25 protein-coding genes, 1 other RNA gene and 4 pseudogenes are annotated in these 45,337 nt (G+C 72.2%); 17 read left to right on the top strand and 13 right to left on the bottom strand.

Annotated elements, in window-relative coordinates; translation table 11 throughout:
* A partial coding sequence (locus NMK44_RS39480) for a beta-ketoacyl synthase N-terminal-like domain-containing protein (protein WP_254752590.1) occupies positions 1 to 1,471 on the bottom strand: 1,471 nt, incomplete at its 3' end.
* 194 nt (positions 1,472 to 1,665) lie between these two features.
* The gene (locus NMK44_RS39475) at positions 1,666 to 2,256 is read right to left on the bottom strand and encodes a pyridoxamine 5'-phosphate oxidase family protein (protein WP_254752588.1); all 591 of its coding nucleotides are present in this window, start codon (positions 2,254 to 2,256) and stop codon (positions 1,666 to 1,668) included.
* A gap of 335 nt (positions 2,257 to 2,591) precedes the next feature.
* Here NMK44_RS39475 and NMK44_RS42955 point away from each other — a divergent pair.
* The 4 genes and pseudogenes from NMK44_RS42955 to NMK44_RS39460 all read left to right on the top strand — a co-directional run.
* Positions 2,592 to 10,295 (top strand): annotated as a pseudogene (locus tag NMK44_RS42955) (SDR family NAD(P)-dependent oxidoreductase); the annotation flags it as partial.
* A 153-nt stretch (positions 10,296 to 10,448) separates the two neighbouring features.
* On the top strand, positions 10,449 to 14,357 hold the full coding sequence (locus tag NMK44_RS42950) for an SDR family NAD(P)-dependent oxidoreductase (protein ID WP_428849372.1): 3,909 nt from the start codon (positions 10,449 to 10,451) through the stop codon (positions 14,355 to 14,357).
* A gap of 153 nt (positions 14,358 to 14,510) precedes the next feature.
* Positions 14,511 to 18,479, top strand: a pseudogene (locus NMK44_RS39465) (type I polyketide synthase); the annotation flags it as partial.
* Between the two features lie 38 nt (positions 18,480 to 18,517).
* A complete protein-coding gene (locus NMK44_RS39460) occupies positions 18,518 to 19,348 on the top strand; it encodes an SAM-dependent methyltransferase (protein ID WP_254752582.1) in 831 nt (276 codons plus the stop codon).
* A 129-nt stretch (positions 19,349 to 19,477) separates the two neighbouring features.
* Here the strand turns inward: NMK44_RS39460 and rnpB are convergent.
* Positions 19,478 to 19,879, bottom strand: an RNA gene (gene rnpB / locus NMK44_RS39455) — RNase P RNA component class A.
* A gap of 96 nt (positions 19,880 to 19,975) precedes the next feature.
* Between rnpB and NMK44_RS39450 the strand changes: the two genes are divergently transcribed.
* Together NMK44_RS39450 and NMK44_RS39445 are read left to right on the top strand one after the other, a co-directional pair.
* On the top strand, positions 19,976 to 20,776 hold the full coding sequence (locus NMK44_RS39450) for a MerR family transcriptional regulator (RefSeq protein ID WP_254752581.1): 801 nt from the start codon (positions 19,976 to 19,978) through the stop codon (positions 20,774 to 20,776).
* Entirely contained in the window at positions 20,773 to 21,369 is a 597-nt protein-coding gene (locus NMK44_RS39445; RefSeq protein ID WP_254752580.1) for a hypothetical protein, read from the top strand. The genes NMK44_RS39450 and NMK44_RS39445 overlap by 4 nt, the downstream gene beginning before the upstream one ends.
* Here the strand turns inward: NMK44_RS39445 and NMK44_RS39440 are convergent.
* Entirely contained in the window at positions 21,284 to 22,510 is a 1,227-nt protein-coding gene (locus NMK44_RS39440; protein WP_308358790.1) for a LacI family DNA-binding transcriptional regulator, read from the bottom strand. The genes NMK44_RS39445 and NMK44_RS39440 overlap by 86 nt on opposite strands.
* Before the next feature lie 194 nt (positions 22,511 to 22,704).
* On the opposite strand from NMK44_RS39440, the gene NMK44_RS39435 reads away from it, so the two are divergent.
* The 5 genes and pseudogenes from NMK44_RS39435 to yaaA all read left to right on the top strand — a co-directional run bounded on the left by NMK44_RS39435 (position 22,705) and on the right by yaaA (position 28,545).
* Positions 22,705 to 24,036 carry an extracellular solute-binding protein gene (locus NMK44_RS39435; RefSeq protein ID WP_254752579.1) on the top strand — a complete coding sequence of 444 codons (1,332 nt, stop codon included), beginning with the start codon at positions 22,705 to 22,707 and terminating at the stop codon, positions 24,034 to 24,036.
* The gene (locus NMK44_RS42565) at positions 24,033 to 25,067 is read left to right on the top strand and encodes a carbohydrate ABC transporter permease (RefSeq protein WP_254752578.1); all 1,035 of its coding nucleotides are present in this window, start codon (positions 24,033 to 24,035) and stop codon (positions 25,065 to 25,067) included. Before NMK44_RS39435 ends, NMK44_RS42565 begins: the two co-directional genes overlap by 4 nt.
* Positions 25,067 to 25,912, top strand: a complete 846-nt coding sequence (locus tag NMK44_RS39425; RefSeq protein WP_254752577.1) for a carbohydrate ABC transporter permease — start codon at positions 25,067 to 25,069, stop codon at positions 25,910 to 25,912. The genes NMK44_RS42565 and NMK44_RS39425 overlap by 1 nt, the downstream gene beginning before the upstream one ends.
* A gap of 66 nt (positions 25,913 to 25,978) precedes the next feature.
* Positions 25,979 to 27,649, top strand: a pseudogene (locus NMK44_RS39420) (glycoside hydrolase family 13 protein); the annotation flags it as partial.
* 92 nt (positions 27,650 to 27,741) lie between these two features.
* Entirely contained in the window at positions 27,742 to 28,545 is an 804-nt protein-coding gene (yaaA, locus tag NMK44_RS39415) for a peroxide stress protein YaaA (RefSeq protein WP_374215409.1), read from the top strand.
* A 31-nt stretch (positions 28,546 to 28,576) separates the two neighbouring features.
* Here yaaA and NMK44_RS39410 read toward each other — a convergent pair whose 3' ends face one another.
* Positions 28,577 to 29,722 carry an erythromycin esterase family protein gene (locus tag NMK44_RS39410; protein WP_254752575.1) on the bottom strand — a complete coding sequence of 382 codons (1,146 nt, stop codon included), beginning with the start codon at positions 29,720 to 29,722 and terminating at the stop codon, positions 28,577 to 28,579.
* Between the two features lie 298 nt (positions 29,723 to 30,020).
* Here NMK44_RS39410 and NMK44_RS39405 point away from each other — a divergent pair, with 298 nt between their 5' ends.
* A complete protein-coding gene (locus NMK44_RS39405; RefSeq protein WP_254752574.1) occupies positions 30,021 to 31,529 on the top strand; it encodes an alkaline phosphatase family protein in 1,509 nt (502 codons plus the stop codon).
* An 81-nt stretch (positions 31,530 to 31,610) separates the two neighbouring features.
* Here the strand turns inward: NMK44_RS39405 and NMK44_RS39400 are convergent, their stop codons facing one another.
* Positions 31,611 to 31,778, bottom strand: coding sequence for a hypothetical protein (locus NMK44_RS39400; protein ID WP_254752573.1), 168 nt, complete (start codon positions 31,776 to 31,778; stop codon positions 31,611 to 31,613).
* A 139-nt stretch (positions 31,779 to 31,917) separates the two neighbouring features.
* Positions 31,918 to 34,476 carry a hypothetical protein gene (locus NMK44_RS42560; protein WP_308358789.1) on the bottom strand — a complete coding sequence of 853 codons (2,559 nt, stop codon included), beginning with the start codon at positions 34,474 to 34,476 and terminating at the stop codon, positions 31,918 to 31,920.
* Positions 34,477 to 34,751: 275 nt separating this feature from the next.
* Between NMK44_RS42560 and NMK44_RS39390 the strand changes: the two genes are divergently transcribed.
* Genes NMK44_RS39390 through NMK44_RS39380 form a run of 3 tightly spaced genes read left to right on the top strand, consistent with a single transcriptional unit; the run spans position 34,752 to position 37,578 of the window.
* Entirely contained in the window at positions 34,752 to 35,603 is an 852-nt protein-coding gene (locus NMK44_RS39390) for a Nif3-like dinuclear metal center hexameric protein (RefSeq protein WP_254752572.1), read from the top strand.
* A 45-nt stretch (positions 35,604 to 35,648) separates the two neighbouring features.
* Positions 35,649 to 36,392, top strand: coding sequence for a zinc ribbon domain-containing protein (locus NMK44_RS42555; protein ID WP_308358791.1), 744 nt, complete (start codon positions 35,649 to 35,651; stop codon positions 36,390 to 36,392).
* A gap of 4 nt (positions 36,393 to 36,396) precedes the next feature.
* Entirely contained in the window at positions 36,397 to 37,578 is a 1,182-nt protein-coding gene (locus NMK44_RS39380) for a bifunctional RNase H/acid phosphatase (RefSeq protein WP_254752570.1), read from the top strand.
* A gap of 22 nt (positions 37,579 to 37,600) precedes the next feature.
* Here the strand turns inward: NMK44_RS39380 and eda are convergent, their stop codons facing one another.
* From eda to NMK44_RS39360, 4 genes are all read right to left on the bottom strand, one after another.
* Positions 37,601 to 38,245 (bottom strand): bifunctional 4-hydroxy-2-oxoglutarate aldolase/2-dehydro-3-deoxy-phosphogluconate aldolase, encoded by a 645-nt coding sequence (gene eda / locus NMK44_RS39375; protein WP_254752569.1) that lies wholly within the window; start codon positions 38,243 to 38,245, stop codon positions 37,601 to 37,603.
* A gap of 77 nt (positions 38,246 to 38,322) precedes the next feature.
* Entirely contained in the window at positions 38,323 to 39,303 is a 981-nt protein-coding gene (locus NMK44_RS39370; protein ID WP_254752568.1) for a 3-oxoacyl-ACP reductase, read from the bottom strand.
* Complete coding sequence (locus NMK44_RS39365) at positions 39,288 to 40,373, bottom strand: alcohol dehydrogenase catalytic domain-containing protein (protein WP_254752567.1); 1,086 nt, start codon at positions 40,371 to 40,373, stop codon at positions 39,288 to 39,290. Before NMK44_RS39365 ends, NMK44_RS39370 begins: the two co-directional genes overlap by 16 nt.
* Before the next feature lie 25 nt (positions 40,374 to 40,398).
* Positions 40,399 to 41,271: an enoyl-CoA hydratase ChsH3 gene (locus tag NMK44_RS39360; RefSeq protein ID WP_254752566.1), complete on the bottom strand. Its 873-nt coding sequence runs from the start codon at positions 41,269 to 41,271 to the stop codon at positions 40,399 to 40,401.
* Positions 41,272 to 41,615: 344 nt separating this feature from the next.
* Between NMK44_RS39360 and NMK44_RS39355 the strand changes: the two genes are divergently transcribed.
* Positions 41,616 to 42,845 carry a sensor histidine kinase gene (locus tag NMK44_RS39355; RefSeq protein ID WP_254752565.1) on the top strand — a complete coding sequence of 410 codons (1,230 nt, stop codon included), beginning with the start codon at positions 41,616 to 41,618 and terminating at the stop codon, positions 42,843 to 42,845.
* Complete coding sequence (locus NMK44_RS39350) at positions 42,842 to 43,447, top strand: response regulator transcription factor (protein ID WP_254752563.1); 606 nt, start codon at positions 42,842 to 42,844, stop codon at positions 43,445 to 43,447. Before NMK44_RS39355 ends, NMK44_RS39350 begins: the two co-directional genes overlap by 4 nt.
* Positions 43,448 to 43,601: 154 nt before the next feature.
* On the opposite strand, the gene NMK44_RS39345 is transcribed toward NMK44_RS39350, so the two are convergent.
* Together NMK44_RS39345 and NMK44_RS39340 are read right to left on the bottom strand one after the other, a co-directional pair.
* Entirely contained in the window at positions 43,602 to 45,140 is a 1,539-nt protein-coding gene (locus NMK44_RS39345) for an MFS transporter (RefSeq protein ID WP_254752561.1), read from the bottom strand.
* Positions 45,141 to 45,229: 89 nt separating this feature from the next.
* Positions 45,230 to 45,337 (bottom strand): annotated as a pseudogene (locus NMK44_RS39340) (IS5/IS1182 family transposase); the annotation flags it as partial.

Raw genomic sequence — 45,337 nt, 5'->3', positions numbered from 1 at the left:
CAGCCATCAACGAATACGCAACATCCACCAACCCCACATCCGGCCGCTCCACCACAAACGACCGCAACCGAGCAGCCTGACCACACAACGCCCCCGACCCACGACCCGACAACACAAACGGCAACACTCCGGGTGACCGCCCGGAGTCCGCTTCCGCTTCACCGGTCTCAGGTTTCCTGCGCGAGGCGGTCGAGCCGGGCGGGACATCACTGATGACCAGGTGACAGTTGGTGCCGCCCATTCCGAACGAACTGACGCCGGCGATCAAGGGGCTATCGGGCGCTTCCCACGAACCGAGGTCCTGCTGCACCCGAAGATTGAGCTCGTCCAGCGCGATCTCCGGGTTCGCCCGCTCGAAATGGAGGCTGGCGGGGAGTTGGCGGTGGCGGATCGACATCGCCACTTTGATGAGGCCCGCGATCCCCGCGGCTGCCCCCAGATGCCCCAGATTCGTCTTGACCGATCCGACAGGCAGCGGTTGCGTTCGCGGCCGGGCGGAGCCGGCAACGGCACCGAGCGCCGCGGCCTCCACAGGGTCGCCGGCAGGTGTTCCCGTGCCGTGCAGCTCGACGTATTGGAGTTGTGCGGCACTGATGCGAGCGCGCTCGTGAGCGCGGCGCAGGACGTCTCGTTGTGCGAGCTCATCAGGCTGGGTCAGGGCATGACCGTTGCCGCCGTGATTCACCGCGCTCCCGAGGATCACGCAGTGCGGGGTGTCACCATCGGCCAGGGCGTCCTCGAGCCTCTTGAGTACGACCAGACCGCCGCCTTCACCTGGCACATAACCGTTCGCGCGAGCATCGAAGGTGTAGCAACGGCCGTCCGGTGACAGTGGCCCCCAACGGTCCGCGATGTCCACGGACTCCGGCAGCAGGTTGAGCTGCACGCCGCCCGCGACGGCGAGGTCCGACTCACCGGTGAGCAGACTCTGGCAGGCCAGGTGAACGGCGACCAGCGATGAGGACTGACCGCTGTCGATACCCACACTGGGCCCGTGCACATCCAGGAAGTGGGAGAGCCGGTTGGCGATCACCGAACGTTCCATGCCGGGGTAGGTGTGCTGAGTCGCCGTAGCGGAACCGTTGCGGTGCACGAGATGGGCGTAGTCGTCGGCGAAGGCACCCACGAAGACACCGAGTCGGCCGCCGCGCACGCTGTCCGGCACGATCGCCGCGTCCTCCAGCGCCTCCCACCCCAGCTCCAGCACGAGTCGCTGCTGCGGGTCGACGGACGCCGCCTCGCGGGCGGAAATACCGAAGAACTCGGCATCGAACTCGTCGACGGCGTCGAGGAACCCACCCCAGGGGGGCGCGACCGTCCTGTCCGAGCCACGACGTCCGGGCGGGCGCTCGGTGATCGCATGACGTCCCGCGGCCAGGAGGCGCCACAGTTGCCGAGGCCCATCAGCGCCGGGGAAACGGCAGGACGCACCAACCACCGCGATGTTGCCACCTTGGGCCTGGACATCCACCCGGATCGTCCCCTTCCACGTTCACATTGCGTCGTGCGAGGTCACGGCAGCGAGCGCCGGACACAGTGCGTTGCAGCGCGGCGTGATTTCCCGCAGGCTGCGCCACCACCGGTCCACGAAATGGAATGAAATCTTCTCGGCCGTGGCGCGTCGAATTCTCTCGGCCGGATTACTGCGCAGCAGATTTCAGTCGGTCAGGACTGCGGAAAGTCCCACCTGGTCGCGGACTCCCATCCGGCAATTCCCGCCCAGCCGTAGACCCGTTCGGGATTCAGTCGGAACACCGGAGCGCTCTGGCCGAAACGCGTGTGGACACGATCCTCGCTGACCGAGAGTTCCCAGTCGTACTTCGCCCCGACTCCTTCGGCGAGCACGTTGATGTCGTCGTCCCCGATCACTCGGGAGCAACTGCCCTCGATCATTACCACGTCCTCGCCGACCTGCAGGTTCACAGAGGCCCGCGGGTTGACCTTCAGAAATTCACCGCAGCGGTTCTGGCTCGAGAACCAGAAGGTGTTCCGCTGCCAGACACCCCACAAGGGCCTGCTGTGCGGGTGTCCGTCCGGGCTCGCGGTGACCAGCCAGTATGTGGACGCGGACTCGAGCAGATTCTCCGCCCAGCTCCACGGTTGTGTTGGCCCCGGTGCGGTCTGGTTGAAGATGAATGCCGGCGTCCCCTTCCGCTTCTCCTTGTTTTTCAACACCTCGGCAGTCATGTCGCTGTCCCTTCGCTCGTCCGCTGTGGGCGACCAGCGAAACGCACCGGTCTGGCTTTCGCGCTTCATGCTCGCAGCGCGACTGCGACACCGACACCCCGAAAGAACCGCGCGACTATCGGGGCAGCGACTAGGGGGGTTAGGGGGTGCCCCGCGCCGACGTCGCAAGAGCATGGTTGTTCACGCGACCGCCCAGACGCGGTTTTGATCGTGGTCCCACCCAAGCCATTTCTGCGCAAGCTCTCCGCCGGACTGCCGGCCTCAGCAGATGCCTGCCACGTGTCCAGGCACGACAAGTCCGGGGTACGCCGGACCACTCCGGGGTCCCCGGGCCACTGGAACAGACAGAGACAGATGGGGTTGTTCGTATGGAGAACGAGGACAAGCTTCGCCAGTATCTCAAGTTGGTCACGAGCGACCTCTACCAAGCTCGTAAGAAGATCACTGAGATGGAGGCCCAGGACACCGAGCCGATCGCCATCGTCTCGATGGCCTGTCGCCTGCCCGGCGACGTCTGGTCGCCGGAGGACCTCTGGGAGCTGGTCGCCAGTGGCACCGACGCGATCGGCGACTCGCCGACCGACCGGGGCTGGGACATGGACAGCATCTACGACCCGGAGCCCGGCAAGCCCGGCAAGACGTACACCCGCGAGGGCGGCTTCATGTCCGGCCTGGCCGACTTCGACGCGGATTTCTTCGGCATCTCCCCACGCGAAGCTCTTGCCATGGACCCGCAGCAGCGGATCGTCCTCGAGGCCGCCTGGGAGTCGTTCGAACGTGCCGGCATCGACCCGGAGACCCTCCGTGGCACCGAGACAGGTGTGTTCATCGGCTCGAACACCCATGACTACGTGCCGTTGACCGTCACGGCACCCCGCGAGGTCGACGGCTATCTGCTGCTGGGCAACGCGCCCAGCGTGCTCTCCGGCCGCGTCGCGTACACCTTCGGCTTCGAGGGCCCCGCTGTCACCGTCGACACCGCCTGTTCCTCCTCGTTGGTCGCGATGGACTACGCCATCCGGGCCTTGCGCCGCGGCGAGTCCACGATGGCTCTGGCCGGCGGCGTCGCGTCGATGTGCTCGCCACTGGTCATGGTCGACTTCAGCCGACAGCGCGGGATCGCGCCCAACGGCCGGTGCAAGGCATACGCGGACACCGCGGACGGCACCGGCTGGTCGGAGGGGGTCGGCCTGGTCCTGCTCGAGCGGCTCTCCGACGCGCAGGCCAACGGCCACCCGGTCCTTGCCGTCATCCGTGGTTCGGCGATCAACCAGGACGGTGCCTCCAACGGCCTGACCGCTCCCAACGGCCCCGCCCAGCAACGGGTCATCCAGGCGGCGCTGGCCGACGGCCAGGTGCCGATGGAGCAGGTCGACCTGGTCGAAGGGCACGGCACCGGCACCCGGCTGGGCGACCCGATCGAGGCACAGGGGCTGCTGGCCACCTACGGCCGCAAGAAGAAGGACGGCGAGCCACTGTGGCTGGGCTCGCTGAAGTCGAACGTGGGTCACACCCAGGCGGCCGCGGGCGTCGTCGGCGTGATCAAGACAGTGATGGCCATGCGCCACGGCGTCCTCCCCAAGACGCTGCACGTGGATGAGCCGACGCGCGAAGTGGACTGGTCGGCCGGCGGGGTCAAGGTGTTGACGGAGAACCGCCCGTGGCCGGAGAACGAGTGGCCGCGCCGGGCAGGTGTGTCGTCGTTCGGCATGAGCGGTACCAACGCGCATGTCATCCTCGAGCAGGCGCCCGCGCCGGAGGCGGTCGAGGCCGAGCCGGTGAGCGCACAGCCGACCGCCGTGCCCTTCCTGCTCTCCGCCCGTACTCCGCAGGCCCTGGCCGGTCAGGCGAGGCGGCTGCGTGACTGGCTCGCCGACGAGGATGTCGCCCTGCTCGACGTCGCGAAGTCGCTCGCGCTGCACCGTGTGACGTTCGAGCACCGCGCCGCCGTGGTCGCGGGCACCAAGGAGGACCTGCTCGCACAGCTCGACCTGCTGGCCGGCGGCGGCAGCGGTGCCACGGCGGTCGTCGGCACCGAGTGCCGCGGTCTCACCGCGGTGATGTTCCCCGGACAAGGCTCACAGCGCATCGGCATGGGCGCCCAGCTCGCGGCCGCGTTCCCCGCCTTCGACACGGCGTACTCGGAGGTGCTGGGGTGGCTCGACCCCGAGCTGCCGCAGATCATCGCCGAGGGCGGCCCGACGCTGGATCGGCCCGAGTACGCGCATCCCGCGCTGTTCGCGATCGAGGTGGCGCTCTACCGCCTGGTCGAGTCATGGGGTCTGCACCCCGACCACCTGCTCGGTCAGTCCTGTGGGGACATCGCGGCGGCGCACGTCGCGGGTGTGCTGTCGCTCAAGGACGCGGCCACCATGGTCACCGCCCGAGCACGGCTGATCCAGACCTCGGCCGCCGGCGTGATGGTCTCGGTCTCGGCCGGCGCAGACGTGGTGGAGCCGGTCATCGCCGGCATCGAGGGCGTCTCGCTCGCCGGTATCAACAGCCCGGGCTCAGTCACCCTCTCGGGGCTGGAGGGCCCGGTCGAGGCGGCTGTGGCGCGCCTGTCCGAGCTCGGCCACGCGTCCCGCACACTGCGGGTCGGCGTCGCGGGCCACTCGGTCACGATGGAGCCGATCCAGGACCGGTTCCGGGCCGTGGTGGAGACCTTGACCTATTCGGCCCCGACCATCCCGATGGTGGTGCCCGCCGAGGTGCTGTGCACCCCTGAGTTCTGGGTCCGGCAGATGCGCGACCCGGTGGACCTCGTCGGCGGCGTGGCTTCGCTGCGCGAGCGCGGCGTCACCCGGTTCATCGAACTGTCCCCCGCCGCGTCGATGAGCAGCGACGTACGCAAGTGCTACGGCGACGAGTCGGTCGTGGTCACGCCGTCCCTCCGCAGCCGGCGCGACGAGGTGGAATGCATCGCCGTGGCGATGGCCACCCTGCACGCCGCCGGCGTCGAGGTGGACTGGGCAGCCTTCTTCGCCGGCACCGGCGCGCAACGTGTCGACTTGCCCACCTACGCGTTCCAGCACGAACGCTTCTGGCTCGAGACCAGCCACGTCGGAGGGCAGGACCTCAGTTCGATCGGCCTGCGCTCGGTGGACGCCCCGCTCCTGGGTGCCGGCGTCTCGCTCGCCGACGACGGCGGCTTCCTGTGCACCGGCCGGCTGTCGCTCTCCACCCAGCCCTGGCTTGCCGACCACACCCTGTTCGGCCGCACGCTGCTGCCCGGCACCGCATTCGTCGAGTTCGCGCTGCGCGCGGCGGACCAGGTCGGCTGTGAGCTGGTCGAGGAACTGACCATCGAGGCCCCGCTGTTGCTGGAGCGAGGCGGCGTGGCGCTGCAGATCGTGGTCGGCGAGCCGGAGGAGTCCACCGGCCGACGGTCGATCACCATCTGGTCGCAACAGCAGGACCCGGACTCCCCCGACATCGACGCGGCCTGGACACGGCACGCCAGTGGCTTCGTCTCAGCGACCGCTGGTGTGAGCCGCGACGACTCCGAGATGGCCGAGTGGCCGCCCGCCGGTGTCGAGGAAGTCGAGCTCAGCGATCTTTACGAGACCTTCGCCGCGGCCGGATACGCCTACGGGCCGGTGTTCCGCGGGCTGAAGGCCGCCTGGTTGCGTGACGGGGAGATCTTCGCCGAGGTGGCTCTGCCCGAGCAGGTGGGCGACGCCGGCGCGTACGGCACGCACCCTGCCCTGCTGGACGCCGCGCTGCACGCGATCGCGGTCACCGGCACCACCCAGGGTGTCATCCCCTTCGTGTGGTCGGGCGTCCGGCTGTACGCCGTCGGTGCTTCCGCGCTGCGCGTACGGCTGACTCCGGTGGGGACCGACACGGTGGCACTGCTGGTCGCCGACGGGACCGGCCGCACGGTGCTGTCCGTCGACTCGCTGACCTTGCGGTCCGCCACCGCGGAACAGATCGCCGGGAGTGCTTCCCAGGCCCATGACTCCCTCTACGAGATCGAGTGGATCTCCGCGGGTGAGGCCGGGGCCTCGTCGCCCACCGGCTGGGCGAACCTGGGCGGCGGCGCGCCCGCGACAGGCACGGCGTACGAGGGCTTCCCCGCACTGCAGGCCGCCCTGGACGCCGGGGGCGAGGTGCCCACCGTGGTGCTGGCCGCTCCCGGTCACGACCACGGCCACGACGTGGCCGCAAGCGTGCACTCAGGTGTCAACCGGATGCTCGAACTGGTCCGCCACTGGCTGGCCGACGAACGGCTGGCCACCTCACGGCTGGTGCTGGTCACCCGTGGCGCGTTGGCCACGTACGAGGGTGAACACGTCCGTGACCTGATCGGCGCGGCCCTGCACGGCCTGTTCCGCTCGGCGCGTGCCGAGAACCCGGGCCGGCTCGTCCAGGTCGACCTCGCGCCCGGCGAGCCCGACTCGGCCGTGGTGGCGGCGCTCGACGCCGGGGAGGACGAGGTCGCCGTACGTGCGGGCACGATCCTGGTGCCGCGCCTGGCCAAGGTCTCCTCCTCGACGACGCTCGCCGTGCCGGCGGAGTCGGCCGCCTGGCGCCTGTCCGCCCCCCATCCCGGAACGTTCGACGGGCTCGCCTTGATCGAGTCACCGGAGGCGGTCGCACCTCTGGCCGAGGGTGAGGTGCGGGTGGCCGTCCGAGCCGCCGGCATGAACTTCCGGGACGTCATGTCCACCCTGGGCCTGGTCCGCGGTCAGGAAGTGCTCGGCGGCGAGGCGGCCGGCGTGGTGACCGAGGTCGGCCCGGGAGTCATCGGTCTCCAGCCCGGGGACCGGGTGATGGGCCTGTTCTTCGGGCCGTTCGGGCCGGTGGCCGTGGGCGACCACCGGATGGTGGTACCGATCCCGGACGGGTGGTCGTACCTGCAGGCCGCGACGGTCCCGATCACCTACCTGACCGCGTACTTCGGGCTCGTCGACGTGGCCGACCTGCAACCCGGCGAGTCCGTGCTCATCCACGCCGCCGCCGGTGGCGTCGGCATAGCGGCCGTGCAGCTTGCCGCCCATCTGGGCGCCGAGATCTTCGCCACCGCCAGCCCCGCCAAGTGGGCGGCCGTTCGTGAGCTCGGCATCCCCCGCGAACGCATCTCGAACTCCCGCACCGCGCAGTTCGAATCCGATCTGCTCGGCGCCACCGACGGCCGTGGCGTCGACGTGGTCCTCAACTCGCTCACCAACGAGCTCGTGGACGCCTCGCTACGACTGCTGCCGCGCGGCGGCCGGTTCGTCGAGATGGGCAAGACCGACATCCGCGACGCCGACTGGGCGGCCGAGGCGTTCCCCGGTGTGCGCTATCAGGCGTTCGACCTGCTCGGGGTGGCGCCCGAACGGGTCCAGGAGATGTTGGCCGAACTGCTGGACCTGTTCGGCCGTGGCGCTCTCACCCTGCCTCCGATCACCACCTGGGACGTCCGCCGGGCCCCGGACGCGTTGAGGTTCCTCAGCCAGGCCCGGCACATCGGCAAGATCGCCCTGACCATCCCGGTGCCCGTCGATCCGGCCGGGACCGTGCTTCTGACCGGCGCCTCCGGCGCACTGGGCGGCCTGGTCGCCCGGCACTTGGTCGCCGAGCACGGCGTACGTCACCTCGTGCTGGCGAGCCGGCGCGGCCCGGATGCCCCCGGCGCGGCCGAGTTCGCCACCGAGTTGACCGAACTCGGCGCCTCGGTGACGACTGTCGCCTGTGACGTCTCCCACCGCGCATCGCTGCTCGGGGTGCTGGCCGCGATCCCCGCCGAACATCCGCTGACCGCGGTGGTGCATATCGCGGGCACCAGCGACGACGGCGTCATCGGCTCGCTGACGACCGAGCAGGTCGACACCGTGTTGCGTCCCAAGGTGGACGCCGGTTGGCTCCTCCACGAGCTGACCAAAGACCTCGACCTCTCCGCCTTCGTGCTGTTCTCCTCCGCCGTCGGGGCATTCGGCGCGCCGGGCCAGGCCAATTACGCCGCCGCCAATGCGTTCCTGGACGCTCTTGCCCGGCACCGCCGCGCGTCGGGGCTGCCCGCCGTCTCGCTCGACTGGGGCCTGTGGGCCGCCACGAGCCATATGACCACCGCCCTGCAGGAGGCCGACTGGGAACGGATGGCCCGCGCCGGTATCAAGGCGCTGTCCGACGAGGAGGGCCTGGCCCTCTTCGACGCGGCCCTCACCGTCGGCGCCCCGGTGGTGCTACCGGTCCGGCTCAACCTGGCCGCGTTCCGCGGGGAGGTGCCGCCCCTGCTGCGCAACCAGGTCTCCGGACGGGTGCGACGTACCGCCGTCGCGCGCGGCGGCGGTGCCGGCTCGTGGACCCGCCGTCTGCTCGCCCGGCCGCCGGCCACCCGGCAGCGGATCGTGCTGGACGCCCTCGCCGCCGAGACCGCGGCCGTGCTCGGGCACACGTCGGCGTCGAGACTCTCGCCGGACCGGAGCTTCAAGGACATCGGCTTCGATTCGCTGGCCTCGGTGGAGCTGCGCAACCGGATCACCGCGCTCACCGGCTTGCGGCTGCCGGCAACGGTGGTCTTCGACTACCCGGACCTCACCTCGCTGACCGCATACGTGCTCGGCGAGGTGGTCAGCGCCGGCTCCTCCGCGTCGGCGGCACCCGCGATCGTCACGGCGGACACCGGCGGCGACGCGATCGCCATCGTCGGCATGGCCTGCCGCTACGGCGGCGGGATCGACTCGCCGGAGGCGTTGTGGGCGATGGTCGAGGAGGGCCGGGACGCCGCCACGGAGTTCCCGTCCGACCGTGGCTGGAACCTGGCCGAGCTGTTCGATCCCGAGCCCGGCCGCTCGGGCACGACCAACGCCCGGGCGGCCGGCTTCCTGCCCGGCGCAACCGAATTCGATCCCGAGTTCTTCGGCATCTCACCTCGTGAGGCCACCGCGATGGACCCGCAGCAGCGTCTGTTGCTGGAGTCGGCGTGGGAGGCGTTCGAGCGTGCCGGTATCGACCCGTCGGCGCTGCGCGGCACGAAGACCGGCGTATTCGTCGGCCTCAGCGCCCATGACTACGGCAACTTGCTCGCGCTCGAATCGCGCGGTCTCGATGGCCACCTGCTGACCGGAACGGCGCCCAGCGTGGCCTCGGGCCGCATCGCCTACGAGTTCGGCCTGGAGGGCCCCGCGCTGACGGTCGACACCGCCTGTTCGTCCTCGCTGACCACGCTGCATATGGCGGCCCAGGCGCTGCGGACCGGTGAGTCCGACCTCGCGCTGGCCGGCGGTGTGGCCGTGATGTCCACACCGGTGGTGTTCCAGGAGTTCACGCTGCAGGGCGGCCTCTCCGCGGACGGCCGCTGCCGGGCGTTCGGCGCGGACGCGGACGGCACCGGCTGGGCCGAGGGCGTCGGACTGCTCGTGCTGGAGCGCTTGTCGGACGCCCGCCGCAACGGCCACCAGGTCCTCGCGGTGGTGAAGGGCTCCGCGGTGAACCAGGACGGCGCCTCCAACGGGCTGACCGCGCCCAACGGCCGCTCGCAGCAGCGTGTGATCCGAGAGGCGCTGGCCAATGCCGGTGTCTCCGCTGCCGATGTGGACGTCGTGGAGGGACACGGCACCGGCACCACGCTCGGCGACCCGATCGAGGCGCAGGCACTACTGGCGACGTACGGGCGGGAGCACACCGAGGAAAGCCCGCTCTGGCTCGGCTCCCTGAAATCGAACCTGGGCCATGCGCAAGCGGCTGCCGGCGTGGCCGGGGTGATCAAGATGGTCCAGGCGCTGCGACACGGCCTGCTGCCCCGGACCTTGAACGCCGAGGAGCCCACCCCGCACGTGGACTGGTCGGACGGTGCCGTGAAGCTGCTGACCACAGCACAGCAGTGGCCGGAGCGCGACCAGCCCCGGCTCGGCGCCGTCTCCGCGTTCGGAATCAGCGGCACCAATGTGCATATGGTGCTGGAGCAGGCACCGGAGCTCGGCGAGCCGCCCGCTCCGCCCGCGCCCGACCGGGTGCTCGCACCATCCGTCAAGCCGTTCGTCCTCTCGGCACGCGGTGCGGCGGCACTGCGCGATCAGGCAGCCAGGCTCGGCGCCCACCTCACCGGGCACCCGGAGGTGGACCTCGACGCGCTCGGCCGCTCGCTCAGCGGCCGGGCCACCCTGGAGCACCGGGCCGTGGTGCTCGCCGAAAACCTGGGCACGCTGACCGCGGGGCTCACGGCGATCGCCACCGGCACGACGGACTCCCACGAGGACGTCGTGCTGGGCAACGGCGGTGACACGACCCAGCCGGTCTTCGTCTTCGCAGGTCAGGGTGGCCAGTGGAGTGGTATGGCCCTCGACCTGTGGAACACCAGCCCGCTGTTCGCCGCCGCCATGACCGAGTGCGACGCGGCGCTGGCCCCGCACGTCGACTGGAACGGCGCCACCCTGTCGGACGTCCTCACCGGCACTCCGGGCGCGCCGAGCCTGGACCGGGTGGACGTGGTCCAGCCCGCGCTGTTCGCGGTGATGGTGTCCCTGGCCCGGCTGTGGCGGTCGCTCGGGGTCGAGCCGGCCGCAGTGGTCGGTCACTCCCAGGGCGAGATCGCGGCGGCCGTGGTGGCCGGTGTCCTCACGCCGGCCGACGGCGCCCGCATCGCCGGGTTGCGCTCGCGCTTGATCGCCGGCCTGACCGAGCGCGGCGGGATGGGCTGGATCGGCCTGCCGGTCGCCCGGGTCCAGGAGCGGCTCGTCGACCACCCGGGGCTCGGCGTCGCCGCGGTCAACGGGCCGCGGTCGGTGGTCGTCTCCGGCGCCGCCGACGAACTGCAGAGCCTGTGCGCGGCGCTCGCGGCCGAGGAGATCCCGGTGCGTACGCTCCTGGTCGACTACGCGTCGCACTCGCACGGGGTGGAGGAGCTGCACGCCGAACTCATCGACGTGCTGGCCGACATCGCGCCTGCTGAGGCAGAAGTGCCGTTCTACTCCACGGTCACCGGCGGGCGGGTCGACGGCACCGAACTGAACGCCGACTACTGGTATCGCAATCTTCGGGAGACGGTGCGGTTCAGCGCGGCTGTCGAGGCTCTGCTGGACGACGGGCACGGCTGCTTCGTGGAGCTCAGCGCGCACCCGGCCCTCGTCGACGCGGTCGAGGCGGTTGCCGAGGCCCGGAACACCGAGGTCGCCGCGTCGTGGTCGTTGCGGCGGAACGGCGGTGACGTCGCGTTCACCCGCTCGCTGGCCACGGCCTTCGTGCACGGGGCAACGGTGCGCTGGGGGACGGCGTTTCCCGCCGGAGAACGCATCGACCTGCCCACTTACGCGTTCCAGCACCGCCGGTTGTGGGTCGAGTCCGCAGGTGCGGTGACCGCGAGCGCCGCCGACCTGGGGCTGGCGTCCGCCGATCACCCCCTGTTGGGCGCCGCCGTGGAACGCGCCGGCGAGGACCAGGTCCTCTTCACCGGCAGGTGGTCGCTGGCGACCCAGCCGTGGCTGGCCGATCACGTCGTGCTCGGCACCCTCCTGCTGCCGGGAGCCGCCTTCGTCGAGCTGGTCACCCACGCCGGGCGTCACGTCGACTGCGCCCGTCTGGAAGAGCTGGCCTTTCAGGCGCCGCTGGTGCTCTCGGAGAAGTCGGGTGTGGCGGTGCAAGTCGCGGTCGGCGCCGCCGACTCCACCGGTCGGCGTTCGGTCACGGTGCACTCCCGGCGCACCGGGTCCGGCGCCGACAGCAGGTGGATCCTGCACGCGGAAGGCACCCTCGCCCCGGTCGGTACCGGCCCGGTGCCGGGCAACCTGACGGTCTGGCCGCCAACCGGCGCGGAGGCGGTCGATGTGACCGACCTCTATGCCCGGCTCGCCGAGCGCGGATACGCCTACGGGCCTGCCTTCGCCGGGATCCGTGCGCTGTGGCGGGACGGCGACGACATGTACGGCGAGGTCGCACTGCCGAGCACGGTCCGTGCCGAGGCGGGGCGGTTCGGCCTGCACCCGGCACTGCTGGACGCCGCCCTGCAGGTGCCGGTCGCCGGACTGATCGACAGCGAGAGCGAGGCAGTGATGCCGTTCTCCTGGAACGGCATCACCGTGCACACCCGAGGAACGAGCTCGCTGCGGGTCGCTTTCCGGCGCAAGGGCCCCGACTCCTCCACGATGCTGCTCACCGACGGCGCGGGCGAGCCCGTCGCCTCGTTCGACTCCATCGTCGCGAGGCCGGTCAGCCGTGCACAGCTCCGGAGCGCCGTGGACACCGCGGCCGACACGGATGTCAACGACGAGAGCTACCGCGTCACGTGGCGCGCACTGCCCAGCGGCACGCCCACGCCGATCGGCGGTACCTGGCTGGCGGTGGTCCCCGAGGGGCAGCCGGCCGAGGGCTGGGCCGCGGAAACCGTGCGCCGCCTCGCTGCCCACGCGCCCTCCCTGGTGACCTGGGCCGTACCGTGCGGGAGCCTCGACCGGGCAGCGCTGGCCCAGCGGCTCCGCGAGCTCGCGGCGAACGGCACGAGCCCGGTCGGGGTGCTGTCGCTGCTGGCCGAGGACGAGACCCCGTGTGAGGACTCGTCAGCGCTGCCGCAAGGGCTCGCGGGCACGGTGGTGCTCACCCAGGCCCTGCTCGACGCCGAACTCGACATCCCGGTCTGGGCGGTGACAAAGGGCGCGGTGGCGGCCGGTCCCCAGGACCGCATCGGCTCGCCCACCCAGGCGCTGGTCTGGGGTTTCGGACGTGTCGCAGGCCTCGAACACCCGCGGCTCTGGGGCGGCCTGATCGATCTGCCGGAGACGGTGGACGACCACGCGGTCGCCGAACTGGCCGGTGTGCTTGCGGACAACGGCGAGAACGAGGTCGCCGTACGATCCCAGGCCGTCCTGGCCCGCCGTCTGGTCCGGGCGACAGTGCCCGAGCAGGAGCCGCCCGAGTGGCGGCCGCGCGGTACCGTGCTCGTGACGGGTGGCACGGGTGGCCTTGGTTCCGAAGTGGCCCGCTGGCTGGCCGACCGCGGTGCCGAACATCTGGTGCTGGCCAGCCGCAGCGGCGCCGACGCGGCCGGGGCCCAGCGCCTGGTCGAGGAACTGGCCGCCAAGGGCGTCTCGGTCTCGGTGATGGCCTGCGATGTCGCAGACCGGGCCGCCGTGATCGAATTGCTGGCCTCCGTTCCCGCCGAGCGCCCGCTGACCGCGGTCGTGCATGCCGCGGGCAGCCTCGATGGCGGGCCGATCGCCGACACGACGCTGACCGGGTTCGGCGACATCCTGGCTGCCAAGGTGCTCGGTGCGGCGCACCTCGACGAGCTGCTCGACCACGACAGCATCCAGACGGTGCTGCTGTTCGGCTCCATCTCGGCGACCTGGGGCGTCAGCAACCAGTCCGCGTATTCGGCTGCCAACGCGTACCTCGATGCCCTGGCCCGGGAGCGGCACGACCGCGGCGGCCACACCATCTCGGTGGCGTGGGGTCCGTGGGAGGCCGGAATGCTGACCGAGGACGAGGAGATGGCCGACTCGCTGCGCCGCGGAGGTCTGCCCCTGCTGCCGGTGGACTCCGGACTGGCGACCCTGGACCGGATCGTCACCGAGGACGAACCCTGCCCGGTCGTCGCACGAGTCGAATGGGCCCGGTTCCATGCCCGCTTCACCTCGCTGCGGCCCAGCCCGCTGCTGGCCGACCTGCCGGATGTTCGCCGACTGCCGACGGCGGAGTCCGAGACCTCGGTCGAACGCGGCGCGGCCCTGATCGAGAAGCTCACCGCGCTGCCCGAGGAGGACCGGGAGCCGGCCGTGCTCGATCTGGTCTGCTCGCATGTCGCGGCCGTGCTCGGCCACGACTCCCCGGAGGAGGTCGATCGCAAGCGGGCTTTCAAGGACGTCGGCTTCGACTCGATGATCGCCGTCCAGCTACGCAACCGGCTCAATGCGGCAACCGGGTTGCGGCTGCCGGTGACGCTGGTCTTCGACTACCCGAATCCGACGAGCCTGGCCTCGTTCCTGCGCTCGGAGGTGGCCGCCAGTGTGCCGTCGCCGACGGACGCGGTACTGGCCGAGTTCGACCGGCTGGAGGCGTCGCTCTCCGCGCTGCCGACCGAGGAGACGGACGTGCGCGACGTCCTCGTCAGCCGGGCGCGAGAACTGCTCAGCCGGCTCTCGGGCCCGGCGCAGGCCGCGAGCGCCGAGGGCGACATGGCGTCGCTGACGGCGGCCTCCGACGACGAACTGTTCAGCTTCATCAACACACAGCTCGGCCGCGAGGACGAGTGATCCGTGCACACACATGGGACTTGCCGTGGCGTCGGATGAGGGGTTGAGGAGCAGATGGACGACAACGAGCACAAACTGCGGAGCTACCTGAATCTGGTCACGGCAGACCTCGTGCGGGCCCGCAAGCGGTCGGAGGAGCTTGAGCGGCGGGTCGGCGAGCCGATCGCGATCATCGGCATGGCCTGCCGCTATCCGGGCGGCGTGCGCTCACCGGAGGATCTGTGGGAGCTGGCGATCACCGGGCGGGACGCGATCACCCCGTTTCCCCACGACCGGGGCTGGGACCTCGACGCGCTCTACGACCCCGACGCGAATCGCCCGGGCACCAGCTACACCCAGCAGGGCGGCTTCCTGACCGACGTCGCGGACTTCGACGCGCAGTTCTGGGGCATCTCGCCCCGTGAGGCCACCGCATTGGATCCACAGCAGCGACTGCTGCTGGAGACATCGTGGCAGGCCCTCGAAAGGGCTCGGATCGATCCGCACTCGCTGCACGGCAGCGAGACCGGGGTGTTCGTGGGCCCGAGTGTGACCGACTACGCGGCCCTGCTGGCGCGCTACCCGGCCGGGTTCGAAGGGCTCCTGCTCGGCGGCCTGGCAGGAGCCATCATCTCCGGCAGAATCTCCTACCTGCTGGGGCTGGAGGGTCCGGCAGTGACCCTCGACACCGGTTGTTCCTCATCACTCACCGCCTTGCACCTCGCGGCGGGAGCGCTGCGCGCCGGAGACTGCTCACTCGCTCTGGCCGGTGGCGTTTCCGTGTTGGCCACGCCGGGCTCGTTCGTCGAGTTCAGCACCCAACGCGGGCTCGCTCCTGACGGCCGGTGCAAGTCCTTCGGCGATACCGCGGACGGTACGTCCTGGGCCGAGGGCGTCGGCATGGTCGTGATCGAGCGGCTTTCCGACGCCCGCCGCCACCGGCACCCGGTCCTGGCGGTGCTGCGCGGCTCGGCCATCAACCAGGACGGGGCGTCGAACGGGCTGACCGCACCAAGTGGCCCGTCCCAGCAGCGGGTGATCCGGCGTGCGCTGGCTGCGGCCGGGCTCAAGTCCTCCGATGTCGACGCCGTCGAGGCACACGGCACCGGCACGACACTGGGCGACCCGATCGAGGCCCAGGCGCTGCTGGCCACGTACGGGCGCGACAGGCAGCCCGGTCGTCCGCTGTTCCTGGGGTCGCTCAAGTCCAACCTGGGCCACAGCCAGTCCGCCGCTGGAGTGGGCGGTCTGATCAAGACGGTGATGTCGCTTCGGCACGGCATGCTGGCACCGACGCTGCACGCCGACCCACCGTCCACCGAGGTCGACTGGACGGCCGGGGACGTCGAACTCCTGCAGGAGTCGCGGTCGTGGCCGGAGACGGAGGACCGGCCACGGCGTGCGGCGGTTTCCGCCTTCGGCATCGGCGGCACCAACGCGCATGTCATTCTCGAGGCGGTGCCCGAAGAGGACCCCGGACGGGAGGGCGACGGCGTCGCGCACCGCACGCTCGCGGCCGTTCCCTGGTTGGTCTCCGGCCGCACCGTGGCCGCGATGCGCGCCCAGGCCGCGCGGCTGGCCACCTTCCTGACGCATCGGGCTGAGCCGGCCGACCTCACCGACGTCGGATACTCACTGGCCACCACGCGCGCCGCCCTGAACAGCCGCGGCGTCGTCGTGGCCGCCGATCGAGACGACCTGCTCGCCGGGCTCGGCGCACTCGCCGGGGGCACACCGCATGCCGCGGTCACGGCAGGCACCACAGCGCGCGGACGGCTGGCCTTCCTGTTCACCGGCCAGGGGGCGCAGAAGCTGGGCATGGGCCGCGCGTTGTACGCGGAGCACCCCGTCTTCGCCGAGGCGTTCGATGCTGTCTGCGCGCACCTGGACGGTCCACTCGGCCGTTCGCTGCGTGACCTGACCTTCGCCGAGGACGACCCGCTGGGCCTGCTCGACCGCACCGGATTCGCCCAGCCGGCCCTCTTCGCCGTCGAGACCGCTCTGTTCCGGCTCGTCGAGTCGTGGGGTGTACGCCCGGACTTCGTCGCAGGGCATTCCATCGGCGAGGTCACTGCCGCGCATGTGGCCGGGATCCTGTCGCTCGAGGACGCTTGCGCGTTGGTCGCCGCCCGGGCGCGCCTCATGCAGGGCATGGCACCCGGCGGCGCGATGGTCGCCGTCCGTGCGGCCGAGGAAGACATCCTGCCGATGCTGGATCAGCTCACCGGCCTCGTGTCCGTCGCCGCGGTGAACGGTCCCGCCTCGGTGGTGCTCTCCGGCGACGAGAAGACCCTCACCACGCTGATGGCGAGACTCACCGACAAGGGCCTCCACCCGCGCGAACTGCGGGTGAGCCACGCTTTCCACTCACCGCGGATCGACCCGATCCTGGCCGACTTCCGATCGGCGATCGAGCGCATCTCGTACGCCGCGCCGCGCATCCCGATCGTGCCGCTCGCTCCGGGCGAAGCGGACCGGGGCGAGCGGATGCGTTCCGCGGACTACTGGGTCACCCAGGCCCGTGCGGCGGTGCGGTTCCACGACGGTGTCGTGCGCCTGAGCGAGGCCGGTGTCACCACCTACCTGGAGCTCGGGCCGGGCGGGGTCCTCGCCGCCCTCGGCCAGGACTGCCTGCCGCCGGCCGGTCCGGGCGCACCGGAACGGGCCTTCGTGCCGACACTGCGTCAGGGCCGGGCCGAACCGGCCGCGCTGCTGGATGCGGTGGCTGCCCTTTTCGTCCGCGGTGTGCCGGTCGACTGGCGCGCGGTCTATGCGGGCACCGGCGCCGCCCAGCTCGACCTGCCCACGTATGCCTTCCAGCGCCGCCGCCACTGGCTGGTCGATCACCTGCCGGCGGGGGCGAGCCTGCTGGCCGACCAGGGCATCGTCGGCGGGACGGGCGCTCCGCTGCCGGACGCGGTGACGGACGGGACGGTCACCGGGATTCCCTCCGTACGCGGCAGGATGGCCGATCGCCCGCGCCAGGAGTGGGCGGAGATCCTGCTCGCCGAAGTGTGTGAACAAGTGGCGCGGCTGATGGGCTACGACGCGCTCGACGACGTGAACCCCCAGCGGGGCTTTGCCGAGCTGGGCTTCGACTCGCTGACCGCAACCTGGCTCAGCGAGCGTCTGAGGGCCGTCACCGGTCTGGAGCTGTCGCGCACACTGGTCATCGACTGGCCGACGCCGCACGCCGTCGCCACACATCTGGCCGACTGCTTCGCCGCGCTCGAGGACCTCGGAACACCACCGGCCGCCCCCGCCCCCGCCGCCGCACCGGCGCCTCCGACGCCGGCGGGCGCGGGCCCTGCGACGCCGCCGACGACCGATCCGCTGCCGGTCCTCTTCGCCCAGGCCTGCGCGCAGAACCAGGTGAAGGACGGGTTGGAGCTGTTGGCCGTCGCCGCCCGGATGCGCATGGGTACCGGCTCGCCGAAGATGCGGGAACCCGTCAGTTTCTCCCAGGGGTTCGCGGGCCCGACCCTGGTCTGCATCCCGTCCGTGATGGCTCCCTCCAATGTCTACCAATACGCTCGGATGGCCGACACGCTGCGCACGACGCACAACATGGCTGTGCTGCCGTTGACGGGCTACGCCGACCACGAGTCCCTTCCCCCGACCCGAACCGACCTGGTGGCCGCGGTCGCCGAGACGGTGCTCTCCAACGTGACCGGCCCCTACGTCCTCGTCGGGTACTCCTCCGGCGGCTGGATCGCACACACGGCAGCCGCCCGGCTCAAGGATCTCCACACCGCACCGGAGTCAGTCGTGCTGCTGGACAGCCATCTGCCCGGCAGTACGGGCCTGGCCGAGATCCAGGTCGACCTGCTCGGCGACGCGTACGCCGAATGGACCGCGACGCAGCCGCTGCGCGGCGCCGAACTGACCGCGATGGCACACCACCTACAGCTTTTCGACGACTGGGCACCCACCGGCATCGGCGGCGTATCGACACTGCTGCTGCGCGCCACCGAACGGATGGGCGGCCAGCCCCGCACAGGCGAGCACTGGCAGGTCCACTGGGGTCCCGACCACGACGCGATCGACGTGCCCGGCACCCACCTGAGCATGATCGACGAACACGCCGCGAGCACCGCCTCAGCCATCAGCGGCTGGCTGGCTCGACGGCCCGCCCATCCCTGACACACCGACCCGATCAGACCCGATCAGAGAAGAAGGACATGACTGACAAAATGAACACCCAGTCAGAGTTAGTATCGGACTTCTACGATGTGTTCACCCATATGTTCCTGCGTTTCTGGGGTGAGAACTTCCACTACGGATACTGGCTTTCCGACGAGGACGACAGTTCCGTGGACGTCGCCACAGATCGGCTCACCGACCTGCTCATCGAGCATCTGGGGCTGCGGCCCGGCCAGCGGATGCTGGATGTCGGCTGCGGTATCGGCACGCCCGCGCTCCGCCTGGCCGGTACGGTCGAGGCGGACATCACCGGCGTCACGATCAACTCGGGGCAGGCGCAGGAGGCCAATGCCCGCGCCGCGGTGGCGGGCCTGTCCCATCGCGTCCGGTTCGATCATGCCGACGCGATGGCGCTGCCCTATCCGGACGCCTCGTTCGACGTGGCCTGGGCGTTTGAATCGCTCATGCACATGGAGCGTTCCCGCGCGCTGGCGGAGATGAGGCGTGTACTGCGCCCCGGCGGCCGCCTGGTGATCGCGGACACGTGCCAACGTGAACCGATCAGGCCGGAGTACCAGGACATACTCGACGACGCGAAGGCGAAGTTCGCCATCGTCGAACTTCCCGGCATCGACGACTACCGGGCCCTGATCACCGGCGCGGGCCTGGAGCTGGAGGAGCTGCTGGACGTCAGTGAGCACACCAGGCGAACGCTGCGGATCATGGCCGATGGCGCGAGCGAGCACCGCAGCGCACTGGAGGAGCAGTTCGGTGACGCGGCCCGACAGTTGATCGAGGTCCTGGTGCATCCGCTGTCCACGCTGCCGGAGTTCGGCTACCTGGTGGCCACGGCGCGCAAGACGCCGTAAGCGCGTTGCCGGTCGGCGCGCGACCTGGAAGCTGCCTGGTCACGAGCGCAGGCCGTCGCCGACCCGCCAGATTCGACCCCGATACGACCCCGCTGGCACACCGCTCCGACCAAGGCCAGAGAGGTGAGGCGGACGAGTCGGCCTGTACGCCGGGTTCTGTCTCCCGCGGGCCTCGCGGCCCGTGGGGAGGCGGCCATCCATCTAGGACCGGCGTTGCCACCGGTCTCGTGCGGTCTACCCGCGGACTCGGGCGGGCAGCCCTCGATCGTCCGCGCAGAGCCGCCGAGGCGGCTCCTCTTGACCTTGCTCCGGGTGGGGTTTACCTAGCTGCCCAGGTCACCCTGGGCACTGGTGGTCTCTTACACCACCGTTTCACCCTTACCGAGGACCGAGGTCCCCGGCGGTCTGTTTTCTGTGGCACTGTCCCGCGGGTCACCCCGGGTGGCCGTTAGCCACCACCCTGCCCTGTGGAGCCCGGACGTTCCTCGGCGGGCCCCCGAAGGGACCCGACGCGACCGCCCGGCCGGCTCGTCCGCCGTGTCGACCATGCTACCCGCAGCGGCGGGGGTGGGCGGCCGCCGCCGGCGGCGTTGACCTTGCCGTGGCGTCAATGTGTTCACTGGGCCCATGAGGATCGGAGAGCTGGCCGCGGTGGCCGGGGTCACCACCCGGACCGTGCGGCACTACCACCATCTGGGACTGCTGCCCGAGCCACGGCGGCGGGCGAACGGCTACCGGGTGTACGGGCTGCGGGACGCCATCGCGCTGGCGCGGGTGCGGCGGCTGGCGGAGTTGGGGCTCGGCCTCGACGAGGTGCGCGATGTGATCGCCGATGACGCCGGGCGCGAGCTGCACGAGGTGCTGGCCGAGCTGGACGCCGATCTCGCCCGGCAGGAGGAGGTGCTCCGGGAGCGGCGGGCGCGGCTGGCCGGGCTGCTGCGGCAGGCGGAGGACGGCGGGCTGCCCGCGGAGGGACCGGTGTCGGAGGGGCTGGCCGCGCTGTTCGGGGAGATGGCGCGGGCCTCGGCGGCGCTGCCCGGCCCTGAACCGCGGATGGCGGCGCGGGAGCGGGAGTTCCTGGCGCTGATGGAGGCGGTGGCGGTGCCGGAGGAGGCCGAGCGGATGCTCACGCTGTTCCGTACCGCGATCACGGGGACACCGGGCGCGATGGAGCGGGCGTACGAGGTGTACGCCCTGCTGGACGCGCTGGCCGACGCGGAGGTGGCCGATCCGCGGGTGGAGGAGGCCGCGCGGGCGCTGACGGACGCGCTGCCGGACGAGATCGTCGCCGGGATGCAGCAGCACGGGGAGACCGCGGCGGGGGCAGGGGGCACGGCCTTCATGGAGGCGTTCTTCGCGGATTTCGCGCCCGCCCAGGCCGAGGCCGTGCGCCGGGCCATCCGGATGATCGAGGAGCGTCTCCGGTGATCCGGCTGATGCGGACCCTGGCGCTGTGGGTGACCCGGCGGCGGGACGGGATCGGGGCGCGGGACACGGCGTTCGGCTACGCCCAGGGAAACGGGTCCACGGTGTACGCGCTGGCCTCCGTGTGTGTGGTGGAGACCGTGGGGATGGCGGTCCTGCTGTGGTCGTGGCCGGTGGTGCACACCGTGGTCCTGGTGCTCGATGTGTACACCGTGCTGTGGGTGCTGGAGCTGCACGCGGCCTGTGTCGTCCACCCCCATGTGGTGTCGCCGGACACCCCCGGCTCCCCCGGCGTGCTGCGGCTGCGCCACGGCCACCGCCACGATCTGCGGATCCCGGTGGAGCTGATCGCCTCGGCGCGGCGGGCCTCCCGGTTCGGCTCGGACGGGGCCGAGGCCCGGGACGGGGTGCTCACCCTGGCCGTCGGCTCACGGACCAGCCTGGTCATCGAGTTGTCCGAACCGGTCACGGCCGCGCTCCCCCGGGGCGGGAGCGCCGCGGTCCATACGGTCAGATGTCATGCGGACGAGCCGGACCGGCTTCTCGCCGCGCTGCCTCCGTCGGTGCGGGCGGGGCGGTGCTCCCCCGCGGGATGACCCGGGTGGGGAAGACGATGTGGCGGGCCGGATCGGCCTCCGGGTCGTCGATGATCGACCGGGCCAGCTCCGCGGCGGCGCGGCCGATCTCCTCCACCGGCTGGGCCACGGTGGTGAGGTCCAGCCATTCGGAGAAGTGGTGGTCGTCGAAGCCGAGGATGGATATCCGGCCGGGTATGTCGACACCCGCGGAACGCAGCAGCCCCATGACCTCGATCGCCACCTCGTCGGACTCGGCGAACACGGCGGTCGGCGGGTTGCGCAGGCTCAGGAGCTGGCCCACGGCTTCACGGATACCGCGGCGGTGGCGGGCCACCGGGTAGAGGACCAGCTCCTCGTCGTACGGCAGCCCGGCCTCCGCCAGCGCGTTGCGGTATCCGGTCAGCCGCTCCTGGGAGCTCCAGTAGAAGCCGGTGTTGTCGCTGGACTGGAGAAAGGCGATCCGCCGGTGGCCCAGGTTGAGCAGGTGGCGCATCCCGCGCAGGGCGCTGTCGGCGTCGTCGATGTACACACTGGGCCGCCCGGGGGCGTGCTGACTGACGAAGACCACCGGCATGCCCAGCGCGTCCAGCCGGGCCCGCTCCTCCGGGGTGAGGTCGAAGCAGGTCACCAGCATCGCGTCGGCGTTGCGCCGGGCGGGCAACCGGTCGAAGAACGCGCGGCGTTCGGCCACGTCCGTGACGCTGTAGACGAGCAGGTCGAGCTCGGCCTCGCGCAGCACCGCACTCACCCCGGCGATGGTGTTGCCGAGGAACCAGGAGTCCAGGTGCGGGGTGAGGACGGCGATCCGCCGTGTCTTGCCGGTGACCAGGCTGGAGGCGCTGCGCGAGACCGCGAACGACAGCTCACGGGCGGCCTTTTCGACCCGGTCGCGGGTCTGCGGGGACACGCTCGACAGTCCGCGCAGGGTCCGGGAGACCGTGGAGACGGAGACGCCCGCGCGCTCGGCGACATCGGCCATGGTGGCGTCGTCACCGTGGCCGCCTGGATCCCCTGAGGCACCTGAGCCCTCGGAACCCGTGGAAACCCCGGAGCCGATCACCCCGGCCGGGGCGTCCGGACCATCGGTGGCAGCGCTGGCAGCGCGGTCCGGGGGTGGAGGACCGGCGAGGCCGTCAGGGCCGTCGGAAGCTGCGGACATGGCGGGACCGTAGCACGCGTCCGGACGCCACCGACAAGGACCCGGCCACTACAGTTTGGCAACGCTGTCATTCGAAGATCACCGGCATTCTCCTCGAACTTTCGCCAGTACGCCCGTTGACACCTCTCCCGCCGCCCGCCTAGCTTGCAAACGCTGTCAGAGAGGCAGCCCTGACGGGAACGGGAGGAGAGCGCATGGCCCTGAGCCGCAGGACGCTGCTTGCAAGCGCTGGCAGCATCGCCATGACCGCCGGTCTCACCACCGCGTGCGGGACCAACGACCTGGACGACCTGCTGGTCGAGGCGGAACGGCCACCGGAAGGACCGGTGACCGTGCGCTGGTGGGCGGGGAAGATACCCGCCCGCGACGGGGGCGATATGCGCCCCGCCATCATCCGGGCGTTCCGCCGCAAAAACCCCACCATCCGGGTCGAGATCGTGAAGGGACTCAGCACCACCGACGGCAACCGCGTGGCGCTGACCACCCAGATCGGCGGGGGCTCCACGACCCCGGACGTATATCTCGGCGACACCACCTGGCCCGCCCAGTTCGGGGCCAACTACCTGGCGCTGCCGGTGGATTCGCTGGTGCCCGAGAGCTTCTGGGACCCCTATCCGCAGGCGCTGATGCAGGCGTCCAGCCTCAAGGGCAAGGTGTACGCGTTCCCTTGCTACACGGACGCGGCCTATCTCTTCTACCGCAAGGACCTGCTGGCCAAGCACGGCATCCCGGTGCCCAGGACCTGGGAGGAGCTGGAGCGCGGCGCACGGCGGATCCAGCGCGCCGGGGACGCCGACTACGGCTTCGTCTGGCAGGGCTCCGTCAGCGAATCCCTCACCTGCGTCGTGACCGAGTTCCTGGCCGACGCGGGCGGCAGTGTGCTCGACCGTTCCGGACGTGTCGCCGTCGCCGACGAACCCGCACAGCGTGCCGTGAGCTATCTGCGCGGGCTGGTCGACGCCGGAGTGACACCGTCGGCGGTCACCACCTTCGCCGAACAGGACGCCATGGACGCCTTCGCGGGCGGCCGGGCGGTGTTCCTGCGCAACTGGGCCTACGCCTGGGGGATGTCCGAGGCCGACGGCGCCTCCAAGGTGGCGGGCAAGGTGGGCGTGGTCCCGCGGCCCGGTTTCGAGGGCCGTCCGGACTCCGGCTACGCCTGCCTCGGCGGCTGGAGCAACTTCATCAACCCCAACTCGGAGAACCTCGGCGCCGCCGTCGCCTTCGCCCGCTTCTGCGCCGGGGAGGAAGCGCAGATGATGCTGTTGCGCGAGGCCGGGGTGCTGCCCGCGATGGACACCGTGCTCGACGGTCCGGCCGCGGCGAGGACCGGCGATCCGACCATCACCACCACCCGGCGGCTGAAGCTGGTCGCCCGTCCGGTGCAGACGCCGTACTACCCCCAGGTCAGCAAGGCCGTCTACACCCAGGTCAATTCGGCGATCGGCGGCTCGGAACCGGTCGGCGGCGCCCTGCGGGCCGCCCGCTCCGACATCACCGCGGCACTGGAGGGCAAGGCGCTGTGAGTACCACCGGCACGACCGGCACCACGACCGGCGAACCGAGCGGAGCCGCCGCCCGGACCGCCGGGAAGACCACCGGGAAGACCACCGGGAAGACCACCGGCCGGACAGCGCGCCGCGGCACAGCCCGTGGCACCGGCCGCGGCACCACCGAACGCCGGCTGGCCCGCGCCGGTTGGCTCTACGCCTCCCCCGCCCTCACCCTGATCGCGGCCGTCACGCTCTTCCCGATCCTGTTCTCGGTGGTGCTCAGCTTCTCCGAGGTGCGCCTCAGCTACGGCGGTTTCCGGATCGAGGGCTTCACCACCGACAACTACGCGGCGCTGGCGCACAGTTCGGCGTGGTTCGAATCGCTCGTCTTCACCCTCGGCTTCACCCTGGTCACCGTCGTCCTGGAACTGGCGCTCGGCACCGCCGCGGCGCTGGTCCTGGAGCGGCTGGGCGCGGCGCGCGGCTGGATCCTGGCCGTCCTGCTGCTGCCCTGGGCGATGATCAACGTGGTGGCCGCCCAGCTCTGGGGCTATCTCTACAACGGCACCTACGGTGTGGTCACCTGGGCGATCGAGGCGCTCGGCGGCGGTGAACCCGCCATCCTCGGCCGTCCGGTGCCCGCGATGGCGGCGATGGCGGTGGCCGACATCTGGAAGACCACCCCGTTCGTGGCCATCATCGTGCTCGCCGGGCTGATGCAGATCCCCAGGGACGTGTACGAGGCGGCGGAGATCGACGGCTCCGGCCCCTGGACCACCTTCTGGCGGGTCACCCTGCCCCAGCTACGGCCGATCCTGGCCATCGCGGTGCTGTTCCGCACCCTCCAGGCGTTCGGCGTCTTCGACCTGCCGTTCGTGCTCACCCAGGGCGGACCGGGGACGGCGACCCAGTCGCTGGCCATCCTCGGCTACAAGACGCTCTTCCAGAACCTCAGCATCGGACCCGGCGCGGCCGTCGCCACCAGTACGGCGGCCCTGGTCATGGGGTGCTGTCTGCTCTTCCTGCGTGCCTTCCGGGCCCAGGTGGACGAAGGAGGCCGGTGATGAGGAACCAGACCACCCGCGGCTGGCGGCGGTACATCAACGTGGTCAACATCGGCGCCCTGATCATCGTGGTGCTGACCACCGCGCCCCTGTACTGGATGGCCACGGCCTCCTTCAAGGGCACCGGCGAGATCAGCGCCAGCCCGCCCACTCTCCTCCCCGGGCACCCGACCACCGGCAACTACGCGGACGCGTTCGGCGGCAACAGCCTGGGCCGCTATCTGTTCAACAGCGCGCTGGTGTCCGTGGTGTCCACGGTCGTGGTGCTGGCCCTGGCCTTCTTCGCGGGCTACGCGCTGGCCCGGCTCCCGATGCGCGGCCGCGGACCGATCATGATCGCACTGCTGATGATCTCGGTCTTCCCCGCCATCGCCGTGGTCACCCCGCTGTACCTGCTGGAACGTTCGGCGGGGATGCTCAACAGCTACCAGGGACTGATCATCCCCTATATCGCCTTCAACCTGCCGTTCTCCATCTGGATCCTGCGCAACTACCTGCTGGGGGTGCCCCGGGCGCTGGAGGAGGCGGCCACCGTGGACGGCGCCGGTCCGCTGCGCACGGTCCTCTCGGTGATCCTGCCGCTGGCGCGGCCGGGCCTGTTCACCGCCGGGGTGTTCACCTTCACCGCCACCTGGGCCGAGTTCCTGATGGCGCTCACCCTCAACAGCGAGGACTCCTTCCGTACGGTGCCGGTCGGCATGGCCCTGTTCAGCAGCCAGTACACCGTCCCCTACGGCACCATCTTCGCCGGTGCGATGGTGGCCACGGTGCCCATCGCCATCCTCGTCCTGGTGTTCCGGCGGTCGGTGATCTCCGGGATGACCTCCGGGGCGGTGAAGGGGTGACGCCGCCGTGAACTGACGCCCGCGGCACACCGGCCGCATCCGTGAACCGTACGCATCCCCGCCCGCATTCTTCCCCGCGAGGACCACGTGACCCTTCAGCCCTCGGACCCCAACTGGTGGCGGCAGGCCGTCTTCTACCAGATCTACCCCCGCAGCTTCGCCGACTCGAACGCGGACGGCGTGGGTGACCTGCCCGGTGTCACCTCCCGGCTGCCGTACCTCGCCGAGCTCGGTGTGGACTGTGTCTGGCTGAGCCCGTTCTATCCCTCCGCGCTCGCCGACGGCGGCTACGACGTGGCCGACTACCGCGATGTCGATCCGCGTCTGGGCACCCTGGACGACTTCGACCGGATGATCGCCGAGGCGGACCGGCTCGGTCTGAAGGTCATGGTCGACATCGTCCCCAACCACACCTCCGACCAGCATGTGTGGTTCCAGGAGGCGCTGCGCTCGGCCCCCGGCTCCGCCGCCCGCGACCGCTATGTCTTCCGCGACGGACGCGGACCGGACGGCGCGCTCCCGCCGACCGACTGGATCTCCTGCTTCGGCGGCCCGGCGTGGACCCGGCTGCCCGACGGACAGTGGTACCTGCATCTGTTCGCGCCCGAGCAGCCCGACCTCAACTGGGACCATCCGGAGGTGCGCGCCGACTTCCTCACCACGCTGCGCTTCTGGTCCGACCGCGGGGTGGCCGGGTTCCGTGTCGACGTCGCCCACGGCCTGGCCAAGGACCTGGCCGAACCGCTGCGCGACATCGGCGACGTCCCGGGCTACGACCCGCACCAACTCCCCGAGGACGGCAGCCATCCGCTCTGGGACCGCGACGAGGTGCACGGCATCTTCCGCGAGTGGCGGAAGGTGATGAACGAGTACGACCCGCCGCGGATCGCCGTGGCCGAGGCATGGGTGCGCAGCTCCCGCCGCGCGCCCTACGCCGGCCCCGACGAGCTGGGCCAGGCGTTCAACTTCGACTTCCTCTACACCCCGCCGTCCGCGCCCGCGCTGCACGCCGCCATCGACAGCGCGCTCGGCGACGCCCGCAAGGCCGGGGCCTCGGCCACCTGGGTGCTGTCCAACCACGATGTGATCCGGCACGCCTCCCGGCTGGCCCTGCCCGAGGAGCTGGGCCTGCCGGGCCGGGAGGCATGGCTGCTGGCCGACGGCCGGGAGCCGGAGGCCGACCACGAGCTGGGGCTGCGCCGGGCCCGCGCCGCGACGCTGCTGATGCTGGCGCTGCCGGGTTCGTCGTATCTGTACCAGGGCGAGGAGCTGGGCCTGCCGGAGGTGGCCGATCTGCCGCGCGAGGCCCTCCAGGACCCGACCTGGGAGCGCAGCGGCGGCCGGGTCAAGGGCCGTGACGGCTGCCGGGTGCCACTGCCGTGGACCCGGTCCGGCCCGTCGTACGGCTTCGGCGAGGGCGGCTCCTGGCTGCCGCAGCCACCGGTCTTCGGCGAGCTGTCGGTCCAGGCGCAGGACGGGGTGGCGGGCTCCACGCTGGAGCTGTACCGCGAGGCGCTGCGGCTGCGGCGTTCGCTGGGCGGCGACGAGGGGGTGGCGTGGATCGGCTCGGTGGAGGAGCTGAGCGCGGGGGTGCTGCACTTCCGCCGTTCCACCGGCTGGGAAAGCCTCAGCAATCTCTCGGCGGTCCCGGTGCCGCTGCCACCGGGCCGCGAGGTGGTGCTCGCCAGCGGTCCGGTCGACGGCCATGAGGTGCCCGCGCATACGACGGTCTGGCTGGGGGCGCGGAGGGCCGGCGGCGGCGGGGGGGGGGGCGGGTCGTGGCCCGGCCCGCCCCGCGCGCCGCCACCGACCCTCCGAGGAGATCCACCGTGCTCGTCCTGCTGCCGCCGTCCGAGGGAAAGGCCACGGGAGGCTCCCGGTCGCCGCTGGACCTGGAAGGGCTGTCGCTGCCCGAGCTGGGCGGGGCACGGGCGGAGGTGCTGGAGGAGCTGGTGTCGCTGTGCTCGGGCGATACGGCGAAGGCGGCCGAGGCGCTGGGGCTGAGCGAAGGGCTGCGCGGCGAGGTCGCCAAGAACGCGGCGCTGCGGGAGGCCGGGACCCGGCCCGCCGGGGAGATCTACACCGGGGTGCTCTACGACGCGCTCGGCCTGGCCACCCTGCCCACCGATGCCCGGCGCCGGGCGGGCCGGTCGCTGCTGGTGTTCTCCGGGCTGTGGGGCGCCGTGCGGATCGGTGACCGTATCCCCTCCTACCGCTGCTCGATGGGGGTGAAGCTGCCGGGCCTGGGCGCGCTGGGCACGTACTGGCGCAACCGCACTCCGATGGCCGAGGTGATCCCGCGGGCGGCCGGGCGCGGTCTGGTGCTGGACCTGCGGTCGTCGGCGTACGCGGCGGCCTGGAAGCCCAAGGGTGAGCTGGCGGACCGTACGGCCACGGTCCGGGTGCTGCACTCCACCGTCGTGGACGGTGTCGAGAAGCGGTCCGTGGTCAGCCACTTCAACAAGGCGACCAAGGGCCGGCTGGTCCGCGAACTGCTGATCGCCGGTGCCGCGCCCAAGAGCCCGGCTGAGCTGGTCGGGGCGCTGCGCGAGCTGGGCTACGCGGTCGAGGTCGCGGAGCCGGAGAAGGCGGGGCGGCCGTGGGCGCTCGATGTGATCGTCACCGAGCTGTAGCCCCCGCCCCGCTTTCTCGCACCGCTTCTTCTCACACCGCTTCTGCGTCGCTGATGTGCAGGACCCCGGCGGCCTCGTCGAGGGTCCGCGCGTCGAGGGGGTAGTACCCCATGACATCGGTGGCGTCGTCGCGGGTGCGGGCGGACGGCGGAACCGTGGCGGCCGCCGCCAGCGCCCAGGCCGTGTCGCGGCTCTGGAGGGTGCCTTCGTAGGTGTCCGGTCCGGGCTCACCGACCCCGAGGGCCGCGCTGCGGCCCAGACCGCCCGCGACGAAGGCGTACCGCTCCCCCAGCAGGGCCCCCACGATGGCACCGGCGCCGAACCAGCTCAGGTCCATGTCCGCCACGCGCAACGCGGCCGTACCCGGCTGGAGATGGTGGTTGTGGGCGAAGACCAGGGTGGGGCCGCGCGACGCCTCGGCCTCCCGGATGCCGAGGAGGTTCTGGGCCATGAGCGCGTCCCGGGTGGCGAGCAGCCGGGACAGCCGGGTGGCCGGATCGAGGCCCGGCCGCGCGCACTGCCGGTGGTAGCGCAACAGACCGAGTGCGGCGGTGAGATGGATCCTGGCGCGGGACCACTCCTCGGCCGGACTCGCCGCGGCCGGCTCCGGCGCGCGCGCCGAGAGCGAGCTGAGCATCTCTTCCCCGATCGCCCGCAGCCGCTCGGCCTCGGGCGTGGCGCCGGGCGACGCGGCCGGGTCCATGACCGCCTCGGTGCGGCTCCACCGTGTGTCCTCGCCCGCCAGTTGTGTGACGTCGGTGTCGAGTCCCAGGTAGTCGCGGGCGTGTTCGAGGTAGCGGCGCGGGCTGGGCGCACTGGCGTTCTCCAGCGGGGCGTCGAAGCCGTGGAAGGACACGCGCTCCTCCGGCGGCCGGTGTTCGTTGTACGCGCGCATCCGGACGACCAGCTCCCGGTTGGCGTCCAGTTCACCGAAGTCGTGGGAGAAGCCCTCGCGCATCACCGCGTCCAGGCTTCCGCTCCCCTCCTGGACGAAGTCGTTCACGGCGAGTGCGGCCACCCGGTCGGTCTCCAGGGCGATGGACCGGAAGCCCATGTCCATGAGCTGGACGAACAGTTGATTGCGGACCCGCCCGAAGGCCGGTTCGCGGTGCGTCGGCTCACCGAGTGCCAGCAGGGCGCAGGACGGGGTGATGAGGTCTCGGATCTCCTGGGTCATGAGCCTCAATCGTATCGTTGAAGATCTTCGTTGAGACTTCTGGCGAGATGGCCGCCCGGCAGTGCCATGAAGTCTCAACCGGTGGAAGGTTCCGCGGTTACGCGGGGCCCGCGTGGTGTACGGCACCCCGTGATCTCGGTACGGTAACGGGTCTGGGCCGGAAGTCGTGCGCCGTTCATCTCCCGGGGGGCTCTCGTGCACAGGACGATCGCGGTCCGGGTGGATGCTCAGGGCACCGGCCGACCGGACTCAGGCTCCAACTTCCCTTTATCCGCCCGGACTTCCCCTGGGAGATCTCGTGCGTCTGTCCCCTTCTCTGCGTTCAGCCGTCGCGGTCGCCGCGGTGGCCGCCACCGCCCTTCCGCTCACCTCCGTCGCGCGGGCCGACTCCGCGCGATCCGACTCCGCGGGCGCCGCCGCCAAGCGGCCCAAGTCGCTGGTGATCGGCGTCGACGGCGCGACGTTCGCCGCGTTCGGCTCGGCGCGGATGCCGAACCTCACGGCCCTCAGAACCGGTGGTACGACCGCCACCAGCAACCTCTACGCCTCCCCGATGGCCCCCACCCTCTCCGGCCCCGGCTGGTCGACCATCGCCACCGGAGTGTGGCCGGACAAGCACAGGGTGGTGGACAACTCCTTCCTGGGCGCCGACTTCGCCCGCTACCCGGACTACGCCACCCGTCTGGAGACCGCGAAGCCCGAGCGGAACACCCTCGTCGTCGGCACCTGGGGACCCATCACCGGCACGGTCTTCGGCCCGGCCGTGGACACCCGGATCGCCGGGTCGGACGACGCGGACACCACCGCGAAGGCGGTGGACAAGCTGGCCACCACCGACGCGGACGCCACCTTCGTCCACCTCGACGAGGTCGACGGCGCGGGCCACGGCCACGGCACCGCGAGCCAGGAGTACCGGGACGCCCTGGAGGCCGCCGACGGCCGGATCGGGCGGATACTCCGGGCCGTCACCTCACGCGCCACCTACGCGGACGAGGACTGGCAGATCATCGTCACCGCCGACCACGGCCACACCGCGGGCGGTGGCCACGGTGGCAACAGCCCGGCCGAACGGCAGACCTTCGTCATCGCCAAGGGCACCGGTTTCGCACCGGGTTCGGTCCGCCATGACGTCAAGATCTCCGATGTGGCCCCCACCGTGCTGGCCCACCTCGGCGTCCCCGCCGATCCCGCCTGGAAACTGGACGGCAAGGCGATCGGTGCGCTCGCCCCCGACGCCTTCGACACGCTGCGTCCGTCGCTGCGCACCCGGGTGGACGAGACCGGACTGCCCGCCAACCTCAAGGGCTGGACGCATACCGCCCCGTCCGGCTGGAGCGTCGACAACGCGGCCATGCCCGGCGGCGGGGTGAGCGAGTGGCGCGGCTGGTCCTTCGCGAACGACGAGTTCTGGAGCAACAGCCAACTCGGCCAGGGCCGCGAGACCAACGTACGGGCCCGTGATGTGTTCGCGGTCGCCGACTCCGACGAGTGGGACGACAAGGCGCACGGCGCCGGGCCGTTCGACTCCACCCTCAACAGCCCCGCGTTCCCGGTGACGGGCGGCCGGGCGGCGATGGTCTCCTACGCCACGGACTACCGGGTGGACGGTCCGCAGACCGGCGATGTGTACATCGCGTTCGACGGCGGGGCGCGGACGCTGCTGAAGTCCTACCGCTCCCACCTCAACACCGTCGAGAAGCTCTCGGTGGCGGTACCGGCCGGTGCCACCTCCGCCCGGCTGTACTTCCGCTACACCGGCACCAACAGTGCCTTCTGGACGGTCGATCAGGTGACCGTGACGGGCTGACCCCGCCCGGCCCCGGAAGCGGGACGCCGGACGGGCTGGGATGTCCCCGGCCCGTCCGGCGGTCTCAGCTCTGCCCGGGTGTTACGAGGCGCTCTCCTCCGGCCGGCGGTGACGGCCGTGAACCGGCGCCTGCGCCTCCTCCGACGTGGCCTGCTGTCCCCGGTGCCTGCCCTGACTTCCGGCATCGGCCTGGTTCGCGGCCGCCTCGCGCGGACGCGCCTGGGCCGTGTCGATCTGGGTTTCGGACATGTGGGTAGTCACCCCGTCAAATCGCTCCGTACTGTGCGGGGGAGGCGGGAAGCGACGCTGGTCACGACATCACCGTGTACGCCACCCGAAACGCCCCGCGGGTGCACGGAACGCATGGCTGCGCAGCCCCCGCCAGATTCTAACCAGGGTGCTGATCTCTGACCCACCGGGGTGGACGGGGCTGGAGCGGGCGCGCGAGCGGGGCCTGCTGCAACGGTACGGGGCGCTGCATGTCGAGCGTGTCGGACCCCGGATCGGGCTCCGGACCGGTCTGCTCCACCCCGGCCCAGGACCCGGTCCCGCCCCAGGGCTCGACCCCGGACACCACCGCCCGGTCCTCACCCTTGACCCTGGTCCACGGGGTGATCCGCGCGGGCTCCGGGATCGCCGCGAGCCCGGTGACCGCGGGCTCCACCCCACGCCCCACCACCCGTCGCACCACCCGCGCGGCACCGGGCGCGGCGGTGGCCGCCGCCACCGCGAGCCCACCCGCGGGGCGCGCCTCCGCGACGCGGGGAAGCACGGCGGTGCGGACCTCCCCGACACGGGGGATCACGGCCGCGGGCGACGCCGCCCCGACGCCCGGCAGCACGGCGGCGGGCGACGGCTCCCCGGCGCGGGCCACCCCCGCCGTACGCCGCAACTCCGCGATACGGCGGATCTCCCCGGTCCGGGGCGACACCGCGGAGGCGTGCCCCGCACGGCCCTCCTCCGCGGGACGCGGAACCTCTCCGGCACCGGGCGCTCGGCCCGCGCGGTGGGTCTCGGCGGCGCGCGGCGCTTCCCCCGGGCGAGGCGGCTCCGCCGCCACCACACCCGGTACCCCTCCGGTGCGCGGCAACTCCGCCGCGCCCGGCGCCACCCCGGTGGGGGACGGCTCGCCCGCGCGGTGGGCCCCTGCCGTGCGGGGCAGCTCCGCCGCACGGGGTGTCCCGCCCGTCTGCGGCATCCCCACCGCGTCCGGCATCGCCCCGGGATGCGTCAACTCCGCGGTGCGCCCCGGCTCCCCGGGACGCGCGAATCCACCGGCACCGGGCACCTGCCCGGCATGGCGGGCCTCCCCCGCGCGCGGCGACTCCGCCACGCGGGGCGTCGCCTCGGCCGGGCGGGATGTCTGCCCCGTACGGGGCGCCTCGATCGCGCGAGGCAGCTCACCGGCGCGCGCCACCGGCGCCGGAGCCGGCATCGCCCCCGGAGGCATCAACTCCGCGGTGCGTCCCGGCTTCCCGGGAACGGAGGTCGCGTCCCCACGGAAGGGCTCACCAGTACGGGGCGCCTCCGCCCCACCGGGCGCCTCGCCCCGGCGGAGGTTTTCACCGACCCCGGGCGCCTGCCCCACCGAGCGGCCCTCCCCCTCACGTGGCATCGCCGCCACGCGGGGCGTCTCCGTCGCGCGGGGAGACTCACCGGTGTCGGGGGCCTCCATCGGGCGCTCGGCGGCGGGAGCGGGTGGCGGGGGCGGCAGTTGGAGCCGGCGGCGGGGGTCGGAGACGCGGTGGATCTCGCCGGTGCGGGGGAGCTCGGCCGTACGCCGCGGCAGCGGGCGCGGCGGTCCGGCGGCGCGGGGCGGTTCGCCCGCCGCGCCCGTCAGATCGAGCCCGCCCAGCGTGTCCGCGCCCGGGAGCCCCGCGCCGCCCTCCAGGTCGGGGAGCCACACCCGCGCGACCCCGCACGCGACCTGCCGTGTGGTGTACGGCAGCAGCAGGGCGCCGTCCCGGGCCATCAGGCCCGCGCCCGGGAGCCAGCCCTCCGGGGCGGAGAACTGGCGCAACCGGCGCTCGGCCGGGCGCCATACGCCGACCCAGGGGCGACCGGCCGGACCGTCGATACGGAAGGCGACCGCGCAGCTCTCGGGGGTGAGGACCTGACCCGGCTGGACCGCGAAGGGGGTGGCCTCCGACCGCGCCGCGGGGCGCAGACAGTCGGGGAAACGGACCGGACGGGCGCTGCCCAGCACGCCCCAGCCCAGCCGCTCGTCCCCGGGGGCGTCGGACCGCACCAGCAGCAGACCGCTGTCCGGGTCGGCGAGCAGCAGCCGGTCGTTGCTGCGCTCGGTGATCTGGAGCAGCGGGCTGGTCTCGCCGCCGCGGCCCAGATCGACCACGACGGTCTTCGTCCGGCCGTCGAGTTCGCGGTCGAGGGCGAGCAGCCGCCCCGTACGGTCCAGCCAACTGCCGCCCGTACAGCGGCCGGGGACCTCGGCGAGGTGCTGGGGGACGAGACCGCCGTGCACCAGCCACACGGAGGTGGAGTGCTCTCCGCGCGCCAGGGCGAAGACCGACAGACCGCCGGGAGCCGGGGGCAGCAGGGAGACATCGGCGCGGTCGAGGGCGCCCAGCAGCCGTTCGCCGGTGCCCGGACCCGCCGGGTAGAGCAGGGAGAAGGCGTGGTGCCCGGCCACCCGACGGTGGATCAGCACCTGACCGTCGGCGAGCGGCAGCAGCTCGCTGTCCGGCTCCTCGGGCTGGGCGCCGGGCAGCGGCACGGCGTACGGCTCGGGTCCGTCCAGCGTCCAGCGCTCCGGGTACCAGCACCGCGTCTCCGGCTGGAACGCGAGCCGTGCGCCGTACGAGCCGTCGGCGGCGACGGTGAACCTCTCGCGGGCCGCACCGTCCGGGGCGGACCCCCGGGCGGACCCCTCGCGCCGCCGGGTGCTGACACCGACGGCGACGGCGGCGTCGAAAGCACAGGCAGTCATAGATCAGTCACCTCCGGCCACTGAACGTAGTTTTCGCTCCCCCCGAAACCCGCTGAAAGGGTCCTGCTCCACCCGTACGTGTGGCGATTGCCCGATTCGCCTGAGACGTCGCGGGTGAATGTGCTGTAAGCACCGGCGCGCCATGTTGCGCCCGGGGCCGTCGCGACGCCGCCGCGGCCACTGCCGTGAGCCCCGCTCCCCGCGCCCGTCCGGTGGTCGCGGTGAGTGAAGGCGGGGGCAGGGCTTACCCGTGATCCGGGAGGTAGCCTTGCCCCGTGCCCGCACTCAACGACGTCCTCGCCGCCCTCGACGCACTCTGGCCGCCCGAGCGGGCGGAGCAGTGGGACGCCGTCGGCACGGTGTGCGGAGACCCGGACGCCGAGGTCAGCCGTGTGCTGTTCGCCGTGGACCCCGTCCAGGAGGTCGCCGACGAGGCGGTCCGGCTCGGCGCCGATCTGCTGATCACCCACCATCCGCTCTATCTGCGGGGCACGACCACGGTCGCCGCCTCCACCTTCAAGGGCCGGGTGGTGCACACGCTGATCAAGAACGACATCGCGCTGCACGTCGCGCACACCAACGCCGACCGGGCCGACCCCGGAGTCTCCGACGCCCTCGCCAGTGCGCTCGGGCTGCGGATCACCGGTCCGCTGGTGCCCGATCCTGCCGACCCGGCGGGCCGCCGCGGTCTCGGCCGCGTCTGCGAACTGGACCGTCCCCAGACGCTGCGCGAGTTCGCCGAGCGCGCCGCCGAGGCACTGCCCGCCACCGCCCAGGGGATCCGCGCCGCGGGCGACCCGGACCGCGTCCTCCGTACGGTCGCGGTCTGCGGCGGTTCCGGCGACAGCCTCTTCGCGGAGGTGCGGGCGGCGGGCGTGGACGCGTACCTCACCGCGGACCTGCGCCACCATCCGTCCTCGGAGGCGCGTGAGCACAGCGATCTCGCCCTGGTGGACGCCGCGCACTGGGCCACCGAGTGGCCGTGGACCGAGCAGGCCGCCGCCCAGCTCGACGAGATCTCCGACCGGAACGGCTGGGGTCTGCGCACCCATGTCTCCCGTACGGTCACCGATCCCTGGACGGCCCACGCCCAGGCGCATGCCCCGGCCCACGCCGCCTCCCTCTGAGTACGCCCGAGCCTTCCCGCCCCTCAACACCCCTGGAGCCCCACGCTGAACGCCGCGCCCGCCGACCAGATCCGCCTGCTGGACGTCCAGGCCCTCGACGTCCGGCTCTCGCAGCTCGCGCACAAGCGCAGGACGCTGCCCGAGCACGCCGAGCTGGACGCCCTGAACGCCGACCACACCCAGCTCCGCGATCTCCTCGTCGCCGCCCAGACCGAGGAGAGCGACACCGCCCGCGAGCAGACCAAGGCGGAGCAGGACGTGGACCAGGTGCGTCAGCGCGCCGCCCGCGACCAGCAGCGGCTGGACTCCGGGGCCGTCACCTCCCCCAAGGACCTGGAGAACCTCCAGCACGAGATCGCCTCGCTGGCCAAGCGCCAGGGCGACCTGGAGGACGTGGTGCTCGAGGTCATGGAGCGCCGGGAGTCGGCGCAGGAGCGGATCACCGAGCTGACCGGCCGGGTGGAGTCCCTCCAGTCCAAGATCGCCGACGCCACCTCGCGCCGGGACGCCGCGGACGGGGAGCTCGACGCCGAGACCGCCTCGGTCACCAAGGAGCGTGAGGTCATCGCCGGCACCATCCCGGCCGATCTCCTGGCCCTCTACGACAAGCTGCGCGGACAGCAGGGCGGGGTCGGCGCGGCCCGGCTCTACCAGCGGCGCTGCGACGGCTGCCGCCAGGAGCTGGCCATCACCGAGCTGAACGAGGTGCGCGCGGCGGCGGCCGACACGGTCGTGCGCTGCGAGAACTGCCGCCGGATCCTGGTGCGTACGCCCGAGTCGGGGCTGTAGGAGGATGACGCGTCGCGTCATCGTCGAGGCGGACGGCGGGTCCCGGGGCAACCCGGGTCCGGCCGGTTACGGCGCGGTCGTGCTGGACCCCGGGACGGGTGAACCCCTGGCCGAGGCGGCCGAGTACATCGGCACCGCCACCAACAACGTGGCCGAGTACAAGGGGCTGATCGCCGGGCTGCGGGCGGCGCACGCCCTGGACCCGGAGGCCCGGGTCCAGGTCCGGATGGACTCCAAGCTGGTCGTCGAGCAGATGTCGGGGCGCTGGAAGATCAAGCACCCCGATATGCGTCCGCTCGCCGCCGAGGCCGCCTCGGTCTTCCCGTCCGGCCAGGTGACGTACGAGTGGATCCCGCGCGAGCGGAACAAGCACGCGGACCGGCTGGCCAACGAGGCGATGGACGCGGGGCAGCGGGGCGAGCGGTGGAGCCCCGGGGCTCCGGCGGAGGCCCGCGCCCCCGCCTCTGCCTCTGCCTCTGCCTCTGCCTCTGCCGACGACGCGATCGCCGAGCCCGCCACCGAGGCGAAGTCCCCGGCGCGGGGCTGGGGCGCCGCGGACCTCGGCACTCCCGCCACCTTCGTCCTGCTGCGGCACGGGGAGACCGCGCTCACCCCCGAGAAGCGGTTCTCCGGCAGCGGCGGCACCGACCCCGAACTCTCGCCGGTCGGCCGCCGCCAGGCCGAGCTGGTCGCCTCGGCCCTCGCCGCGCGCGGCACCGTCCAGGCGATCGTCAGCTCCCCGCTGCGGCGCTGCCGGGAGACCGCCGGGGCGGTCGCCGCACGGCTGGGCCTGGAGGTCCGGATCGAGGAGGGGCTGCGCGAGACGGACTTCGGCGCCTGGGAGGGGCTGACCTTCGCGGAGGCCAAGGAGCGCTACCCGGACGACCTCGACGCCTGGCTCTCCTCCACCAAGGCGGCGCCCACCGGTGGCGGTGAGTCCTTCGCCACGGTCGCCCGCCGGGTCGCCGCTTCCCGCGACCAGTTGATCGCCCGGTACGGCGGGCGCACCGTCCTGCTGGTCACCCATGTCACGCCGATCAAGACCCTGGTCCGGCTGGCCCTGGGCGCCCCGCCGGACTCGCTGTTCCGGATGGAGCTCTCCGCGGCCTCGCTGTCGGCGGTGGCGTACTACGCCGACGGCAACGCCTCCCTGCGGCTGCTCAACGACACGGCCCATCTGCGGTAGAGCCGCGGCCGCGAGAGCCCGGTCAGCCCGTCAGCCGCGCCGCCTCGCGGGCCAGGGCCTCCACCCGCGGCCAGTCCCGGGCCGCGAGGGCGTCGGCGGGGAGCATCCAGGTTCCGCCCACACAGGCCACGTTGGGCAGGGCCAGATAGTCCGGGGCGCGCAGCGCGTCGATGCCGCCGGTGGGACAGAAGCGGGCCCGGGGCAGCGGTCCGGCGAGTGAGCGCAGATAGGACGGGCCCCCGGCGGCCTCCGCCGGGAAGAACTTCATCTCCGTGACCCCGCGTTCCAGCAGGGCCACGGCCTCCGAGGCGGTGGACACCCCGGGCAGACACGGCACTCCCGACCCGCGCATCGCGTCCAGCAGCCGGTCGGTCCAGCCGGGGCTGACGAGGAAGCGGGCACCGGCCGCGACGGAGCTCTCCACCTGCTCCGGGGTGAGCACGGTCCCGGCGCCGACGACCGCTTCCGGAACCTCCTCGGCGATGGCCCGGATCGCGGTCACGGCGGCCGAAGTGCGCAGGGTCACCTCGATCGCGGGCAGTCCGCCCGCGACCAGGGCGCGGGCCAGCGGTACGGCGTCGGCCGCCTCCGACAGCACCACGACGGGGAGCACCGGGGCGAGATCGAGCGGGGATACGGCGGGGGGGGTGGGCACGGCGCTGGTCACGGCGCCATCCTGCCCACCCCCACCGCACCGCGCAATGAGCGTTGCACCATGTGCAACTGGCGTCCCGCGGAGGTGTCCTACGGCACGCGCGGCTGGCCGCGCCGGAGCCCCAGCACCTCCACCGCCGCGAAGTTCTCCCCGCCGCGCCCCGCGAAGTACGGGGTGAGGACATCGTCCAGTTCATCGAAGCCGAAGGTGTCCTTCGAGGCGTCGAGCCGGGCCGCCACCTTGGGGCGTTCGAGGATGGCCACCATGCCGCCGTGGACCACGAACACCTGCCCGCTGATCTTGGCGGCGCGGGGGGAGGCGAGATAGCCGACGAGGGGGGCGACATGTTCGGGGGCGAGGGGGTCGAGATGGCCGTCCTCGGGGAGTTCGAAGCCGGCGAAGACGTCCTCGGTCATCCGGGTGCGGGCGCGCGGGCAGATGACGTTGGCCGTGACGCCGTACTTGGCCAGGGCGCCCGCCGTGGAGGTGGTCAGTCCGACGATGCCGCCCTTGGCGGCGGCGTAGTTGGGCTGCCCCGGGGACCCGGCGAGGAACGCCTCGGAGGAGGTGTTGACGATCCGGCCGTGCACCGGACCGCCGCGAGTGGCCTTGGAGCGTTCGCGCCAGTGGGCGGCGGCGAAGCGGGTGGTGTTGAAGTGGCCCTTGAGGTGGACGCGGATGACCGAGTCCCATTCCGTCTCGGACATGGAGAAGATCATCCGGTCGCGGAGGATGCCCGCGTTGTTGACCAGGATGTCCAGGGCGCCATAGGTGTCCACGGCGAGCTGGACCAGTTCCCGGGCCTGTTCGAAGTCGGCCACGTCACCGGCGTGGGCGGTGGCCCGGCAACCGGAGGCGCGGATCTCCGCGGCGACCTGCTCCGCCGGTCCGGCGGACGCCTCCCCCGAGCCGTCGCGGCCGCCCTGTCCGAAGTCGTTGACGACGACTTGGGCGCCGAGGCGCGCCAGTTCGAGGGCCTCGACGCGGCCGAGACCACGGCCCGCGCCGGTGACGATCGCGGTCTTGCCCGTCAGCGGGCGGTCCCCGGACGGTCTCAGATCTCGATGCATGTGCGCAGCGCCTCCCCGGTCCGCATCTGGTCGAGCGCGTCATTGATCTCGGTCAGCCGCACCCGGTGGGTGATCAGCCCTTCGAGGTCGATCCGGCCCGCCCGCCACAGCGCGATGGTGCGTTCGTAGGAGCGCAGCACATCACCGCCGCCGTAGAGCGAGGGCAGGATCCGCTTCTCGTCGAAGAACAGCTCGAACATGTTGAGGTTCAGCAGATCGTCGCCGGCGCCCGCGCCGACGACGCACAGGGTGCCGCCGCGCCGGGTGGTGTCGTAGGCGGTACGGGCGGTGGCGGAGCGGCCGACCACCTCGAAGACGTAGTCGAAGCCCTCGCCCGCGGTGACGCGGTTCTTGGCGTCGGCCAGACCGTCCGGCGGAACCGCCTCGGTGGCGCCGAACCGCAGGGCCGCCTCGCGCCGCGCCTCGACCGGGTCGACGGCCACGATCCGGGCCGCGCCCGCCGCCCTGGCCCCCTGGATGACGCTGATGCCGACACCGCCGCAGCCGATGACGGCGACCGACGCCCCGGCCTCGACCCGCGCGGTGGTGAACACCGCGCCGAGCCCGGTGGTGACGCCGCAGCCGATGAGGGCCGCGATGTCATAGGGAACGTCGTCGGGGATCGGCACCGCGCAGGGCGCGGGCAGGACGACCTCCTCGGCGAAGGTGCCGGTGCCCGCGAAGCCGAACACCTCCGGCGGACTGCCGCCGGGGCGGCGGTAGTTGGGCGTTCCGGCGTTCATGAACCCGGCCAGGCACAGATGCGGCTGGCCGCGGCGGCAGGACGGACAGCCGCCGCAGGCGGGCAGCCAGCACACCAGCACCCGGTCGCCCGCGCTCAGCCCGGTCACACCCTCGCCGACCTCCAGGATCTCCCCCGCGCCCTCGTGTCCGGGGACGAAGGGCGCGGGCTGCGGCAGGACGCCGCTCATCGCGGAGAGGTCGGAGTGGCACAGTCCGGTGGCCCTGACGCGCAGCCGGACCGTACCGGGACCGAACCCCACCGCCTCGATGTCATCGAGGACTTCCAGCTTCTCCTGCCCCGTCTCGTGCAGTACGGCCGCGCGCACGGTGCCTCCTCGTGGGTCACATGGGTCAGACGTGCTCGACGGTGGTGTCGGTGAGGACGGGTGCGCCGTCCCGTTCGACGGCCGTGGCCGTCACATGGATACGGCCGGGACCGCCGCCGTCGGCGGTCTCGCGCCACATCCGGACGCACAGGGTCTCGCCGGGGAAGACCACTCCGGCGAACCGGGTGGCATACGAGCGGACGCGGGCCACCTCGCCGTCCAGCGCGGTGTCCACGACCGCCTTCAGCACCATCCCGTACGAGCACAGCCCGTGCAGGATGGGCCGGTCGAACCCGGCGCCCTTGGCGAAGTCGGGGTCGGCGTGCAGCGGGTTCCAGTCGCCGGACAGCCGGTACAGCAGCGCCTGGTCGTCGCGGATGGCCCGCTCCACGGTGTGGTCGGGTTCGCGGGCCGGCGGCTCCACCCGGTCGGACGGCCCGCGTTCACCGCCGAACCCGCCCTCGCCGCGGACGTAGATCCGGGTGTCACAGGTCCACAGCGGGCCGTCGTCGTCGGTGGCCTCGGTCCGCAGCACGATCACCGCGGCCTTCCCCTTGTCGTACACCGCGGCCACCTTCGACGTCTGGGTGGCCCGGCCGTCCACCGGGATGGGCCGGTGCAGTGTGACGGACTGTCCGCCGTGCAGGACGGCGGCGAGGTCCACATCGATCCCGGGCGCGCCCATCCCGCCCGCGAGGGCCATCCCGCCGCCCGCCACGGTGGCGAAGCTGGGGAGGACATGGAGTCTGCTCTCCAGGGTGTAGCGGAGCTCATCGGGGTCGGTGGCCGGGGTTCCGGCCCCGATCCCGAGGTGGTAGAGCTGGATGTCCTTGTGACCCCAGCTGAGCGCCGTGGTCCGGGGCTCGGCCGAGACGGCCTTGGCGGCATCGATGGGCATAGGGCGACAGCACTCCTCGGTTCCTCGGCCACGGCAACACGGCGGGAGTCGTCCCCACCGTGTGAAGACCCCGGCCCGCCCGTCCGCACCGTCGGCCGTGCCGGGGTCGCTTCTGGTCGGCAGGTCCGCGCCGCGTACGTCCGGCCGCACGTCCGGCCGCCGGAGGCGGTCCGCGCGGACGAGAACGAGAACGCGTTCTAGCCGATGGCACCCATGTATAGCCCAATCCCCCGGCACTGGGAAGAGTGCTGACACTTCGTCAGCTTTGCTCGGGACATATGTCATGGCCGTCCGCCCACATCTGCATCTGCCCAGGTCATGGCGGTGTGCATAGGGTGCGGTCCATGGACGCCACCACCGCGGAGATCGAGCGGCTCAAACCTCCCCGCCGCTATGCCTTCCTGCCCTGGCTGTTCATGCTCAGCGGGAATGTGCACGAGCTCGTCCGGGGCCGGACACCGGCGCCCTGGCTGGGCGGGCTCGGGACGGTGGCCTTCACGGCGCTCTACATCACCGCCGTGCTCACCGGTCTGGACGAACGGCACCGCCACACCTGGGTTCCGCGGGCCGCGCTCGCCGGACTGGCGGTGGTCACCTACGCGCTGGCCGTGGGCTACGCCAAGGACTGGCTGCTGTGTTTCCCGCTGCTGTCGCTGGCCACCGGCATCGTGCTCCGGGGGCGGCGGCTGGGGCCGTTCATCCTGGTCTTCGCCGGATCGGCCGCGGTGATTGCGGCCTTGCGCGGCGGTTCCTCGGACCCGCTGACGGTGGCGTACGGAACCGTGCTCTCCGGGCTGGTGACGGCCGCCATCCTGTCGCTGTTCGAGGCGGTGGCCCAGCTCCGCGCCACCCGTCTGGAACTGGCCCGCGCGGCGGTGGAGGAGGAGCGGCTGCGCTTCTCCCGCGATCTGCACGATCTGCTCGGCCACACCATGTCGGTGGTGGTGGTCAAGGCGGAGGCGGTGCGGCGGCTCGCCCCGCACGACCTGACAGCCGCGCTCGGCCAGGCCGCGGACATCGAGGCGGTGGGACGGCAGGCGCTCACCGAGATCCGCGAGGCCGTCACCGGCTATCGCGAGGGCGGCCTGGCCACCGAACTGGAGCGGGCCGCCTCGCTGCTGGACGCCTCCGGGATCGAGGCGGATCTGCGCCGGTCCGGACCGCCGCTGCCGCCGCAGACCGAGGCACTCCTGGGGTGGGTGGTCCGCGAGGGCGTCACCAATGTGGTCCGGCACAGCGGGGCACGGCGGTGCGCGATCGACATCCGGGGCGGTACCGACCGGGTACGGCTGGAGATCACCGACGATGGACGCGGTGCGGGCTCCGGTACGTCCGGTGCGCGCACCCCGGCGGCCCCGGCCGCCGGGGTGGGCGGTGGCACCGGTCTGAAGGGGCTGGCCGAGCGGCTGTCGGCGGCGGGCGGGGCGCTGGCCGCCGGGCCCGACGGCCGCCGCGGCTTCCGGCTCGCCGCCGAACTGCCGGTGGACGAGACGGTGGACGGCGCGGGCGACGGACCCGCGGGGACTGCGCATGAGCAAATGGACCGCACGGCCGAGGGGGCCCGAACGACATGATCAAGCTACTGCTCGCCGAGGACCAGGGGATGATGCGCGGCGCACTGGCCCTGCTGCTCGGACTCGAGGCGGACTTCGAGATCGTCGCGCAGGTCGGCGACGGTGACGAGATCGTGCCCCGGGCCCTGGAGACCCGGCCCGATGTGGCGCTGCTGGACATCGAACTCCCCGGCCGCAGCGGCCTGGACGCCGCCGCCGCGCTGCGCGAGGCGCTGCCCGCGTGCCAGGTGCTGATCCTCACCACCTTCGGCCGTCCCGGCTATCTGCGCCGGGCGATGGAGGCGGGGGCGGCCGGATTCCTGGTCAAGGACGGTCCGGTGGAGGAACTGGCGGTGGCCGTGCGCCGGGTGCTGGCGGGTGAACGCGTCATCGACCCGGGCCTGGCCGCCGCGGCGCTGAGCGCCGGGCCCAATCCGCTCACCCAGCGCGAACGCGATGTGCTGGCGGCGGCGGTGGACGGTGCCACGGTGGCCGATATCGCGGACCGGGTGCATCTGTCCCCGGCCACCGTGCGCAATTACCTCTCCTCGGCAATCGGCAAGACCCGGACCCGCAACCGGATGGAGGCGGTCCGGGCGGCCCGCCAGAACGGCTGGCTGTAGCGCGGCCGACGGCGGAGGACCGCCGGTCGGGGCTCGCCCTCAAGGGGGCCGCCCTGCTCCCGGCGCGCCTGGCACGCTGCCCCCGGCTACCGCCGGGAGGTGTCCCGTGCACCAGACGCCGGTCGCGGCCGGACACCCCCTTCGCAGATGGCCCCTAGGCCGCGCGGTCCGCGCCCCCGCCGCCCGGGCCCACTGGGCCCACCGGGACCGCCGGGGTGCGGGGCAGGGCCACCGCCATCAGCACCACGGCCGCCCCGATGATCCCGGTGGCCACGGTGAACGCCTGGGCGTAGCCCGCCGCGAGCGCCCGCTCCGCGGTGCCTCCGTCGCCGCGTACGGAGGAGATCCGCTCGGCCGCCACCGTCGCCAGCACGCTCAGGCCGAGGGCGCCGCCCATCTGCCGGGAGGTGTTGACCAGGCCCGACACCAGTCCGGCGTCAGACGCGGTCGCCCCGGAGGTGGCCGCGGCGGCCAGCGGGGTCATCAGCAGCCCCGAGCCGAGCGACATCACCACGGCCGGGCCCAGGACCGTGCCGAGGAAGGTACCGTCGGCGTCCATCCGGCTCTGCCAGCCGAATCCGGTCACCGCGAGGACGCCGCCGACCAGCGCCAGCGTCTTCCCGTCGAACCGCGCCATCAGCCGGGGCGCCAGCTTCGAACCGAGGACGATGGAGAGGGTGTGCGGGAGGAAGGCCAGACCGGCCTTGACCGGGCTGTAGTGCAGCACGTTCTGCAGATAGAGCGACATGAAGTACCACATGGCGAACATCCCGGCGCCGAACACCGTCATCACCGCGTTCGCCGCCGTCACCGCCCGGACCCGGAACAGCCGCAGCGGCATCAACGGCTCCCGCGTGCGGGCCTCCACGGCCAGGAAGACACCGAGCAGCACGAGACCGGCCAGCATCGGGACCAGCGAGGCGGCGGCACCCCAGCCGTGCGACTCGGTCTGGACGATGCCGTACGCGAGGGCCGCGAGCCCCGATGTGACCAGCACCGCCCCGGGGATGTCGAGCCGGCGCGCGGCACCGGACCGGCTCTCGGTGAGCCACACCGTGGCGGCCACCAGGACCAGCGCGCCGACCGGCACATTGACCAGCAGCACCCAGCGCCAGGACAGGTACTCGGTGAGCAGTCCGCCGACCAGCGCGCCCGCCGCTCCCCCGCCCGCGCCGACCGCCGTCCAGGTGCCGATGGCCCGGGTGCGGGCCGAGCCGTGCGGGAAGGTGGTGGTGAGGATGGTGAGCGTGGCCGGGGAGACCACCGCGGCGCCCACGCCCTGGACGGCACGGGCCGCGATCAGCTGCCACGGCTCCTGCGCCAGACCGCCCGCCAGGCTGGCGACGGTGAACAGCCCAAGACCCAGCAGGAACACCCGCTTACGGCCGAAGAGATCCGCCGCGCGCCCGCCGAGCAGCAGGAAGCCCGCGAAGGTGAGCACATAGGCGTTGACGACCCACTGCAGACCGGTCTCGGTGAGCGCCAGGGACGAACTCATCGACGGCAGCGCCATGTTGACCACGGAGACGTCGAGCACCACGAGGAACTGCCCGGCGCAGGCGGCGAGCAGCACCGCCCAGACCGGCGGCGCGGACCGGGCGCCGGAGGCGGACGTGGCGGAGGTCGTGACAGGAGGGTTGGTTGTCGCGGTTTCGGCGTCCGACGATGCCGGGTAAGGAGTGTGAGCGCCCATGCCCCTGATGCTGTCAGTCCGGCCATGGACCCCGCATCGTCATTTCGGAGCATCCGGACCCCGGTGGGTCCTAGGCCGTTTCTTACGGATCACCTCGCGGCCCAGATGTGGATGGCCGCGAGGTGGAGTGCGGCCTGGTAGACGGTTGCGGTCTTGTCGTAGCGCGTGGCGAGGCCGCGCCACTGCTTGAGGCGGTT

It is taken from the genome of Streptomyces cucumeris, from assembly GCF_024295805.1.
GTDB lineage: Bacteria > Actinomycetota > Actinomycetes > Streptomycetales > Streptomycetaceae > Streptomyces > Streptomyces cucumeris.
This window is presented reverse-complemented; position numbering and strand designations above follow the sequence as displayed.

Bases quoted from the DNA above. Each gene is read 5' to 3' on its own strand.
- NMK44_RS39355 (WP_254752565.1), top strand. From the start codon at position 41,616: ATGGACGCCACCACCGCGGAGATCGAGCGGCTCAAACCTCCCCGCCGC.
- NMK44_RS39350 (WP_254752563.1), top strand. From the start codon at position 42,842: ATGATCAAGCTACTGCTCGCCGAGGACCAGGGGATGATGCGCGGCGCA.
- NMK44_RS39440 (WP_308358790.1), bottom strand. From the start codon at position 22,510: ATGTCCGCAGCTTCCGACGGCCCTGACGGCCTCGCCGGTCCTCCACCC.
- NMK44_RS39360 (WP_254752566.1), bottom strand. From the start codon at position 41,271: ATGCCCATCGATGCCGCCAAGGCCGTCTCGGCCGAGCCCCGGACCACG.
- NMK44_RS42950 (WP_428849372.1), top strand. From the start codon at position 10,449: ATGGCCCTCGACCTGTGGAACACCAGCCCGCTGTTCGCCGCCGCCATG.
- NMK44_RS39345 (WP_254752561.1), bottom strand. From the start codon at position 45,140: ATGGGCGCTCACACTCCTTACCCGGCATCGTCGGACGCCGAAACCGCG.
- NMK44_RS39370 (WP_254752568.1), bottom strand. From the start codon at position 39,303: ATGCATCGAGATCTGAGACCGTCCGGGGACCGCCCGCTGACGGGCAAG.
- NMK44_RS39380 (WP_254752570.1), top strand. From the start codon at position 36,397: ATGACGCGTCGCGTCATCGTCGAGGCGGACGGCGGGTCCCGGGGCAAC.
- NMK44_RS39400 (WP_254752573.1), bottom strand. From the start codon at position 31,778: ATGTCCGAAACCCAGATCGACACGGCCCAGGCGCGTCCGCGCGAGGCG.
- NMK44_RS39450 (WP_254752581.1), top strand. From the start codon at position 19,976: ATGAGGATCGGAGAGCTGGCCGCGGTGGCCGGGGTCACCACCCGGACC.
- NMK44_RS39475 (WP_254752588.1), bottom strand. From the start codon at position 2,256: ATGAAGCGCGAAAGCCAGACCGGTGCGTTTCGCTGGTCGCCCACAGCG.
- NMK44_RS39410 (WP_254752575.1), bottom strand. From the start codon at position 29,722: ATGACCCAGGAGATCCGAGACCTCATCACCCCGTCCTGCGCCCTGCTG.
- NMK44_RS39460 (WP_254752582.1), top strand. From the start codon at position 18,518: ATGACTGACAAAATGAACACCCAGTCAGAGTTAGTATCGGACTTCTAC.
- NMK44_RS42560 (WP_308358789.1), bottom strand. From the start codon at position 34,476: ATGACTGCCTGTGCTTTCGACGCCGCCGTCGCCGTCGGTGTCAGCACC.
- NMK44_RS39425 (WP_254752577.1), top strand. From the start codon at position 25,067: ATGAGGAACCAGACCACCCGCGGCTGGCGGCGGTACATCAACGTGGTC.
- NMK44_RS39435 (WP_254752579.1), top strand. From the start codon at position 22,705: ATGGCCCTGAGCCGCAGGACGCTGCTTGCAAGCGCTGGCAGCATCGCC.